The organism is Staphylococcus sp. SUC_1.2 (assembly GCF_026222585.1).
The window spans coordinates 57672-115342 of the sequence record NZ_JANJPM010000003.1 but is presented as its reverse complement, the minus strand read 5'-3'; the positions used below and the strand labels follow the sequence as shown (position 1 = coordinate 115342).

The window sequence follows — 57671 nt, the reverse complement described above, 5'->3', positions numbered from 1 at the left end:
GGATAAAACTTGATATCAGTAAAATCAAAGTCACAATGATAATCCCAGCAATAGAGATTAAAGGTACAAATAATTTTAATAAATAAAAGCCAATAATACCTCCACCGAAATTTGGAAAATGAGTATGTTCATAAGATTTATAGACGTAAGACAATACCGGTTCTCTTTTTGCAACTTCTCCTTTAGAAAAATAATAAATGAGTTGAGAAACAATCAGTAATACAAATTGTAATAAAATGAGACCGAATGTACGACGTGTTTTTGGAAAATGTCTTTGCATTGCAATATAAATCGTAATTAAACTTACTAAAATATATGTAAGGTAACGACTTGCGCCAAATAAATAATTGAAAAAGCTATCAATCATTCTACCAACAAGCCCTAATTGAAATATTCCTAAAATAGATATAATCACAATTATAATAGCAATAATATACCTTATAGAACTATCTGTTTTTTGTTGCTTTTTCTTTTTAGTTTGGCGTGGTTTCGTTTTCGTTTTTGAATTGGTTTTTCTAGTCGTTGTTTTTTTCTTAGTTCGTGGCAAATGTTACACCTTCTTTTATTTTTAATTATAATAATGACATTTTCAAAAATATAAAAAAATGTAAGTTATGTTTTAGAGTTAAAAGTATGAAAGAGGTTGAGACAATATGTATCACATAGACTCTTAAGCCCATTTTTAAATAATTAAAAATAAATGAGTCAAATCATCTTTTAAAATTATAGAGTTCACTATAAAAGTTAGGGTAAATGTCTTATCTTTTATATACTTTCAATTTAATACATCAATGAATCTATAAATAAGAATGATAAACGTTTATATTTTTAATTATTTTATAAAAGTGATATTGTCCCGACCTCTTTATTAAATGTATATCTTTTAAATTTCAGAAATAACTGGAATAATCATTGGGCGACGTTTTGTACTTTCGAATAAAAGCTTGCTAATTTGGTCGCGCATATTTTGTTTAATTTCAGACCACTCAATGCGTTTTTCTTGTAGTCCAGCTTCCACAATTTCTCGAACTTTATCTTCCGCTTCTTGCATTAATTCTTCACTTTCACGTACGTAAACGAATCCGCGTGATTGAATTTCAGGTCCAGCAGCTATACGTCTATTTTTAGGGTCTAATGTTACTACTGCAATAAAGATACCATCTTCTGCAAGAAGATGACGATCTCTTAACACAATATTTCCAACGTCTCCTACACCTATGCCATCGATGAGAATATTACCTGAATTTACTTTTTCATTTAATACCATGTGTGAGCCATCGAAATGAATCACATCCCCTTTTTCGACAAGGAAAATCTTTTCAGGTGCAACGCCTGCTTCATTTGCTAATTTTGCATGCGCAATTTGCATTTTAAATTCACCTTGAACAGGAATAAAGTATTCAGGTTTCATAATATTAATCATCATTTTTAATTCTTCCATACAACCATGACTAGAGGCATGAATTTTTTTATTATTTGGAATAATATGTGCACCTGCTCGAACAAGTTCATTTAACGTATTGGCTATAATAACTTCCATATTTGCTGAAGCAGTGATGGCTAAGTAAACTGAATCGCCCTCTTCAATATTTAAAATCTTATGTTTATGTTGGGCCATTTGACTCAACGCTTCAATAGGTTCGCCTTCCATACCTGTTGCTATAATAACGACTTCATTTTTAGGATAGTTTTCAACTTCATTGATTGGAAGCAATAAATCTTTAGGAATATCAAAATATCCCATTTTGCGTGCAGTATTAAATGAACTTTCAAGAGATTTTCCTAAGAAAGATACTTTACGATTTAATTTACTAGCAACATTCAATACTTGTTGAATTCTAATAAAATTCGATGCATAGCATGAAACAATTAAGCGTCCTTTTACTTTAGCAAATGCATCATAAATATGCGATTCTATGACATTTTCTGGAGTATTATAACCAGGTTTTTCTGCTTCAGTTGAATCACTAATCAAAGCAAAAACACCTTCTTCTCCAATTTCAGCCATGCGTTTCATATCAGGAGCATAATGCCCTTGTAAACTTTGGTCAAATTTAAATTCACCTGTATATACAATTGAACCGTGTGAAGTATGAATACAGATACCTAAACTATCTGGAATACTATGTGATGTATTAAAGAAAGTAATATTGACGTTTTTAAATCTCATCACTGAATCATGATTTACAGTATAATATCGTACTTTTTTCTTTATATTTCTTTCTTTGATACTTTCTTTAACTAAAGCTAAAGTAAGTTTTGATCCATAAATTGGTGCATCAACTTGCTCTAAAATATAACTCACTGCACCAATTGCATGTTCATGACCATGACTTAAAAATATCCCTTTTAATTTATCTTTGTTTTCTACTACATATTGGATGTCAGGAATAACAATATCTACTCCTAACATTTCATCTTCAGGAAACATTAATCCTGCATCTAACATAAACATCTCATCGTCTACTTCGACGATATACATATTTTTAGCGATTTCGCCTACGCCCCCAAGTGGAATAATGCGAATATCGTCATTCTTTTTCTTTACTAAACTCAAAATGTTACCTCCTATAATTAATTCCCGTCCATATAAACTCATAATTTATTATAATTTAATTTACGAAGGATGTACACTATTAAAGTGTGTTGTAACTAAGGTGTAAAAGACCTTTAATAAAAAAATATATACTTTCATAAAATCATTCTTTATATATATAAAGAAGGTTAGGACTTCATTTTGTCCTAACCTTAACTTCATTCACTTATTCATCTAAAACTTTATGAGACGCATTTACACGGCCTTGTTTATCAATTTCTGTAATTTTAACTTCAATTGTATCACCGATTTTTAAAACGTCTTCAACTTTATTTATTCTATCTTTAGAAATTTGAGAAATGTGTAATAAAGCATCTTTACCTGGGAATAATTCTACAAAAGCACCATATTTTTCAATACGCTTAACTTTCGCATGGTATACTTGGCCAACTTCAGCTTCGCGTGTAATTTCATTAATAATTTCTCGAGCTCTATTTATCATTTCTTGATCAACAGCGCCAATAAAGATAGTGCCATCTTGTTCAATATCTAACTTAACGCCAGTTTCGTCAATAATTTCATTAATTTTTTTACCACCTGGGCCAATGACATCACGAATTTTTTCAGGTTTGATATGCATAATTTCTACCTTAGGTGCATATGCACTTAATTCACTACGTGGTTGATCGATTGTTTGTAACATATGATCCATAATCGCTAAACGACCTTGACGAGCTTGTTCAAGAGCTTCTTCAATCACTTCACGTGTTAAACCATCAATTTTGATATCCATTTGAATCGCAGTAATTCCCTCTTTAGTTCCAGCAACTTTGAAGTCCATATCACCTAAAGCATCTTCCATACCTTGAATATCAGTTAAAATTGTATAACTATCTTCACGAGTGACAAGACCCATAGCAATACCAGCTACTGGAGCTTTAATAGGCACACCAGCATCCATTAACGCTAATGTTGATCCACAAATTGAAGCTTGTGAAGATGATCCATTTGACTCTAATACTTCACTCACAATACGAATTGTGTAAGGGAACTCTGTAGTGTCAGGAATGATATATCTAAGCGCTCTTTCACCTAGTGCACCATGACCAATTTCACGACGACCTGGCGCTCTCACTGGACCCGTTTCACCTACTGAGAAATTAGGGAAATTATAGTGGTGCATAAAACGTTTTTCAATTTCAGGTCCTAATCCATCAATAAGTTGGTAGTCTCCTAATGCTCCTAAAGTAAGTACAGATAATGCTTGAGTTTGTCCACGGGTAAACAATCCAGAACCATGTGCACGTGGTAATAAACCAACTTCTGATTCAAGCGGACGAATTTCATCTGGTTTACGTCCATCAGGTCTAATTTTTTCATCTGCAATTAATCGACGAACTTCTTCTTTTACTAAATCATTTAAAATCGCATATACTTCATCGATAAGCAACTCATTTTCTGGATCCGCTTCGTCTACAAATTCAGTAGCGATTTCTGCTTTAAGTGCATCTAAATTTTCATCACGTTGTTGTTTGTCAAATGTTAATACAGTTTCTTTTAATCCTTTTTCTTCCGTTAAAGATTTTACTCGTTGTACTAATTCTTCATCACGTTCAACAGGAATAAATTCTTTTTTTACAGGTTGAATATGCTCAACAACTTCTTCTTGGAAAGCAACTAAGCGTTTTATCTCTTCATGACCAAAGAAAATCGCTTCAAGCATTTCTTGTTCTGTAATTTCACTCGCACCTGCTTCAACCATATTTACAGCATCTTTATGACCAGCAACTTCTAAATCTAAACGAGATACTTCTTTTTGTTCAAGTGTTGGATTAATCACGTATTTTCCATCAATATATCCTACATTTACACCGGCAATTGGTCCTTGGAATGGAATATCAGACACGCTCAATGCCATTGACGATCCAATCATTGCTGCCATTTCTGGGGAGCAGTCTGGATCCGCACTTAATACAGTATTCATAATTTGAACGTCATGTCGATAACCTTTAGGGAATAATGGTCTAATTGGTCTATCAATTAAACGTGCAGTAAGTGTCGCTTCATCTCCAGGACGACCTTCGCGTTTTTTAAATCCACCTGGAATTTTACCAGCCGCATACATTTTTTCTTCATAGTTAACTGTTAAGGGGAAAAAATCACCATCACGTGGCTCTTTAGAAGCAACTGCTGTAGATAATACAACAGTATCACCATAACGTACTAAAACTGCACCATTAGCTTGTTTCGCTAATTGACCTGTCTCAATCGTTAACGATCTTCCAGCCCATTCAGTTTTGAACACTTTCTTTTCTTGAGACATTATGAATCTCCTCTCTGAAATCTAATACTTACATCATATCATTTATTTATATATTTTTATATTAGTGTTTATGATAAAAATACAAAAAAAGGAAAGTACCAATCTAAATGGTGCTTTCCCTTCAATATATTTAAAATTAACGACGAATACCTAATGATTTAATTAATTCACGGTAACGTTGAATATCTTTACTACGTAAGTAGTTTAATAAGTGTCTACGACGACCAACCATTTTTAATAATCCACGACGTGAATGGTGATCTTTTTTGTGTTCACGTAAGTGTTCGTTTAATGCAGAGATTTCTGCAGTTAAAACAGCGATTTGTACTTCTGGTGAACCAGTATCTGTTTCGTGTACACGATATTCTTTAATAATTTCATTTTTACGTTCTTGAGTAATAGCCATAATTAAATTCCTCCTAATTTTTGTTTACACCTTAATCTGAGCAAGGCGTCGGAGTTTCAACCTGCCAAGATAAAGGATTCAATAGTAATAAGTTTTTCGAAAACTCAACTTTAGATATTATACGATACATCATCACCAAAATCAACTGCTAAAAGATATTTTGCACGTTCTTTATCGTCATTCATTTGACTTACTAAAGCATCTATACCATCAAATTTTACCTCTGGTCTTAAATAATGGTGCCAATATACGATTACACGTTCTCCATAAATATTTTCTTCAAAATCAAAAATATTTACTTCTATCACCACTTCTGCTTTAGATGGATCGTGAAATGTCGGCTTAACACCTACGTTAGCTACCCCACGATATATTTTGTGTTCGGCACCTATTTCAATACTTACCGCATATACCCCTTTTTTAGGAAGGACATAATCATCGCTAGGTTGGACATTAGCTGTTGGAAAACCGATTGTTCGACCTCTTTTTTCTCCTTGAACAACTGTGCCTTTAATTCGATATAAATACCCTAATTCATCATTAGCTTTTTGTAGATTGCCTTCATGTAACGCTTGTCTAATTGATGTTGTTGAAATTTTTTCAGAATCTAAATCTAATTTACCGACTATTGTAGTATTAAATTCATCTATTTCATTTAACACGGCCATATTTCCTTTACCAAATTTACCAAATGTAAAATCAAATCCTGCAACAACTTCTTTAACATGATTATTAATAATATAGTCTTTGATAAACTCTTCAGCTGTGACGTTAGCGAAACGTGATGAGAAATTGATAACAATACAATAATCAATATCATGCTGTTCTATCATTTCTAATTTATCAGATAGTGGCGTTAAGTAATCTGTACGTTTACGTTCAGGATTTAATACTACTGATGGATGCGGATCAAATGTTGTTACTGCCTTTTTTAAATTTTTTTCTTTTGCACGTATATCTAATGCTTCAAATACTTTACTGTGACCACGATGCATACCATCAAAAAAACCAAATGCCATTGCAACATCTTCTTTTATGAGTTGTTCATTTTGTATTGGATGTGTTATTTCTATCACTTTCATATCAATCAAAGGCTCCTTTAATTAAATACTTTTTTAGGCTTTATTTCGTTAATTTTGTCAGGATGATGTTCATAAATGGCTAATGCTTTTTCACTTATCTTATCAATAAATACAAATTGCTTTTCTAATGATAGAGTAAAATCTTTTTTTAGGAGTTTTTGACCATTTAAGATTCTATACTTTAAAGTGTCATCATCAATGACTACATGTTGTAAACTTTTCAAACCATATTCTATAGGAAATAGATAATGTTGTAATGTTTCATGCTCATGTAATTCAGAAATTTTTTCAAGTGATAAACTCTCATTTATATTAAATCCACCCGAATTTATACGAGTTAACAACGACATATGAGCAGGATAGCCTAAAGCTTTGCCAATATCTGTTGCTAACGTTCTGATATAGGTACCTTTTCCACACGTTACTTTTATATCAAAATGACATGTTTGTTCTATAAATGTTAAATCAGATATTCGTTCAATTTCATCAATTTTAACTTGTCGTTTTGGCCGTTCAATAGTTTCTCCTTTTCTAGCATATTCATATAATTTTTTTCCATTTACTTTTACAGAGGAATACATTGGAGGAATCTGCTCTATTACTCCTTTAAATTCTTCTAAAACACGATCAACTTCTATAGAAGTAATCGTATTCGATGATATATTTACTTTTTCTATTACTTCTCCAGTTTGATCTTCAGTTGTCGTACTTTCACCTAATGTAATGGTTGCTTGATAAGATTTCCCCATATCCATGACATAGTCGCTCACCTTAGTTGCTGTCCCTATACAGATAGGTAGTACACCTGAAACTTCAGGATCTAATGTTCCAGTATGACCTATCTTTTTAGTTTTTAAGATTTTTCTAAGTTTAAATACAACATCATGACTGGTCAAACCACGTTCTTTATACACTGGTAATATACCGTTGTACATTTTTTCACACCCTTTAGTTTATTATGTCTCACTATGTATTATTAAATCATTTAATGTCTTATCCATATTTTATCAGTATTAATCATATAAAAAGGAGTAGGACTGAATTCATGTAAATGTTATCGTCCTACCCCCATTATATGTTGCATCTAAACTTCTTTTTCTGAAGTTATTTGATTGAATGTCACTGATTAATAACAATGATAAAGTATTATTTATCTTGTTTGTGTAAATCTTGAATCATTTTTTCAATTTTATTACCGTATTCAATTGATTCATCATATTCAAAGAATAACTCTGGTACTATACGTAATCTCATTCTTGAACCTAACTCAGATTTAATGAAGCCTTTTGCTTTATCTAAAGCTTTGAACGTATCGTTAACTTCCTTCTTATTGCCAAGCACTGTTAAGAAAACTTTGGCTTGTGATAAATCATTTGTTAATTCAACGTCTGTAATAGTAATAAATCCTACTCTTGGATCTTTTACTTTATTATTAATGATATCCATAACTTCTTTTTTCATTTGTTCGCCAACACGTTCAGCTCTCATATTACTCATGGATATGTCACCTCTTTATTATTTAACATATGATTAGAAGAGAATGCTAAAGTTCCTACCTATATTATATACACTTTAGCCCCTTACAAATTAGTTATCTTTCAATTTCTACCATTTCGAATGCTTCAATAATATCGCCTTCTTTAATGTCATTAAAGTTTGCAATTGTAATACCACATTCGTAACCTTGTGATACTTCTTTAGCGTCATCTTTAAATCGTTTTAACGTATCAAGTTCACCTTCGAATTGAACAATACCATCACGAATGACACGTACGCCTGCGTTACGAGTGATTTTACCTTCAGTCACGTAACTACCAGCAATGGTTCCAACTTTTGAAACTTTGAATGTTTGACGTACTTCAGCCTGTCCGATAACTTGTTCTTCAAATTCAGGATCTAATAAACCTTTCATCGCTGATTCAATTTCTTCTATAACATTATAAATGACTCTATGAAGACGCATATCAACATTTTCAGCTTCTGCTGCACGTTTCGCACCTGCATCAGGACGTACGTTAAATCCAACAATAATACCATTTGAGGCATTAGCTAATGTAACATCTGATTCATTGATTGCCCCAACAGCTGTATGAATAATACGAACATTTACGCCTTCAACATCAATTTTCATAAGAGATGCAGCTAAAGCTTCTACAGAACCTTGTACATCACCTTTAATAATGACATTAAGATCTTTCATTTCTCCTTGTTTCATTTGTTCGAATAAATTATCTAATGAAACATTTTTGCTTTCTTGACGTTGTTGAATCACACTTGCTTCATGACGAGCTTCACCAATACGACGCGCTTGTTTTTCATCTTTGAAAATAACGAAGCGGTCACCTGCTTGAGGTACATCGTTAATACCAGTAATTTCAACCGGTGTAGAAGGCCCAGCTGTTTTAATTCTTTGACCCAAATCATTTACCATAGCTCTTACGCGACCATACGTATTACCAACTACAATTGAATCACCTACATGCAACGTACCATTTTGAACTAATAATGACGCAGCTGGTCCACGTGATTTGTCTAATTCTGCTTCAATAACAGTACCTACTGCTTGCTTATCAGGATTAGCTTTTAATTCTTGTACTTCGGCAACTAAACCAATCATTTCTAATAAGTCATCAATACCATCACCATTTAATGCTGAAAGTGGTACAAAGATTGTGTCGCCACCCCAATCTTCTGGAATTAAACCATATTCAGTTAACTCTTGCATCACTCGGTCTGGATTTGCAGTTGGTTTATCAACTTTGTTGACCGCAACAATTGTTGGTACATCCGCTTCTTTAGCATGGTTAATTGCTTCAATTGTTTGAGGCATAACGCCATCATCTGCTGCTACTACTAAAATAGTGATATCTGTTACTTGAGCACCACGTGCACGCATTGTTGTGAAAGCTGCATGTCCAGGTGTATCTAAGAAAGTAATTTTTTTACCATTATTTTCAATTTGATATGCACCAATGTGTTGTGTGATACCGCCTGCTTCTCCTGCTGTGACTTTAGTATTTCTAATTGAGTCTAGTAATGTTGTTTTACCATGGTCAACGTGTCCCATAATTGTTACAACTGCTGGTCGTTCAATTGCATCTGGATCGTCTTCTTCATCATCAAAATAAGTTGTTAGGTCTTCTTCATTAACAACAACTTCTTTTTCAATTTCAACACCATAATCATCTGCGATAAGTTCTAATGTTTCTTCATCTAATGATTGGTTAATATTAGCAACAATACCTAACAAGAATAATTTTTTAATAATGCCAGATGATTCGATATTTAATTTATCAGCAAGTTCTCCTACTGTAATACCTTCCTCATACGTGATTTTTGAAGGCATTTCTTTAGGTTCAGCAGCAGATTTGTTATTCTTACCTTTATTATTATTTTTGTTGTTTTTATTGTTTTTGCTATTTTTATTGTTTTTTTTCTTTGAATTAGATTTGTTTTGATTATTATCTTTTTTACTTTGTTGTTTTTGGTGATTATTTTGAGTGTTTTGTTTTTTATTTTCTTCATTTTGTGATGATTTGAACTTTTTATCAAGCATCTTAATTTGGTCATCTTCTAATGCTTGCATGTGATTGGATACTTCAACGTCCATTTTCTTTAACTCATCTATAATCTCTTTACTTTTAACATTTAATTCTTTCGCATATTCGTAAATTCTCTTTTTACTCATATAATCACTCCTTACAATATTCATCAATCATCGACATAAGTTTTTTAGCAAAACCTGAATCTGTCACGCCAACATTTACACGTTCTTCTTTGCCCAATGATTGTCCTAATTCTACTCTCGTACCGAAAACTCTAAACGGAACATGATATGTGTCACATTTATTCTTTATATTCTTTTTAGCGTTATCTGAAGCATCAGTAGATAAAATCACAAGTTTAATATTACGTTTTTTTATCTCAGATATGAGTACTGATTCTCCAACTTTAACTTTTCTAGCTCTCATCGCTAAGCCTAAAAAATTAAATATCTGTTCTTTTATCATTTAGGAATCTCTTCTCTATAAATTAATCGAATTACTTCTTTATATACAGGATCTAATTTTTCAGGACTTTCATTAAAGTACTTCTCGAGTACACCATTTTTTTGAGCATCTTCTACGCTTTTAACATCTTTTGAAACATATGCACCTCTACCTTGTTGTTTTCCAGTACCATCAGCGAAAATTTCGCCTTCTTTATTAATTACTACTCGAATCATGTCTTTTTTAGGACGCATTTCATTCGTGATGATGCATTTGCGCATTGGAATTTTCTTCTTCTTCATTTACTACTCACCCCATATGCTTAAACGTATTAATGTTCTTCTTTATTATCTGAAGCGTCTTGTGCTTCATTTGAAGTTTCATCAACTTCCGCTGATAATTCAGCTGTTGTTAAGTTTGTTTCTTCTAAATTTATGTCATCAATTTCAATATCTTTATCTTCAGAAAATACTATTTCATCAGCTTTTTCTTCAGATTCAATTACAGGATAAATCCCTGCTTCGCGAGCATCTGTTTCAGATTTAATATCAATTTTCCATCCTGTAAGTTTGGCAGCTAAGCGCGCATTTTGTCCACGTTTACCAATAGCTAATGATAATTGATAATCAGGTACTACCACTACAGTAGATTGGTTATCTTCATCAACAATAACTTCTAAAACTTGTGATGGGCTTAAAGCATTACGTACAAAAACGTTTGGATCTTCATCCCATTGAACAATATCGATTTTTTCTCCACCTAATTCTTCAACAACCGCTTCAACACGTGAACCTTTTGCACCTACACAAGCTCCCACTGCATCTATATCTGGATTTTCAGAGTATACACTAATTTTAGAACGATCTCCTGCTTCACGTGCAACTGATTTCACAATAACAGTTCCATCATAAATTTCTGGAACTTCTTGTTCAAATAAACGTTTTAATAAACCCGGATGACTTCTTGACACATAAATTTGTGGACCTTTTGTTGTTTGCTCTACTTTATTAACATAGACTTTAATTCTTTCATTTGGAATGTATGTCTCATTAGGACTTCTTTCAGCTTCAGATAAAACCGCTTCGATTCTACCTAAATTAACATACACATATCGATGATCAACACGATCAATCACACCTGTTAAAATATCTTCTTCTTTATCAATAAACTCAGAGTATAAAATTTCTCTTTCAGCATCTCTTAGACGTTGCATTACTGCTTGTTTAGCAGCTTGTGCGCCCACACGACCAAAGTCTTTAGGTGTGACATCTTCTTCGTAAATATCACCTATTTCATAAGCAGGATTTTTAACTAAAGCTGTGCTTAAATCAACTTCTTCACGATCATCAAATACTTCTTCTACAACTTCTTTACGTGCGATGACTTTAAATGTGCCTTCATCCATATTTAATTCTACACGGACGTTTCTAGCACTATCATAATTTTTCTTATATGCAGTAATTAAAGCTGCTTCAATTGCATCAATCAAAACTTCTCTTGGAATTTTCTTTTCCTTTTCTAAGTATTCAGTTGCTAATAATAATTCATTACTTGCCACAATTATTCCTCCTCATCACGTTAAATCATTACAGCGTGACGTGCTTTTGCAATTTTATTTCTTGGTATCTCAATTGTTTTTTTCTTTGCTTTTTCTTTAACTTCCATAGTTATTGTGTCATCATCGACAGACTTCAGAATGCCTAACCATTCTTTATCACCTTCAATTGGCGCATAAAGAGATACAAATACAGGTTGCTCTATCGCATTTTGATAATCTTTTTCTTTTTTTAGTGGACGTTCAGCTCCAGGTGAAGCTACATCAAGATAATACATTTCAGGAATAGGATCATTTTGATCCATTGCTTCACTTATTTTTTCAGAAGCAAGCGTACAATCATTTAAATCCACGCCACCTTCTTTATCAATAGAGATTCTCAAAAAACGATCTTTGCCTTCTTTTGCATATTCAACATCAACTAATTCAAAGTTTAAATCATCTAAAATGGGAGTAATGATAGTTTCTACTTCTTCAGTAATTTTACTCATACAGGCCTCCTTTTTTGGCAAATAGAAAAGAGCGGGTATATGCCCACTCTTTCTGCCTGAGTCTAAATTTTTCCACAAACTAATTATAACATACTTTATATGCTTAAACAAATGAAGCTACTATTAATACTTCTAAGTTGTCCATTTACATATCAAAAATGGACAATTGTGCTTTATCTGGTAAATCTGGTAATGAACCCAAATCATCAAGGTATTCAATAATTTTTTGAGATAAACCTGCTTTTTTATTAAGGTCTTCTTTGGATAAAAATGGACCGTCTTCACGTGCCTCAACAATACGTTTAGCTACGTTTTCACCTAATCCTGGCACAGCAATAAATGGTGGGATCAATGTATCATCTTCAATAATGAAATCAAAAGCTTGACTTTTTTCTAAGCTAATCGGCTGCATTTTAAATCCACGATGTGCCATTTCATTCATTATTTCTAATACTGTTAATACATCTTTTTCTTTTTTTCCTAAATCCATATAACGAGAATACATATCTTTAACTGTGTTCTTAATACTTTCTTTATCTTTAATCATTGTAATTAAATCAAAGTCTGATGCACGAATTGTAAAATATGCTGCATAATAGTATAACGGATGATGCACTTTAAAGTATGCAATACGTACAGCCATAAGTACGTAAGCAGCTGCGTGAGCTTTAGGGAACATGTATTTAATTTTTAAGCATGAATCTAAATACCAATCAGGTACATCATTCGCTTTCATCGCATCTATCATTTCATCCGTAAGTCCTTTACCTTTACGCACAGACTCCATTGTTTTGAAGGCCATTGATGGTTCAAGCCCAGCATACATAAGATATACCATAATATCGTCACGACAACCAATTACACTGGATAAATCGCAGATGCCTGAGCGAATTAACTCTTGTGCATTACCAAGCCACACATCGGTACCATGTGATAAACCTGAAATTTGTACAAGTTCAGAAAATGTTGTTGGCTTAGTGTCTTCTAACATTTGACGAACGAAACCTGTACCAAATTCAGGTACACCAAATGTGCCTGTCTTACATAAAATATCCTCTTCTGTTACACCTAAAGAAGCCGGACTACTAAATATTTGCATTGTCTCCTTATCATCAACAGGAATCGTTTTAGGATCGATACCCGATAAATCCTGTAACATCCGTATCATTGTAGGATCATCGTGTCCAAGTATATCGAGTTTTAACACATTATCATGAATCGAGTGGAAATCAAAGTGTGTGGTCATCCAAGATGCACTTTGATCATCTGCTGGATATTGTATCGGTGTAAAATCGTAAATATCCATATAATCAGGAACTACAATAATTCCTCCTGGATGCTGTCCAGTTGTACGTTTAACACCTGTACATCCTTTGACAAGTCTATCGATTTCCGCACCACGTTTATGAATACCTTGATCATTTAGATATCCTTTAACGAAGCCAAATGCCGTTTTTTCAGCCACTGTACCAATTGTACCTGCTCGGAATACTTTATCTTCTCCAAAAAGTACTTTCGTATAGTTATGGGCATGCGGTTGATATTCACCACTAAAGTTCAAGTCAATATCTGGTACTTTATCTCCTTTAAATCCTAAGAAAGTCTCAAATGGAATATCTTGACCTTCTTTAATTAATTCGCCACCACATGTTTCACATGTTTTATCAGGTAAGTCGAATCCTGAACCTACCGACCCATCATCAAAAAATTCACTCGTCTTACAATGTGGACATATATAGTGTGGAGGGAGTGGATTCACTTCTGTTATCTCTGTCATCGTTGCAACAAAGCTCGAACCTACAGAACCACGTGACCCTACCAAATATCCATCATCTAATGACTTTTTAACTAACCGTTGTGATATGAGATAGATAACTGAAAAGCCATTACCAATAATACTATCTAATTCTTTTTCGAGACGATCAATGACAATTTGCGGTAAGTCATCACCATACAATTTTTTCGCATTTGTATAGCTTAATTCACGTATTTCTTCGTTAGCGCCCTCCATACGTGGCGTAAATAATTGATCTTTAATTGGAATTACTTTCTCAATTCGGTCTGCTAATTCATTCGTATTTTTAACAACAATATCATAGGCTTTATCTTCTCCTAAAAAATGAAATTCATCTAACATTTCATCTGTTGTTCTAAAATGTGCTTCTGGAAGTGTGGAACGATTTAATGGATTACCTGGTTGTGATGCAATTAAAATTTTACGAGCAATAGCATCATGCTCAAATAAGTAATGAGCATTACCAGTAGCTATCACAGGTATTCCTGTACTTTCTCCCGCTTTTAAAATACGATCATATATTTCATACAATGTTTCAGTATCACGGATTAATTCACGATCGATTAAATCTTGATAAAGCTTAGGTGGTTGTACTTCTATAAAATCATAATACTTTGCTATTTTTTCAACTTCAGATTGATCACGTTGCATCACAGCTGTAAATAATTCCCCTTCATCACAAGCTGTACCTACTAGAATGCCTTCTCGATATTCATTTAATAATGATCGTGGAATTCTAGGTGTTCTATAATAATATTTTACTAAAGAAGCACTTACGATTTTAAATAAATTCTTGAGTCCATCTTGATTTTGAACTATGAGTGTGACATGGGTTGGTCGTGCACGTTTATAGGCATCTTCATTTGATAATTTTTTATTAATATCTTTATGATTAGTCACACCTAGTTCTTTCATCTGTTGAACCATTTTAATGAAAATATAAGCTGTTGCTTCAGTATCATAAATCGCTCTATGGTGTTGAGTAAGTTCAACGCCATATTTTTTAGCTAAGAAATTTAATCCATGTTTACCATATTCAGTGTTAATGGTACGTGATAATTCAAGAGTATCAATCACTCCATTAGTTGATGGACCGAAACCTAATCGTTCGTACCCTGTATCAATAAAGCCCATATCGAATGAAGCATTATGCGCTACAAAAATGGCATCTCCTACCCATTCCTTAAATTCTGTTAGTACTTCTTCAATTTCTGGTGCATCCACTAGCATGTCATCTGTAATGTGTGTCAGATTAATTATTGTTTCTGATAATTTTTCATGTGGATTACTAAATCTTTCAAATTTATCTATAATTTCGCCGTCTTTAACTTTGACAGCAGCAAGTTCGATAATTTGATCATATTGATTAGATAAACCTGTTGTTTCGACGTCAAACACTACATATGTAGCTTCTTTTAAATTTCTATCAGTAGGTTTATAGGCAATAGGCACACCATCATCGACTAACATGCCTTCCATCCCGTAAATCATTTTAATTCCATTTTTTTCCGCTGCACTATGAGCATCAGGAAAAGCTTGAACCACATTATGATCAGTAACAGCTATTGCTTTATGTCCCCATGCTGCAGCCTGATTAACGTACGCACTGATGTTTGGAATACCATCCATTTGACTCATTGATGAATGTAAATGAAATTCGACACGTTTCTCTTCTGCTTTATCTTGTTTAGGTGTCTTTTTGATTTCTTCAATATCTGACATCATCATGACTAAATCACGTACAAACGTATCTTCTTCTATACGACCTTGTGCACGTACCCATTTACCTACACTTAAGGCTTTAAAGTGATTTAAATCATCCTTATTTTTTCTAGTAAACATTTTTAATACTAAAGAATCTGTATAGTCTGTCACTTTAAGTTCAACAATGTGACGTCCACTTTTTAGTTCTTTAATGTTAATATCAAAGATAACCCCTTCAATGGCTACTTTAAATTCTTCTTCAATAATTGTTTCAATAGGTTTAATATTTTCAACGTGAATTGGCTTTCCTATTTGACATTTTTCAACACTACTGCCGTTATTATCTTGTTGTTTTGCTTTTTCAGCTTTTATTTTTTCAATTTTTTCTGTAGCTTCTTTAGCACTTTGTTGATCTTCTTCTTGAATATGTGCCTCTAATGAAGCAAGATCTTCATCTCTATTCGAATCATCAGTTTCAAATATTACTTTATCTATATCAAAGCCACATTTTTGAAATGCTTTTACTAAACTACCATTACATACTTTATCAAAATGATTTCTTTCAATATCATTTGAAGTCATTACTTTTAAAACATTACCTGACATAATTAAACGTTTTTGTTTAAGTTGACCCTTCACTTTTGGTGATAAAGCTGTGTGTTCAATACAATGTCCAAAATATTTAATCACATGTTCATCTTGATTCGATGTATTTTGAATTGTAAAATGCCAGTCCACATGTGCAATATCTTTAAACTCTTCTTTAATTGCATGAGTAAAGATTAAATAATCTTCATTTGAAAGAAAATAAGGTAACGTAATTTGAAATTCCCAACTTCTATTTTTATTTGATACATCTATTCGTGTGAGTTCACCTTTTTCAAGTATTTCTTTATCCAATTGATTTGAAATCTTAATTTGATCGGCAAGTACTCTAAATTTTTCCTGACTTGTCATTGCCACAAAGAATAACCACCTTATTTCGAACTTATCATTTACTTTAAAAAACTTGATTTATATTATACTACTTTCACATTTATTTTTCATGATTACAGTTTAACTAATAAAAACAATAAAAGAGGTTGGAAACAACAAAATGTTCCAACCATTTTTATTCATGTGCACCTATAGTTTTTCATAGAGTGAAGCAATGTGATTGTCTAATTCATTAACATGAACTTCTTCACTTTCACCCGTTTGACGCACTTTAACTTCAACAATACCTTCACTTGCATTTTTACCTACAACAATTCTTATCGGTAAACCAATTAAATCAGCGTCATTAAATTTAACGCCTGCACGCTCTTTACGATCATCATAAAGTACATCATATTTAGATTGTAATTCTGAGTATAATTTATCTCCTAATTCAAGTTGTTCTTCTTTTTTAGGATTGATTGTAATTAAATGTAAATCAAATGGAGTGACTGACTTTGGCCAAATAATACCATTTTCATCATTATTTTGCTCAACAATCGCACTTAATGTTCTAGACACTCCGATACCATAGCAACCCATAATTAAAGGTTGCGCTTTACCTTGATTATCTAAAAATTTAGCATTCATTGCTTCAGAATATTTCGTTCCCAGTTTAAATACTTGTCCAACTTCAATACCTTCTGCAAAATTTGCATTTCCAGAACCATCACTTAACGGTTCACCTTCTAAAATAAATCTAAAGTCTCCGTATTCATCGATATTAAAATCACGCTCAACATTTGCATTAATATAGTGATAGCCATCTTCATTAGCACCTACCACTATGTTATTTAAATCTTTAACAAAATTATCAGCAATAATTTTAATGTCTTTATTATGAATAGGTCCTAATGAACCAGGATTTGCTCCAAGTAAATTTACAATTTCATCTTGAGTCGCCATTTCCACATTATCAGTTTCAAAGTATGCTTTCACCTTCACATCATTGAGCTCGTGATGGCCTCTTACTAAGAACATCATGAATTCTCCATCCACTTTGAAAATCATTGTTTTTACAATTTCATCAATTGGACGATTTAAAAAGTCAGCCAATTCTTGAGCTGTTTTAATATTTGGCGTTTCTATTTTTTCTAGTGATTTAATGTCTGTATGTTTCTCATTTGGATAATACTTAACTTCAGCTTTTTCAATATTTGCTGCATAATCACTATTTTCACTATACACAATCGTATCTTCACCAATTTCACTTAAAGCCATAAATTCATGTGTATGATTACCGCCAATAGCACCTGAATCAGCTACTACTGGACGCGCATTAATTCCAACACGTTTAAAAATACGACTATAAGCATTGTACATCTCTTGATATGTTTGATCTAATGATGCTTCATCAGCATGGAAAGAATAAGCATCTTTCATGATGAACTCTCTTCCACGTAATAAACCAAAACGTGGACGTTTTTCATCACGGAACTTAGATTGAATTTGGAATAATGTTAATGGTAATTGTTTATAAGACTTTAATTCGTCTCTAACGATAGAAGTCACTACTTCTTCGTGAGTAGGTCCTAAAGCAAATTCTCTTCCATTACGGTCTTTTAATCGCATTAATTCAGGACCATAAGCGCCCCAACGTCCCGACTCTTCCCAAAGTTCTGCTTGCTGCAATGCTGGCATTAAAATCTCAACTGCATCAATATTTTCCATTTCTTCACGAATGATTTTAGAAATATGATTTAGTACACGTGTTGCTAAGGGTAAATAACTATAAATACCACTTGTGCTTTGTTTAATTAAACCTGCTTTTAATAACAACTGATGACTTAAAGCCTCAGCTTCAGAAGGGACTTCTCTCATTGTTGGTATAAAGACTTTCGATTGTTTCATTTTTTATCCTCCTAAATTATAAGAAATAACGTTGTATATCATTCCAAGTGACTAAGACCATAATAATCACTACAAATATAGCTCCAACAGCAATAATTGCAGTTTCAGCTTTTTTGTTTACTGGTCTTCTAAATATCGCTTCATAAATAACAAATAAAATTCTACCACCATCTAAAGCTGGAATAGGTAATAAGTTCATAATCCCTAAGTTAACACTCAGCAATGCCGTATAGTATGTTAATGCAATAATACCTTGTTTTACTACAGAATCTACATTGTGATAAATACCCACTGGACCATTTAACATATCAAAAGTAAAGCCACCTGTGAAAATACTTCCAATCATTGTTCCAACTGCTTTAAAAATAAGTACACTTGCATCTAAAAATTGTTGTACGCCTAATGCTAATGGCTTAAATAGTGAATGTTCATTCGCAGGTTGAAAACCTAATACATAAGAAGTTTTAGAATTTAATTTTGTCTGTTTAATCACTTGTTTTTTAGGTGTAACATCTAGTGATTTGGTGTGACCATCTCGTACAATTTTAATTGTTGTTTGATGGTCTTTCGTTTTATTAAGTGCACTTTGAATATCGCTAAAATCGTTAATTTTATAGTGTCCAACTTGAACAATTTTATCTCCAGCTTTTAATCCAGCTTCTTGTGCTGGATAATTGTCTGCTAATTGTTTTACTGTAGGGGTAGGCGTACCTTGATAATAAGCTAAGCCAATAAATAGTACGAGAGCTAAAATAAAGTTAAATAATGGGCCCGCAAATAAAGTTAAAAACTTAGGTAATGGTTTTTTATGTGTAAATTGACGATGCCTTGGTGCAATTTGAATTAAACTACCATTTTCAACAAAGTAAGCTTTTTTAGCAATATTAAAATGATGTCTTTCATTATCATATGCTGTAATACCTTCAATATATAAATCATCTTTAAAATCACATCGTTTAACTTCAATCGCTTCAATTTTTTGGAATTTATGTTGATCATCTAAAATAATATGTGTAATTTCATCTTGTTCATTTAGTTTTATTTTAACATTCATTCCTGGCTGAACGGGTGGTTCTTCTAATCCATCTCCTGCCATTCTTACATATCCACCAACTGGAAGTAAACGTATTGTATATAACGTTTCATCTTTACGGAAACTGAAAATTTTGGGTCCCATTCCAATCGCAAATTCTGGACACATAATACCTGCACGTTTTGCAAAAAACATATGTCCATATTCATGTACTGTAACGAGTACACCAAATACGATAATAAATGAGACGATTGTGATTAAATAACTCACTTACAACACCTCAATTAATTTTAATATTTAAATTATCTAGATTATAAGATTTTAGATTTTAAATTTTATAATAATTTCTAGTATAAAAAAACAGTTTTAAAAAAAGAGCTATAAAGTACACGATTGTATAATATTAATCAAATGTGAACTCAATAACTCCTCAATTATATCATTATATGCTTTTCATAAATAAATAAAACGTTAATTTTTTATTACATTTGTAGTAATAGAATGTTTAACAGTGGTAAAACAAACATAAAGCTATCAAATCTATCTAAAATACCGCCATGTCCTGGCAAGATTCTGCCTGAATCTTTAACACCAAAATGACGTTTAAAACCAGATTCTACTAAGTCACCTAATTGACCAAATACACTTAAAATAATTGTAATTAATAATAACAGCCAAATATTTAGATGAAAATCTACAAAAAACATCATTACAAGTGGAACAATTAAACTACAAATGAGTCCTCCAATAAAACCTTCAATCGTTTTGTTTGGACTAATAACTGGCCATAGTTTGTGTTTTCCCATTAATCGTCCAAATATATATGCGCCAGTATCTGTTAACCATACGATTAAAAATGCAAAAAGTATATAATGTAAACCATAAGAACGTGTAGCATAAAAATACATAAATCCTATTCCAACGTATGCTACAGACATTAAACAAAATGCAGCGTCCATAAAGCTAAATCTGTTTTTCGAAAGTACAGTATAACTTAATAGTATGAAGCTCATTGCAATTAAACTTTTTAATTGAACATCACTCACCCAATCTCCGGCAGACTGAGGAAGCATAATAATAATAAGCGCTATAGCACTGAAAATACCTGGAATTGATAAAAATTTAATCATATTCATATTTAACAATTCTTTTAAAGCAATGAGCGCCAGCAAATAAGCAAAAAGCATTAAAATAGTTCCACCTTTTAATAATATAGGTAGAAAAATAAGCAATGCTATAATCGCGGTCAATGTTCTTACTTTCATAATTTACTCCTCACTTAATCCTCCAAAACGTCTTTGGCGAGATTGATATATTTTTATACATTGTTTTAATTCTTCACCATCAAAGTCTGGCCATAACTTCTCATTAAAAATAAATTCACTATACGAAGCCTGCCAAATTAAGAAGTTACTAAGGCGTTGTTCTCCAGATGTACGTATTAATAAATCTGGATCTGGATATGGATGGGTCATTAAATGTTTGGAAATCATCAATTCATCAATATCATCACTGTTTTGACCATTACGTTGAAGTTCATCATAAATTGATTTCATACTTTGAACAAGTTCAGCTCGTCCACCATAATTAATGGCAAATACTAATTTCAAGCCTGTATTATTTTTGGTTTTTTCTTTAGCATAATTAATCGCCTCAATTGTTGATTGGGGTACTGCATCTAAAAAACCAATAGTTTCTATCTTAACATTTTTCTCTATAAGTTCTGGTAGAAATGTTTTTAAAAAATTCACAGGTAAATTCATGATATAATTAACTTCACTTTCAGGTCTTGACCAATTTTCCGTTGAAAAAGCGTATAAAGTTAAATATTTAATACCTAAATGACTTGCTTCACGTGTCACTTTTTTTATGGTTTGCATACCTTCATAGTGACCTTTAATTCTAGGCATTTTACGCTTTTTTGCCCAACGACCATTTCCGTCCATGATAATTGCTATATGTTCAGGTAAATTATGTATATCTAAATCATCATTTTGATTGATTTTAGTCTTATTTCTTTTTATTAGCTTTCTAAACATGGTCTTTCCTCCGAGCCTGATCATTTCTGTTATATTATATAGGTTATTTAAGAAATCATCTATCATTTTATCATACTAAATAATGGCATTGAATAAGCAAATTAAAAAACTGTACCAAAGTCTGACTTGGCACAGTTTAGACTAAAACAATTTATAATCTTGTCATAGAAGAGTATGATGAAATATTAAACAGACATAATATCTTTTTCTTTTTCATCAACTAAATTATCAATTTCTTTAATTGAATTGTCTGTTACTTTTTGAACATCTTCTGTTTGGCTTCTTAAATCATCTTCAGTAATGTCTCCATTTTTTTCGTCTTTTTTCAATTGATCATTGATATCACGACGAATATTACGGATTGAAACTTTTGAATCTTCACCGATTTTTTTAACATTTTTAACTAATTCTTTACGGCGTTCTTCAGTTAAAGCAGGAACAGTGATACGAATAACTTCACCGTCACTAGTAGGGTTCACACCTAGGTTAGCAGCAATAATCGCTTTTTCAATATCAGCTACAGATGATTTATCATATGGAGAAATGACAAGTAAGCGTGCTTCAGGCACGTTTATACTCGCTAACTGTTGAACTGGTGTTGGCGCACCATAATAATCAACATTTACTCCGTTTAATAAATTAGAATTCGCTCTACCCGCACTAATATTAGCTAATTCACGTGATAAATTTTCAATTGATTTTTTCATTCTAGATTTTGTATCTTGAATTATCTCACTCATACATTTACACCTCTAATTATTTAGTAATTAATGTACCAATTTTTTCGCCCATAACGGCACGTTTAATATTGCCTTCTTCCATAATAGAGAATACATTTAATGGAATGTTATTATCCATACAGAATGAAGAAGCAGTTGAATCCATAACTTGTAGGCCTTCTTGTAACATTTGAATATGTGTTAGATGATCATATTTTACAGCATTTTTATCAATTTTTGGGTCGGCAGAATACACACCATCAACATTATTTTTACCCATTAAAATGACATCGGCCTCTACTTCAGCTGCACGTAGTGCTGCAGTTGTGTCAGTAGAGAAGTATGGATTACCAATACCAGCTGCAAAAATAACTACGCGTTTTTTCTCTAAATGTCTAATTGCGCGACGACGAATATAAGGCTCAGCAACCTGTTTCATTTCAATTGAAGTTAATACTCGTGTATCACAATCTAATTGCTCTAAACTATCTTGTAATGCCAATGCATTCATTACAGTAGCAAGCATGCCCATATAATCAGCTGTACCACGGTCCATGCCTAAATCGCTACCTGTTTTACCTCTCCAAATATTACCGCCACCAACGATAACCGCTATTTCACAATCCATTTTAGCTACTTCAGCGACTTGTTTTGCTACACTTTTAATGATGATAGGATTGATACCAAAACCTTTTTCACCTGCAAGTGCTTCACCACTAAGTTTCAGTACTACACGTTTATATTTAGAAGTCTGCGCCATTATTTTTTCCTCTCTATGATTAATGATATGTAATATATACAAGTAAAGAAGACACTAATGGTCTTCTATAATAAAAGAATTTTATTATATAGAATTCCTTAAAGGTGTCTTCTTTCTTGTTAGAATAATGTGAACAAATTATTTCATTTGACCTTTAACTTCATCAGCAAAGTTTTCTTCGCGTTTTTCCATACCTTCGCCTACTTCATAACGTACGAAGTCAGCTAATTTACCGCCTTTAGATTTTAAGAAAGCTTCAACTGTTTGATCTGGGTCTTTAACGAAGTTTTGGTCAACAGCACAAATTTCTTGAAGATATTTACGTAAACGACCTTCAACCATTTTTTCAACGATATTTTCAGGTTTACCTTCATTTAATGCTTGTTGTTTTAATACTTCTCTTTCGTGATTAATTTCTTCGTCACTTACTTGGTCTGAAGAAACATATTTAGGATTAATTGCAGCGATGTGCATTGCTACATCTTTAGCTGCTTCTTCATCAGTAGAACCTTCAACAACAGTCAATACACCGATACGTCCACCCATGTGTAAGTATGCACCAAAAGCATCGTTATCAGATTTAGTTCTAATAGCAAAACGACGGATGCTTAATTTTTCACCGATTGTTGAGATAGCCTCTTTCATTCTTTCATCAACTGTTTGACCACTTGCTAATTTAGTTTCTAATAAAGCTTCTACTGTTTCAGCTTTACTTTCAAGGATTTGATTAGCAATTTCTTTAACTAATTCTTGGAATCCTTCGTTTCGAGCAACGAAATCAGTTTCAGAGTTAATTTCAACGATTGCTGCTTCATTACCTTTTACTTCTACATGTACTAAACCTTCAGCAGCGATTCGATCAGCTTTTTTAGCTGCTTTAGCAATACCTTTTTCACGTAAGTAGTCGATTGCTTTATCGATATCTCCATCAGTTTCAGTTAGCGCTTTTTTACAATCCATCATACCTGCGCCAGTTCTTTCACGTAATTCTTTAACAAGTTTTGCTGAAATTGCCATTAATTATTCCTCCAATATGTCTAATTGTAATAATAGATGATATTTAAATATTACCATTAAAGGTACTATTATTTCCAATACTCTATTACGATTTATTAATAATTTTTTAAATTAAGGTTGTTTTAAAAATAAAATCTGATTTAAAAGTATAATTGAATATTTATCTTTTATATTTATACCCAATTTACTATCCATTTTAAATAAATATTTTAAAAAAAGGGCGATAAGCATTACATCTTATCACCCATTTAAACTATATCTTAGTTTGATTCAACAGTAGTATTTTCTTCAGTTGATTCTGCTTTTTGAGTTTCTTCACTTTCATCTAAATCGATGTTTTGTTCTGCAGCTACTTCATCGTTTGAAATACCTTGTTGACCTTCTAAGACAGCGTCAGCCATTTTACCAGTTAATAATTTAACGGCACGAATAGCATCATCATTCGCTGGGATAACATAGTCGATTTCATCAGGATCACAGTTAGTGTCAACGATACCAACGATAGGGATATTTAATTTACGTGCTTCAGCAATCGCATTGCGCTCTTTACGAGGGTCAACTACGAATAATGCTTGAGGCATAGATTTCATATCACGAATACCGCCTAAGAATTTGATTAAACGGTCATATTCTTTTTTAAGTTCAACAACTTCTTTTTTAGGTAAAACGTCAAATAAACCGTCTTCTTCCATTTTTTCAATTTCAGAAATACGTTTAATACGTTTTGAGATTGTTTTATAATTAGTTAAGATTCCACCTAACCATCTTTGGTTAACGTAGAATTGACCAGCACGTTCTGCTTCAGCTTTAACTGATTCTTGTGCTTGTTTTTTAGTACCTACGAATAAGACTTTACCGCCATCTTCAGATACTTGTTTTAAGAAGTTATAAGCTTCTTCAACTTTTTTTACTGTTTTTTGTAAGTCAATGATATAAATACCATTTCTTTCAGTAAAGATATATTTTTTCATTTTTGGGTTCCAACGGCGTGTTTGGTGACCGAAGTGAACACCGGCTTCTAGTAATTGTTTCATTGAAATTACTGCCATGTTAAATTCCTCCTATTGGTTAATTACCTCCATAGTAAACTAATATAAAGACAATACTTAAGACTGCACCCTTTATATTTACATTCACTACGTGTGTATTGGCTTTATAGCCGTCAATAATAATATCATATCTAGAATCATTACGCAACATTTTTTAACTGTGTAAAATAAAAAACTACTATCTTAATTTTAATAGATAGATAGTAGTTTTAAAAAATATTTATTCACTTCGATTAAGTTCATCTAAGAATTTTTCTTTTTTAACTTTAATAAATGTACCTTTCATGCCAAGCGATCGTGATTCTATTACACCAGCACTTTCTAATTTACGTAACGCATTTACAATTACAGAACGTGTAATACCTACTCTATCTGCTACTTTAGATGCAATTAATAGACCTTCATTACCACCAAGTTCCTCAAAAATATGTTCAATCGCTTCTTTTTCAGAATAAGATAATGAATTGATTGCCATTGTAATAGCAGCTTTATCACGTGCTTCTTTCTCAACTTCATTATGTTTCTCACGTAAAATTTCCATACCAATAACAGTTGCAGCGTATTCGCCAAGCACTAAATCATTTTCATTAAAGTCATCTTTAACTCTTCCTAGAATCAGTGTACCTAAGCGTTCGCCTCCCCCTAAAATCGGGAAGATGGTTGTTCTACTATTAATAAATACATCTCTGTGTTCTGGAGGGAATACTGTCAAGTCTGAATCAATATCAATATTCGCTTCAGTTTGTTGAACTTGCATAAGTAGTTCAGTGTATTCACTTGGAATATGTTTACTTTCAGTCAACATATTACTAATTCGTTCACTCTTTAAAAGTTCATTTAAACTTGAACCTAAAATTTTACCTCTACGAGAAACGATGAAGACATTTGTAACAGTTACATTACTAATAGTCTGAGCAACATCTTTAAAGTCTACCGCAATGCCTTTATGTTTTTGTAATAATGTATTTAATTCTCTAGTTTTAGATAATAAGCTCATAAAATTTCTCCTTTATTTATATTATAAAATAAATGCACTTAAATCTTTGTTTGTTGAAATAGATTTCAACTTATCATCAACATACTGTGGTGTTATATCTACTACTGCATTTGGCATATTTGGTGCTTCAAAAGATAAATCTTCTAACATTTTTTCTAAAATAGTGTGTAATCGACGTGCACCAATATTGTCTGTATCTTGATTCACTTGATATGCCATTTCAGCTAATCGTGTTATCGCTTCATCAGAGAAGTTGACCGTAACTTCTTCAGTTTTTAACAGTGCTTCATACTGCTTTATAAGAGATAACTTAGGTTCAGTCAATATTCTATAGAAATCATTGACTGTTAAGCTTTCAAGTTCAACTCGAATTGGAAAACGCCCTTGTAACTCAGGAATCAAGTCACTTGGTTTAGAAACATGGAAAGCGCCAGCACCAATAAATAGCATGTGCTCAGTATTTACAGTACCATACTTAGTTTGAATCATGCTACCTTCAAGGATTGGTAATATATCTCTTTGAACACCTTGTCTTGATACATCTTGACCACTATTGGAATTGTTTGTAGCGACTTTATCAATCTCATCGATAAAGATAATTCCCATTTGTTCTGCTAATTCTAAAGCTTCTTGATTAGCAGTTTCTTGATCAATTAATTCATCTGCAAAATCATCAGTAAGAATTTTACGTGCTGTTTTTACTGGTACTTCTCTTTCTACTTTTCGTTTAGGCATCAATTGATTCATCATATCTTGCATTTGTTGATTTTGACTCGTGCCTAACATTCCTAATGCGCCAGGGTCTTGTTCAACTTTGATTCTAACTTTTTCTTCTTCTAGCTTACCTGCTAAAAGTTGTTGTCTTATTTCTGACCGTTTTGTTTTGATTTCTTCTGTAGGGGCTTCTTCTTCCTCGTCATTCTGATTAAAATTAGGAATAGCACCACCTAAAAGAGATTCAAGTGGATTATTATTTTGAGCTGCTTTTTTCTTCATACTAGGAACAAGTAATTTTACTAATTTTTCATTAGCTTTTTGTGTTGCTTCATCTTCAACTAATGATTTCTTTTGCTCTTTTACGAGTCTTACAGACACGTCCACCAAGTCTCTAACCATACTTTCTACATCACGTCCAACATATCCAACTTCAGTGAATTTTGTAGCTTCTACTTTAATGAATGGTGCACCTACGACTTTTGCCATACGGCGTGCAATTTCTGTTTTACCTACACCAGTTGGGCCAATCATTAAAATATTTTTGGGTGCAATTTCTTGCTTAGTTTCTTCATCAAGAAGACTTCTTCTGTATCTATTTCTTAACGCGATTGCTACTTTACGTTTTGCATCTTCTTGACCTACAATATATTCGTCCAATTTAGATACGATATCTTTAGGTGTTAATTTTATACCGTTTGCATCCATTTACTATTACCTCCACCTTAATGTATGTCCATATCAATTCATTTCCGTTTTGTTTATATATGTTATTTATAAAGTCTCAACAATAATATTATCATTTGTAAATACACAAATATCTGAAGCCACTTTTAAGCTTTCATATGCCATTTCTTTAGCAGTCATATGTGAAGCATGACGTTTAAGTGCTCTTCCTGCACTTAATGCATAGTTTCCTCCTGAACCAATAGCGATTAAATCATCGTCAGGCGCAATGACTTCACCTGTACCACTTACCACTAAAATACCATCTTTATCCATTACGATAAGCATGGCTTCCAGTTGACGTAATTGCTTATCTCCACGCCATTCTTGAGCAAGTTCTACAGCAGCGCGTTCTAAATTACCGCTAAATTGTTGTAATTTAGTTTCAAATTTTTCAAATAATGTAAATGCATCGGCTACGCTTCCTGCAAATCCTGCTAACACTTTACCTTCGTATAAGCGTCTTACTTTTCTAGCTGTTTGCTTCATAATTACTTGTTCACCAAGTGTAACTTGACCGTCTCCAGCCATTGCCGCTTCTCCATTGTGTCTTACAGCATATATCGTTGTAGCATGTAATGATGTCTTACTCATTTATTTACTCTCCTTTTTTGCTCGAGGATGTGCATTTAAATACACTTTGCGCAATTGTTGATTAGATACATGTGTATACTTACCAGTTGTAGAAAGGTTAACGTGTCCTAATAAAGATTGAACTGTTCTTAGGTCTGCACCTTGATTCAATAAATGTGTAGCAAATGTATGTCTTAATTTATGAGGGTGGATTTCAGTTACCCCCGCTGTACGTTTAACTACATCATTGAGAAGATATCTAATACCCCTCTCAGTAATAGGATCACCTTTCATATTAACAATTAAATAAGGATGACTTTTACCTTTAAGTGGTTTGAATTTTTCTAAATATTGTTCAATACTTTGTCTACAAAACTCTCCAAAAGGCACAAATCGTTCTTTATTTCCCTTACCCAATACCTTTACCCCTGGAAGATTCATATCTAAATCCATAACCTTTATATTCACAAGTTCTGAAACACGAATGCCTGTTGCATATAATAATTCAATTACTACTCTATCTCTTAATCCTTTTTTTGCATCGTTTGAAACAGTATTAAATAATGCTTCCATTTCTTCTTCATAAAAAAATTGAGGAAGATATTGCTCTTTCTTAGGATGTACAAGTTGTATAAAAGGATTATTTACAGATGTATCTTGAGTCATCCAGAACTCATAAAATGTTCTTAATGTTGATATTTTTCTTGATACAGTAGTACGTTTCAAATTATTGGAATATAAATAACTTAGATAATTTCTTGCATCTTTATATTCAAACGTTCTTAAATTTAACAGTTCTTGTTCTAAAAACTGATTAAATTGAGCTAAATCGTCATGATACGCTTTTAATGTATGGTCGGAGAAATTTCTTTCAACTTTAAGCATATTCAAAAATTTCTTTTGGATTTCTTCCACTAAAAATCCCCTCCATCATATGCATTGTAGCATATAAACTGAGGGGGACTAAAATAATTAGCTATAGAATTCAAAATCTTTTGAGAATTTGTGAATAATTTAAAAATTCCTTCAAAATATTTTATTATAATTTAAATCTATAACGTTTTTTTGAAATTTTCTAAATAGTCTAGTGCACGATATGCTTGTGCTTCATAACGTTCTTTTTTATCTTTAATGCGGCGATCAAGTGACGGCAATAAACCAAAGTTAGCATTCATTGGTTGGAAGTTTTTTTCATTTTTAGCATGAGAAATATAATAAGCCATACTGCCTATCATTGTTTCTCTTGGAAAAATCACTTCTCCTTTTCCAAGTAACTTATGCGCTAAATTGATACCTGCTACAAGTCCACTTGCTGCACTTTCAACATATCCTTCCACACCTGTCATTTGTCCTGCAAATTGAATTCTATCATTATTAATTAATTCATATTTTTCATTTAAAACATCAGGTGAATTAATGAAGGTATTTCTATGCATCACACCATATCTAACAATATCAATATTTTCTAAACCTGGAATTAATTGAATGACTTCTTTTTGAGCGCCCCATTTTAAATGTGTTTGGAAGCCGACAATATTATAAAGCGTACCAGCCGCGTCATCTTGACGTAATTGCACTACTGCATATGGACGTTTACCAGTTTTAGGGTCTTCTAATCCTACTGGTTTCATTGGACCAAATAGTAATGTTTTACGACCTCTACCAGCCATCACTTCAAATGGCATACATCCTTCAAAATATTTTTCTTTTTCAAATTCATTTACAGGTGCAACTTCAGCTTCTAATACCGCATCATAAAAACGATTGAATTCTTCTTCAGTCATAGGGCAGTTTAAATATGCTGCTTCACCTTTATCATAGCGTGATTTCAAATAGACTTTATCCATATCAATTGAATCTTTTTCAATGATTGGAGCTGCTGCATCGTAGAAATATAGTTGATCTTTACCTGTAATTTCTACAATTTCTTTAGCTAAATGTTCAGTTGTTAACGGGCCTGTTGCAATGATTGTATGTCCTTCTGGAATACTGTGAATTTCTTTATTCAAAACAGTTACATTAGGATGATTTTTCAATGTATCTGTAATATAACCAGCAAAGTCATGTCTATCTACTGCTAATGCACCACCAGCTGGAACTCTAGCTTTATCAGCTGCTGCGATGATTAATGAATCTAAACGTCGCATTTCTTCTTTAAGCACACCTACACCATTTGTTAATGCATTACCACGTAGTGAATTAGAACATACTAACTCAGCAAATTTATCTGTATGATGGGCAGGCGTTTGTTTAACAGGACGCATTTCGATTAAATTCACTTTAATACCACGTTCTGCTAATTGATAAGCTGCTTCTGAACCAGCTAATCCTGCGCCTATAACATTAACAGTTTGACTCATATACATTCTCCTTTAATAAAACTCTATTTTTGTACTTCTTCTTTATAGTCACAATTAGAACAAATCACTTGAGAACTACGTCCTTTTTTATGTTGCATCAAGTAATGATTACATTTTGGACAATCTCTTCCTATTGGTTTATCCCAAGAAATAAAATCACACTCTGGATAATTCGAACAACCATAAAATAATCTATTTTTCTTAGATTTTCTCTCAACTACATCGCCATCTTTGCATTTTGGACAAGTGACACCAATAGTTTTAACAATAGCTTTTGTATTTCGACAATCTGGGAAATTCGAGCACGCCATAAATTTACCATAACGTCCCATTTTTATTACCATAGGAGCTCCACATACTTCACAATCTTCGCCGGCTGGTTCATCTTTAATTTCAACTTTTTCCATTTCTTCCTCTGCACGTGCAACATCTAATTTAAAACTACCATAGAAATTATCGATAACTTTTCTCCAACCGATATCACCTTCTGCAATTTTATCGAGCAAGGTTTCCATATTAACTGTAAATTCAACATCAATAATTTCTGGGAAGTAATCCTTCACTTGCTCATACACGATTTCTCCTAGTTCAGTTGGTACAAAACGTTTACTTTCAAGTTTAACATAATTACGTTTTTGAATTGTGTCAATCGTTGGAGCATATGTTGAAGGTCTACCAATTTTTAATTCTTCTAATGTTTTAACTAATCGTGCCTCTGTGTATCGTGGAGGTGGTTGAGTGAAATGTTGTGCCGGTTCAATTTGTGTTGCAGTTACTTTGTCACCTTGATTTAATTTTGGTAATTTATTTTCTTTATCATTATCTTTGTCATCTTTTGCTTCAACATATAATGTCATAAAGCCTTTAAATTTGATTGTTTGTCCATTTGCTCTAAATTTAATGTCATTTTGTGTTACATCTAAAGCCACAGTATCTAAAACTGCAGGAGCCATTTGACTTGCTACAAAACGTTCCCAAATTAATTTATACAAGCGATGTTGATCACGTGTTAAATATGCTTTCATTTCATCTGGTGTACGTAATGTACTTGTTGGACGAATAGCTTCATGGGCATCTTGATCCCCTTGTTTACCTTTTGTTTTACGGTTTGAAGTATACTCAGTACCATACTTCTCTTCAATATATGATTTTGCTTCATCTTTAGCAGTTTGTGAGATTCGTGTTGAATCTGTTCTCATATATGTGATTAATCCAACTGTACCTTGTCGTTTCAAATCGATACCTTCATATAATTGCTGTGCTAACATCATAGTCTTACGTGCTTTAAAATTAAGTTTACGTGCTGCTTCTTGTTGTAACGTAGACGTTGTAAATGGATTTGCAGGGTATCTCGTTTTTTCTTTTTTATTTACATTAGTGATTTCAAATTCATCACCATTTAATTCGGATGTAATTTTTTCAACATCTTTTTTTGTTTTTAATTTATACGGTTTGTTTTTATAATGTAAGAATTTAGCAGTGAACTTTGATTTTTTATATCTAAATTCACCTTCAATTGACCAATATTCTTCTGGTTTAAAATTACGGATTTCATTTTCACGGTCAATGACTAATCTTAAAGCAACTGATTGTACTCGACCAGCTGACAATCCTTTTTTTACTTTCTTCCATAGTACTGGAGAAATATTATAACCTACAAGTCTATCTAAAATACGACGCGCTTGTTGTGCATCAACTAAATTCATTTCAATACCACGAGGATGTTTAAAACTTTCTTTTACTGCATCCTTAGTGATTTCATTAAATACAACTCTGTTTTCTTTTGATTCTTCAAGTTCTAAAATTTTTGATAAATGCCAAGCAATCGCTTCACCTTCGCGGTCAGGGTCACTAGCTAAGAAAACTTTTTTAGCTTTTTTCGCATATTTTTTTAAATCTTTAACAACAGGACCTTTACCTCGAATAGTTATATATTTTGGTTCATAGTTATCTTCTACGTCTACACCCATTTGACTTCTTGGTAAATCTCGTACGTGTCCCATAGAAGCAATAACTTTATATCGTTTACCTAAATATTTTTCAATGGTTTTCGCTTTTGCAGGCGACTCAACGATGACTAAATTATCTGCCAAAGTGAATTCCCCCTTGCTTTTTCAATTACTAAAGATAAATGATAAACGGTTAATTTTGTTTTTGTCAATATTTTAATCCAATATAGATATTTTTTTGTGAAATATCCTTTGAATTTTCACAATTAATTATTTATATATTTAATCGTTTAAAAAGCGATAATCATATAATATATCTTCTGCTTCTGAAACAATCATTGCACCTTCTTGAGCACGTAATAAATTTCCTTTTGTCAAAGGATTAAACATCGATCCAGGCAGTACATAAACATTTCTATTTTGATCTAAAGCACAATCTATTGTAATTTGACTACCACTTTTAATTTTAGCTTCAGTAATTAATACACCACGAGACAACCCGCTTATCAGACGATTTCTTTCAGGGAATTGATATTTGTTTATTTTTGTTAAAGGAGGATATTCACTTATGACTAAACCAGTTTCTTCAATTATATTGCGTAACTTTCGTGTTTCCTTTGGATAATGATTTAAATGACCAAAACCTAGAACTGCAATAGTTGGAAGATGATGTTTTAATGCGAATTGATGAGCTATGCTATCAGCACCTTTCGCTAAACCGGATACAATCGTTAGTGGAATATTTATAAAGTGAGGAAATAGATAATCTAGTGCACACTTAGAATAATTTGTGGCCTCACGTGAACCTACAACACCTAAAGTATACGTAGATGATAATAAATGTATATTTCCACGATAAAATAATATAAAAGGATAGTCGTAAATAGTTTTAAGCAATGAAGGATATTGAGAAGAAAATGAAGTAACATAGTTAACCTGATATCTAGAAAGTTGGGTTTGAATATAATCGTAAGAAATCTCTGTTAATTGAGTAAAACGCTTCTTTTTTAAATATAGAGATTCCCATTCATTGATCATTTCAAATTGATCATGTTCATTAACATTGAAAAATTTTGGAAATACATTGAGTAAATGATGAATATGTTGGGTCGTATACCCTATCCATCTCATTTTTAATAAAATAAAATCATTCATGAAGTAAATGTCTCCTTTTAATTTATTATACCGTGAATCATTAACAGTAAAATTTCATTTATAAGACAAATTTGATATATAAATGTAAGGAGTAATAATATTAAAAGATTATGTATACTTTTTGATTTCATAACATGTGAAAAATAGAGCGTTCAGTCATTTATAATATATTGTAGTCTACGATATATATAAGAAAAACTGCCAACAAATTTCAGTAATTGTTGACAGTTTGAATTCAATTATTAATTACATAATTGCTACTTCACTGTTAATAGTTCTTCATAAATGCCTGCTTCTTTTGCCGCTTCAATTAGTGTTGTACCAATTTCTGATGGTGTATCTGCTGTTTTAACACCACATTCATTAAGCGTTTTAATTTTTTCTGCAGCAGTTCCTTTACCACCTGAGATGATTGCACCTGCATGGCCCATACGTTTTCCTGGAGGTGCTGTTTGTCCACCAACAAAACCAACCACTGGTTTAGTCATGTTTGCTTTGACCCATTCAGCTGCTTCTTCTTCAGCAGTACCACCGATTTCGCCAATCATAACAACAGCTTTTGTTTCTTCATCTTCATTAAATGCTTTAAGTACATCGATAAAGTTTGTACCGTTAACTGGGTCCCCACCGATACCTACTGCTGTGGTTTGACCAATACCTTCTTCAGTTAATTGATGTACTGCTTCATATGTTAAAGTACCTGAACGAGAAACAACACCTACATGCCCTTTTTTATGAATATAACCTGGCATGATACCAATTTTACATTCATCTGCCGTAATTACACCAGGACAGTTCGGTCCAACTAAACGTGTTTTTCTACCCTCTAAATAACGTTTCACTTTAATCATATCAACAACTGGAATATGTTCAGTAATACAGATCACCATATCTAATTCTGCATCAGCTGCTTCTAAAATTGAATCTGCAGCAAATGGTGCTGGTACGTAAACTACTGATACGTTAGCACCTGTTTCTTTTTTAGCTTCAGCTACTGTATTATACACTGGCACGCCTTCAACAACTTGTCCACCTTTACCTGGTGTTACCCCTGCGACAATTTGTGTGCCATAATCAAGCATTTGTTTTGTATGGAAAAGGGCAGTAGACCCTGTAATACCTTGCACCATTACCTTAGTATTCTTATCTATAAATACACCCATTTTAGTGTTCCCATCCTTTCCTTACGCTTCTTTAACAAGTTTAACAATTTGTTGTGCACCTTCAGCCATTGTTGCTGCTGGTTCAATTGCTAGACCAGATTCATTTAAAATCTCTTTACCACGTTTAACGTTTGTGCCTTCTAAACGAACAACTAAAGGTAAAGTTAATTCGACTTCTTTAACTGCTGCTACAATACCTTCTGCAATCACATCACATTTCATAATTCCACCGAAGATATTTACAAAAATACCTTTAACATTATCATCCCCCAAGATGATTTTGAATGCTTCAGTTACTTTTTCTTTTGTAGCACCGCCACCAACGTCTAGGAAGTTAGCTGGAGTACCACCGAAATGATTAATTGTATCCATTGTAGCCATGGCTAATCCGGCACCATTAACCATACAACCAATGTCACCATCTAAAGCAATATATGATAAATCATATTTAGATGCTTGAATTTCTTTTGGATCTTCTTCTTCTAAATCACGTAATTCTAAAATATCTTTATGTCTAAATAATGCATTATCATCAAAATTTAATTTCGCATCTAAAGCCAAAACATCACCATCACCCGTTGTTACAAGTGGATTAATTTCAACAATAGAACAATCTTTTTCAACAAAAACATTATATAAAGAAAGTAAGAATTTTGCTGCTTTATTTACAGATTCTTTTGGAATATTGATATTGAATGCAATACGACGTGCTTGGAATGGTGATAACCCTATCACTGGATCGATTGTTTCTTTAAAGATCTTTTCTGGCGTTTTAGCTGCAACTTCTTCAATTTCAGTTCCACCTTCTTCAGAAGCCATCAATGTAATACGATCAGTAGCACGATCAATGACAAAGCCTACATAATATTCTTTTTGAATATCACAACCTTCTTCGATATATAAGCGTTTAACTTCTTTACCTTCAGGCCCAGTTTGATGCGTTACTAATTGCTTGCCTAATAATTCATTAGCATAAGTTTCAACTTCAGACAGTGATTTAGCAATTTTAACTCCACCTGCTTTACCTCTACCCCCAGCGTGAATTTGTGATTTCACTACATAAACATCTGAATTTAATTCTTTTGCCTTTTCCACCGCTTCTTCAGCAGTAAATGCTACACGTCCTTCTGGAACGGCTACACCCATAGCACGAAATATTTCTTTACCTTGATACTCGTGGATATTCATCTTCCATCCTCCTGTTTCTTAGGTTAAGTTCACTTTAATTATAGAAAATGTAAGCGCTTTTGTAAACTGAAAGTGTTATACTTTTTGCAATAGTTTTTAAATTCAAATAATTTTATTTTTATTTAATTATATCATTGATTTAACAGGCTCAAACGTTTTACGATGATATGGCGTTATGCCTAATTGTTTTAATCCTTGAAGGTGTGATTTAGTGCCATATCCTACATTTTTTTCAAAATCATAACCAGGATATTTCAGTGCTACTTCCGCCATTAAACCATCCCTATATTCTTTTGCCATGATACTAGCAGCAGCAATAGAAACACTTTTAGCATCTCCTTTAATAATAGAAGTTTGAGGAATTGCATTATCCAATGTCATAGCATCAATAAGTAAATGGTTAGGTTGTTCTGTTAATTGATTAATAGCACGTTTCATAGCTAATTTGGTTGCGTTGTAAATATTGAACTCATCAATTTCTTCAGCGCTTGCTATCCCGTAAGCATAATCATAAACGCCTTCTTTTAATTGTTCGTTAAGTATTTTTCGCTTTGTTGCTGAAACTTTCTTCGAGTCATCTAATCCTAAATATTGATGTTCTTTATTTAAAATGACTGCACAAGCTACAACAGGCCCAGCAAGTGGACCACGACCTACTTCATCAATCCCACATATTAAAGCATTAGGATTGTCCTTTAATATTTCATTTTCATATTTATTCATTTGTTGATAATGTTCTCGTGTTTCTTGATCTTTTAAAAGCTGTTTACGACGTCGTACTATATTTTGCTGTACCCCTTTTCTTGTATCACTCATTAATTCATGTTGTTCAAGTGCTTCAATTGAATCAATTGTGTCTAATAATGCTTTAATCTCTTTAATTGTTTGAGGCATAATCTAAGTCCCCTTTCATTTCTGAATAAATATCAAAACAATAAGTTCCAATTTTAGCATTACGCACATCATTAATAATCAATTCGATGACAGCCTCGTAATCGACTTCATTTCCTTTTTGTAATAACCCACGTCGACGTCCAATAGCATCAAACCATTCTAAAATTTCTGCATCAGTTTCTACATCAATATTGTAATGATTCTTCAATCCTTCAATATCATGTTTAATTAAGAAGTGTAAACCGTATATTGCTACTTCATCTAAGTGTACGATACTATCTTTAATGGCACCAGTAAGGCTTAGTTTTTTACCTACAGTTTCATCTTCAAATTTAGGCCATAAAATACCTGGCGTATCTAGTAGTTGTAATGCTTTACCTACTTTAATCCATTGTTGTTGTTTCGTTACTCCCGGCTTATTTCCTGTTTGAGCAATATTTTTTTTAGCTAACTTATTAATTAATGTAGATTTCCCCACATTAGGTATACCAACAATCATGGCACGTATTGCTCTAGGTTTAAGTCCTTTCGCTTTTTCTTTCTCAAATTTTTCTTTAGTCGCTTCAATTGCAGCATATTCTACACCTTTTAAATTTTTGCCGTGTTTCGCATCAACTGCTACAGGATAAAAACCTTTATCAGTAAAGAAATGTTCCCACTTTTGCATTTCATTTAAATTCGACATATCTTTTTTATTTAAAATAACTACGCGTGGTTTTTGTTTAATGACATCATCAATCATTGGATTTCTTGAACTATACGGTATACGTGCGTCAACAAGTTCAAATACCACATCTACTTTCTTAAGTTGTTCTGTCACTTCTCTTTTGGCCTTTGCCATATGCCCTGGATACCATTGAATCACCATGACATTCACCCTACTTTCATTAAATTTATTTCAACTGTTCGATTATAATCAATATTTAAAATCTTCACTACTATTATCAATTCTATTATATTTTAACATGCTATTTCATATTCATTAAATCGCTAATATTAAAAACAAATTTCTAATTTTTTATAAAACATATAAATACTTTTATTAAGAAGTTTAATACTCTACAATTTAGTATGTAGTCATTTTTTAATTATGAATAGTACATTCTAACTATAGAGGTTTAATATGAAAAAATTCTTTACTTATCTAGGACTTTTTATAGCACTGTCCATCATAGGACATAGTTATGTCATTTATCGTTTTATTCACGATGGTATTTTATTTACAGGTCCAAATGATGGAATGGAACAAATGGTTCCAATTCAAATGTATTTATTTGATAAATGGAGTAGTGGCAATTTGTTTTATTCCACTGATTTTGGATTAGGTGGCGATTTCTTTACAGATCTTAGTTACTACTTCTCCACAAATATTTTATTTATAATAAATGTAGTATTTATTGCACTTATTAAAATTTTTATTCCTTTACATACGCATAATGTATTATTTTGGATGATTAATGCACTGATTATGTCCATGATTAAAGCAATGATTGCCATGTATTGCACTTATTTATATAGTAAATACATTTCAAATAACAAATGGTTAAGCTTAGTTGTAGCGTTTTTATTTGTTATGTCACCCTTATATTATCGCTTTACAGTGTATTGGCCCTTCTTTAGTGATGTGTTTGTTTGGCTGCCGTTATTATTACTCTCTATTGAAAGAGTCTTACAAAAACAGAAGTTTGGACTATTCATTGTTACTGTTTCTTTAATACTAATTAATAACTTTTATTTTGCATACTATCTTTGTTTAATAGGTGCGGGTTATATACTGATTCGTATAATATTTAGACATCCAAAAGATATTCTCTCAAGAAGTAAAGCATTTTTAACTTTAATCATTAGTGCCCTGTTAGGTTTAGGTAATAGTTTATTTATCTTTTTTCATGGTGCTCAAAGCTTTTTAAATAACCGTCGTGTACCTTTTTCTGGAGCAGTTGATACATTTGAAAAATTAGATATTAATACAAATATTTTCTTTGATAATTATTTAATTGTATTATTATTTATTACCATTCAAGCTCTTTTAAGTTTTAAATTATATAAACATTATTATTATCGTTTATTTGCTATCCTTACCTTTGTATTTATTATATTTAGTTTTATACCTTTCATCGACCAAGTATTTAATGGTTTTTCAGCGCCTCAAAAGCGTTGGCATTTTATTTTAGCTTTTAATTCCACACTATTAATCGGATTATTTTTAAAATATTTCAAAACACTAACTACAAAATCTTATCTAATAAGTAATATTATTGCAGAATTAGTTATATTTATAAGTGCTATGATATATCATAAATTTTTAGCATGGTTCATATTAGTCCCTATTGTATCTTTGATTGGATTGATGGTTCTTATCATTAAAGATCGTACATATCGTTTTAAATTAAGTTATTTATATAGTGTTTCAATTATATTATTAAGTATCTTGGTCTCTATAGTATTTATTAAAAATCAAATTTACTATAAAGATCACACTGATCGTGGAAATACGTTTTATATTAATTCCAGTTTATATAGTTCCGACTTACAACGTGCACTTGTTCAAGAAATGAATCAAAATAAGCATGAAGATGAACGTATCGATTGGAGAGTCAACGAGCAAGATAATACACCGATGTATCAACATTTTAAAGGGTTAAGTTTATATTCAAGTATTTTTCATCATAATATACTCGATTATTATTACGATGCTTTAAAAATTAATTTAGCTGAGGAGTCATTGAGTAGATATCAATCAACGAATGGACGACAAAATATCTCGAGTCTATTTTCAGTGCGTTATATGATGCTAAAAAATTATCAAAATAACTTACCTTCCTACTTCAAAAAAATAAAATCAAGCGGACAATATGGTATTTATGAAAATACACTTAACTTACCATCTGTTAAAGTAACTGATTCTATATACAATAGTAAAAAATTGACGACTGCAATTGATAGAGAACATGCAATGTTAAAAGGTGTGATTTTAAACAATGAAGGCACAAGTTATAAAGCTAAAGCTCCTAATTTATTAAATCAATCATCATTGAGTTATAAAAATTTAAAACATTTAAATGGTAATGTCTATAAAGTAATTGGAGATAAAGGTGGAACATTAACGATACACTTACCTCAATCATTACGCCAAAAGTATGATGATTTTTACGTTACGATGAAAATAAAGCGTGGTAATCCTGATAGTAATTACACAGTCTCTGTAAATAATTATACAAATCACCGATTATTTAACAATTCTACTTATCGTACTGGTATTGATACTCAACTTTATCGAACACAACCTGATAATAAGGGAAACATTAATATCACTTTATCTCCTAAAGGAACATTTTATTTAAACCTTCAACAATTAAATGGTGAAAACTATAAAATATTAAAACAAATGCATAAAAAAGCTGATTTTAATAACAAATATAAAGATATTAAAAACGGCGTTGAAGTCAACTTAGCTAAACATGATAAAGGGATTGCTTCAATTAATATTCCTTATAGAGAAGGGATGCAAGCGTATGTTGATGGACACCGTATTAAACCTATGAAAGTTAATTACATGATGACAGGCGTTCCTGTTAATTCATCTGCTAAAAAAATAATTATTAAATATCAACCACCTTATTGGAATACTATGATTTTAATCTCACTCATCAGTATAGTAATAAGTGTTGTATTTGTTAGATTTGTTAATACCAAAAAGAGAAAGTTGAGGAAAAACATTGATCAATAAAATTCGGTCCAATCGATTATTGACCTTTTTATCTATATTTATAATTGCTAATATCATTTCTTTAGCAATTTATTATCCATTTATTCGAGATTATTTCAAAGAAGGATTTGTATTTAGTGGTTCTGGAGATGGTTTTAGACAAATGATGCCATTTCAAATGTACTTATATGAACATTACAGTAAGTTCAAAGGAGCCTATGATCAATCTTTTGGATTAGGCGGAGATTACATTAAGGGGTTGGCCTATTATTATTCTTTATCTCCCATAATGTGGATTAATTTTTTTATAATCTGGGTAAGTCATTTTTTATTTCATTGGCAAACGAGTCATATCGCCTTTTGGGCAACTAACCAATTAATAATCGCTTACGCTAGAACGATTATTACAATTATTGTTGTATTTTACTATTTAAAATGGCTAAAGTTGAAAACAGCGCCATTGCTTATCGCTACTATTTTATATGGTGCATCCACTCTTGTGCTTTACTATAACTATACATGGTCATTTTATGGAGACTTATTGATTTTATTACCTTTATCTTTATGGGGAATGGAACGTTTCTTCCAAAAAAGAAGAATAGGGCTATTTATCTTTTCAGTTGCTCTGACCTTATTTTCTAATTTTTATTTCAGTTACTACCAAGCTATTGTATTAGGGATTTATTTCATATTAAGAGTCATTTTTAAATATCGTTGTGATATCGTATCAAGATGGGAAAAATTTTATTTACTCGTTATTGGTGCAATACTTGCGCTTTTATCTAGTATTTTAGGATTCTATACAGGTGTATCTTCATTCCTAAACAATGATAGAGCCCAAAATGATGACTTTAATATTACATTGTTTACAGATTTAACACAAAGTAAATATCATATTTTTTCTGATGGTTTTTATATCACAGTTTCGATTATTGCATTAATGGCTTTATTTACGTTTAAGTTATATCGTCACTACTATTATAAAATTTTTGCTATCATCACTTGGTTTTTACTTATTGGATCGTTATCACAATACTTTGATAGTGCATTTAATGGCTTTTCATTACCACAACGTCGATGGGTATACTTTTTATCTATTTCAACTAGTATCTTAATTGCATTATATATTCAATATTTATCTGAACTTACATTAAAACAATATTTACTTGTAGCAATTCCGGTATTTATATTTGGTTTATATCACTATATATTTGCAAGTGCTTATGTCAATTGGATGATTGTACCATTATTTTTAATCATCGTTTTAATCTTTGTAGTATGGAAAAAACAATGGTTATATCAACCTTATATACTAATAGCTATTGTATTACTATTCTTTGTACAACAAATTATAATGACACACGATTCACGAGCCCGTACTATTGATCCATATGCAACGACTACGAAAACATTAACAGATTCAAGTTATTATAATCATAAACTTGCTAAAAAAATTAATAATATTAAGAAACAAAAAGATAATAAAAATCCTTTCCATCGTATCGATTACATGTCAGCCTATGCACTCAATTCACCATTTATTTACCATTATAATGGCATTTCACTTTACTCAAGTATTTTTGATGGTGACATATTAAAATACTATGATAAAGAAATGCAAATTAATATGCCTGTTGATAAAAATAGTACATATCGATACTTAGGGAATCGAGCAAATTTAGAAGCCATGTGGGATGTTCAAGATCGATTCCGACATCCTAATGATCTGAATATGCCTTATGGTTTTAAAAAGGTAGATACTATCAATAATGGTTCAGATAAATTAATTCATTCAGAAAATACTATTAATTATCCAGCCACGCATATTACTAATAAGATTTTTAATAAACATGATCTCAAATCGCCATTAGATCGTGAGCAAGCGATGCTACAAGGTGTAGTATTAGATGATGATTCAATAAAAGCGAATACTTCTTTCACTCAAAATAAAAACCTATTAAGTAAAGCATATCAATCTACAAATAATGCTACTTGGAAAGATAAAACTCATTTAAACGTAGAAAAAAATAATGGTGGTATCACATTAACATTACCTAAAACGTTAGCTAATCAATATAAAGATATGTATGTCGAAATGGATGTAGAATTGTTAGCTCCCGATATTGAGCATTCTATAGGAGTAAATGAATATGCTCAAAATCGTAATATGCTAAGTTATAAATATCGACGTTTTGTAACGCCTGTAACAATGAGAGTAAAAGCTTCGGATCAATTAAAGATTCGTCTTACTAAAGGACATTATCGATTATCTATTAAAGGTATCTATGGAGAAGATTATCATACATTGAAACAAGCTTCTAAATCACTTAAACCTGTGACTATTTCACAATTTAGAAGTGGCTATACATTCACTAAACCTAAAGGAACTTCTGGATACTTAGTGGTACCAATCGCCTATGCTAAAGGTATGCATGCACGTGTTAATGGACACGATGTAGATGTAAAACAAGCTAACGGTATTATGACAGCTATTCCAGTCAAGAAAAATGATACTCATATTGAATTATCTTATACACCACCACATTTTTATATACTATTAATTTTGAGCGTTATCGGAATAATAAGCAGTATAATATTTAGCAGATATTTAAAACGAAAAAATCAATTAAAATAAAAAGAGCCTGAGTCATAATTACTAGAAAAATAGCCAGTAAATGAGTTTATTATAAATTCATTTACTGGCTTCTTTATTTACAATACTGCGTATTGTTGGCTCGCTTTTTTAGGGAATAGCTTCAGCCTGCAGTCTTCAGCTTGTTCTGTTCTCTCAAGAGTCTTGCCAAAATACTTTGTATTTATATATAATTTTACATTGAAATACTTAAGAAAATAAGGCATATTCGTACAATTTAATAAACATCACTAAACTAAATCAACGAGATGTCTTATGTATAAAGATTATAATATGATTCATCTTACTCTACCAATGGTAATTTCAGTTCTCATTCCCATACATGATATTTCACGACATGTAAATGATATTGTAGAAACAAATACTAAGACTGAATTTATTTGTCCGAACAATAAAAGACTAGTATTTAAAAAATATACCTATCACCATGATAAATATGGCTTTAAACGAGATTTTAAATTATATGAATGTGATGATGATTCAGAATGTCCTCTGAAACACCCATGTATGAACTTCAATTCAAAAACAAATAAAAAAGTAATGAAGAATTATAATTGGGAATATTTTAAAGCCCAAATTAATAAAAAGCTTTCAGAACCAAAAACAAAAACCATCTACAGTCAAAGAAAAATTGATGTGGAGCCTGTTTTTGGATTTATGAAGGCTATTTTGGGTTTCACTCGAATGTCCGTTCGAGGGATAAATAAAGCCAAAAGAGAACTAGGATTTGTGCTAATGGCACTTAATATAAGAAAAGTAACAGCTCAACGAGCTGAAAATAATCAAAAAAATTATAAAAAAGACAATTTCTATATTATTTCAATAGAAATTGTCTTTTTTTACTTATCTTGAAACTTTATATCCAAGACTCTTTTTTAAATGCGTATTAACTTACCCATTTTTTAGTATAGTTTTCTATATACTGATTAGCGAATTTCTTGAATTCTTGCAGCTTTACCACGTAAACTACGTAAGTAGTATAATTTAGCACGACGTACTTTACCGCGACGTTTAACTTCGATTTTTTCGATTTTTGGAGTGTGTAATGGGAATGTACGTTCCACACCTACACCTGAAGAAATTTTACGAACTGTGAAAGTTTCAGAAATTCCTCCACCGCGGCGTTTAATTACAACACCTTCGAAAACTTGGATACGTTCACGTGAACCTTCGACGATACGTACGTGTACACGTAAAGTGTCACCAGTACGGAAAGTTGGTAAGTCTGTGCGTAATTGTGATTTTGTAACTGCTTCGATTAACTTATGATTACTCATTTTTATACTCTCCTTCAACCTATGTTCTTGCCTAGACATTCATATAGCAGCGGATCATAGTGATTTTTAGTGTCTTTTCACACTTGATATATATTAGCATACTCCTAATTGTTTTTCAATTGGTTTTTATAGCTTTCTAAAAATTCTTTATCCTTGTCACTTAATTGATACTTTTCTAGTAAGTCCGGACGTTTATGCAAAGTACGTATTAATTTTTGTTCATGTCGCCATTTTTCTATATTTGCATGATTTCCAGATAACAATACGTCAGGTACAGTCATACCTTTATATTCTCTTGGACGTGTATATTGTGGGAATTCAAGTAAACCATCGGAGAAAGAATCATCTTGATGGGATTGTTCATTACCAAGTACTCCAGGAATTAATCTAACGATAGCATCAGTCATAGTCATAGCTGGTAATTCTCCGCCAGTCAATACATAATCCCCCATTGAAATTTCATCGGTTACTAAATTTTCTCTAATTCTTTCGTCATATCCTTCGTAGTGTCCACAAATAAATACAATATGTTCAGCTTCACTCAATTCTTCAGCAATTGCTTGAGAGAATGGTCGTCCTTGAGGACACATGAGAATGACACGCGTTTTATCAGTACGTTTTAAATCTTTCATTGCATTAAACACTGGTTCTGGTTTTAAAACCATTCCTTGACCGCCACCATACGGATAATCATCCACTTGATTATGTTTATTTTCAGCGTAATCTCTAAAGTTTACAGTATTAACTTCAATAATATTTTTATCTTGCGCACGCTTCAAAATCGAATGATTTAGAACGCCGTCGAACATTTCTGGAAATAATGTTAGGTAATCTATTTTCATTATTCTAATAATCCTTCCATTGGCGTAATACGAATTGTTTTATGTTCAACATCTACTTCTTTAACGACATCTGCTATATATGGAATAAGGTATTCTTTGTCACCTTTAACAACCCATACATCATTGGCACCTGTTTCAAAAATATTAATGACTCTTCCAATTGGTGTATCGTTATTAAAAACCGTACACCCAATAATATCAGAATAGTAAAATTCATTTTCATTCAATTCAATATCCTCATGATCACGTTCTTGGAATAAGTAGTCGCCTTTATATTGTTCGACGTCATTAATATTATTAATACCTTCAAATTTAAGCATGTGAAATCCTTTATGTATACGATATGATGTAATAGTCATTTCTATTTCATTATGGTGGTGATTCACGATAAGGACTTCTCCAGGTTGAAAACGTGTATCAGTAAAATCAGAATTAGATTTTACTTTTACTTCTCCTTTAATCCCATGTGTATTTACAATTTGTCCTACTTCTACTTGCATCCTTATCCTCCTTACATAGTCGTTTATTTATACATATTAACATGTTTCTTATAAAGTGAGAATATAATAAAAGCCTGTGACATACCTTATGCCACAGACCTGTTATTATATGATATTGATATTATTATCAATTATTTTGAACGTTTTTGTTCATCAAATGTTTTTAAAATACCTTGTTTTGATAAGATATTGTGAACAGTATCAGTTGGTTTTGCACCGTCTTTTAACCATTTTAAAGCTAATTCTTCATCGATTTTAACTTCTGGTGCATTTACACTTGCTGGATTGTAAGTACCGATTTGTTCGATGATACGACCATCACGTGGTGAACGCGCATCAGCTACAACGATACGATAGAATGGATTTCTTTTTGAACCTAAACGAGTTAAGCGAATTTTAACTGCCATTTATAAAACTCTCCTTTAAATCTTTTAATTTTTATTTTCTACAAGAAATAATAATAACAGGAACCTCCAACTTTGTAAAGACTTTTTTCTTTACCAAATCTAGATTTATGAAATAAATTGTAGATTTGATGATGTACTAGCTTTAACTAGAGCTTACCTTTATTCATTTTAGTTATGTATGTGCCAATGTACATGCGTTCCTTTACTTATTTATGAAAAAGCGGAATAACACTTAGGATGTTATTCCGCTTTCATTACTTTTTAGAATGGTAAATTCATGCCTTTTAACATATTTTCCATTTGGCTACGTTTACCTTTTTTACCTTTACGACCATTACCCGTAAATTGTTTCATCATTTTTTTCATATCATTAAATTGTTTCATTAAACGATTCACTTCCTGCAATGAACGGCCTGAGCCTTTTGCTATACGTTTCTTTCTTGAAACATTTAAAATTGCTGGATCTTGTCTTTCATTAGGTGTCATTGATTGAATAATAGCTTTAATATGGTCAATTTGTTTATCGCTCATATTTAGCTTATCTAAACCTTTCATTTTATTCATACCTGGAATCATTTTCATAATATCATCCAGTGGTCCTAAATTCTTCACTTGATCCAATTGTTCTAAGAAGTCATCTAATGTAAATGAGGACTCACGCATTTTCTTTTCTAAATCTTTAGCTTTTTCTTGGTCCACATCTTGTTGCGCTTTTTCGATAAGACTTAATACGTCACCCATACCTAGTATACGAGATGCCATACGCTCTGGATGGAATAATTCTAAACCATCCATTTTTTCACTCATACCAACAAATTTAATTGGTTTATGTGTTACTGCACGAATAGAAAGTGCCGCACCACCACGAGTATCTCCGTCTAATTTAGTTAAAGTCACACCAGTGACATCCAATTGCTCATCAAATGATTGCGCAACGTTCACAGCATCTTGTCCTGTCATCGCATCTACAACAAGCATAATTTCATCTGGTTTTGAGATTTCTTTAACATCAATTAATTCATTCATTAATGTTTCATCAATGTGTAAACGTCCCGCAGTATCGATAATTACAAAGTCCAAATGTTCTTCTTTAGCATATCTTAATGCGTTATCTACAATTTGTTGTGGTTTAACTTGATCACCTTCACTATAAACAGGTACATCAAGTTGTTTACCTACTGTTTGTAATTGATTAATCGCAGCTGGACGATATATGTCGGCTGCTACTAACATTGGCTTTTTATTATATTTTTTACGCATTAACAATGCCAATTTACCAGCGGTAGTTGTTTTACCTGCCCCTTGTAAACCAACCATCATTACAACTGTGGGTGGCTTATTAGCCATTTTAATAGATGTATTTTCTCCACCCATTAATTGTGTTAATTCATCTTGTACTATTTTTATAACTTGTTGTCCAGGTGTTAAAGACTGCATAACGTCTGATCCCAAAGCACGTTCGGAAACTGTTTTAACGAAGTCTTTGACTACCTTGAAGTTAACATCGGCTTCTAACAATGCTAATCTAACTTCACGCATCATTGTTTTAATATCCGCTTCTGTTACTTTACCTTTACCGCGAATTTTTTGCATCGTGGCTTGTAAACGATCGGATAATCCTTCAAATGCCATATTAACAACCTCCTTATAAATTATTCTAGTTCTTCTAATTTTTGGATTAAATGTTCCAGTTTTTTAGTATCATGAATAGATTGTTTCATTTCGTTATAAATCATTTGACGTTGTTCAAATTTCTCATATAACTTTAATTTAGTTTCATAGTCTTCTACTAAATCGCCAGTTCTTCTTATATTATCATAAACCGCTTGTCTACTCACTTTAAACGTTTCAGCAATTTCACTTAATGAGTAATCATTTAGATAAAATAACTCAAGATAATTCTTTTGTTTTTCAGTAAGCAAAGAATGGTAAAAATCAAATAGATAATTCATTCTTAACGTTTTAACTAAATCATTTTTCCCCATTTTGGTGTTCCTCATTATTATCTGTTAAGCTTTGCATTTCATCAGGGATATTATCATTTTGCTCAATCATATCAGCAAACAATCCATATACATAACTTTCAGGATTAAATGGTTGTAAATCATCTAGTTTTTCACCTAAACCAACGTATTTTACTGGAATATGCAATTCGTTTCGAATCGCAAGTACAATACCACCTTTTGCTGTGCCATCTAATTTAGTGAGCACAATCCCTGAAACGTTGGTTACTTCTTTGAATGAACGTGCTTGTGATAGTGCATTTTGACCAGTGGTTGCGTCTAAACATAATAATGCTTCATGGGGTGCATCTGGAACAGCACGACTAATGACTCGTTTCATTTTGTCCAATTCTTGCATTAAGTTTGATTTATTTTGTAAACGACCTGCTGTATCGCAAATTAAAATATCTACACCTTTATTCTTAGCCGCATTGATTGCATCATAAACAACTGCTGCAGGATCAGAACCTTCGCTTTGTCTGATTACCTCTACGCCTACACGATCGCCCCAAACTTGTAATTGTTCAATTGCACCTGCTCTGAAAGTATCACCAGCAGCCAACATAACTTTTTTACCTTCCATTTTATAACGATGTGCCAATTTACCAATCGTTGTAGTTTTACCTACACCATTGACCCCAACCATTAAAATGACATTTAATCGGCCATCTTCGATGTTCATTGCTTCTGAATGATCATCTTCTTGGTGATAAATTTCTACAATTTTTTCAACGATAACTTCTCTTAAACCTTCAGTTTCTTTGATATTACGACGTTGTGCTTCTGTACGTAATTCATCCGTTAATTGCATAACCGTATTGAAACCTACATCCGCAGTAATCAACATTTCTTCTAAAGCTTCGAAGAAATCTTCATCTACAGTTCTATAACGTGCAATCAAGTTATTTAATTGCTCTTGGAAGTTTTCTCTTGATTTTTCTAAACCTGCTTTAAACTTCGCTCCCATTTTTTGAGCTTCAATTTCTTCAAAATCTTCAATTGAAATTAACCCATCTTCGTCAAAGTCAGCTTCGCTTAATTTACGTGGTTTTTTCTTTTTTGGTGCAGGTTCTTCATTTTCTTGTTCATTGTCTTTTGTTGATGGTTGATCTAATTCCTCATCTTCCGTTAATTCCTTTTCAATATCTTCAGTCGACTTTGTAGAAAATTTATCTTTTAGTCGTTTGAAAAAACTCATGCATTTTCCTCCTTCATAACCTCATCTATTGTATTTAAATTTACACTTACTAATTTTGAAACGCCTGACTCTTGCATTGTAACACCATATAAACGATCCGAATACTCCATGGTACCTTTTCTATGCGTAATGACAATAAACTGTGTTTTTTCCGATAAATCATTTAAAAATTGTGCGTAACGAATAACATTAGCTTCATCCAAAGCTGCTTCCACTTCGTCTAGTATAACAAATGGTGCTGATCTTACTTTTAAAATAGCAAACAGTAATGCAATAGCACTTAATGCGCGTTCGCCACCACTTAATAAAGAAAGATTTTGTAATTTTTTACCTGGTGGTTGAACAATAATATCTACTCCTGCAGACAAGTAATCATCATCCGTAAGCTCTAACTTGGCATGACCACCACCAAAAAGTGATTGAAAGACAGTTGTGAAATAATCTTGTACTTCAAAAAATGTAACTTTGAAACGATCTTTTACTTCTTGATCCATTTCATCAATGATTTGTTCTAAAGTCTGTTTTGCTTCTCTTAAATCATTTCTCTGTTCATTCAAAAATGTATAACGTTCATTTAATTCTTCAAATTGTTCAATAGCATTAACATTAACTGAACCTAATTCTTCAATTGACATCTTAGTTAATTTTACTTTTTTTCTTAATGTTTCTATTGGAACATCTGATTGATAAGTTTCTCTCGCACGTTCAAGTGTAAGATGATACGTTTCATTTAAATGATTCATTGCGTGATTAATAAGAACATCTAATTTAGACTGTTGGGCCTTAATATCTTGATAAAAACTTTCAATAGATAATAAATCTTGATGGCATTGTTCGAGTTTGTACTCATGAATTTCAATATCTTCATTTATAGAATCTTTCTGTTCTTTTAAAGTATCAAGTTTTTGTTTTAATTTATCACGTTGAGACGCTTTATCTTGGATACTTGATTGAAGTTGTTGAAATGCTTTTTCGCCCATCATATCGTCAGAATTAAATAATTCTATTTTCTCTTTAGTTGCAATGATTTGTTGGTTAATTTGTGCAAGTTGCTTATCTATTCTTTCCAATGACATAATTTGATGACTTATTTTTTCTTTAACGACTGCAACATCAGAACGTTTTTGATTTAATTCTTTTTCAACTTGCGATACATTTTCTTTACCTTCTTTAGAGAGTTTTGAATATACCTCTATGTCATTTTCAAGTTGTTTTAGTTGCTCTTGAATTTCAGATAAACGCAATTGTTGTTGCTTTAATGTGTGACGACTTTTTTCACTTTGATAGCCATCATTTTTCTCAAATTCAAATTCTTCATGTTCACTTTTTATATGTGTTTCTTGTTTTTTCAATCGATCTAAAGTCAATGTTTCTTCGTGAGCGGTATCTTTTAATTGATGATATTGTTGGCTTAACTCTACATACTTATTACTTAATGTCTCAACTTTCTCTTTTTGCTTTTGCAATTGTTGTTCGAATTCTTTTGTTTTCTCTTCGTAGTCGTTTAATTGTATTTTCATTGTTGCCAATTCATCTTTTTGAGCTAAAATACTTTTTGATTGACGCATTCCGCCACCTGTCATTGCTCCTCCTGGATTAACGATATCTCCTTCTAAGGTAACGATTCGTGCTTTATATTGAATCGCTCTTGCAAGTTCATTCGCAATTTTAAGATTCTCCACTATAATTGTAGTACCCATCAAATTATCTATCACAGCTTGATACGTTTGACTAACTTCAACCGCTTCCGATGCAATATTAATAAAACCATCAAAATTTCGAGCTATATTTTGAATATGATGAGATAAACTTCTTGCTCTAATTACATTTAGTGGTAAAAATGTTGCTCTTCCTAATCCTCGTTGTTTTAAAAATTTTATCGCTTGGCGACCATCTTTTTCATTATTTACAATAATGTGTTGTAATGAGGCTCCTAACGCTGTTTCAATCGCTTGTGTCAATTTTGATGGTACCTTGATGACTTCAGCTACTGCACCATGAATACCACTTAAAGTATTCTCTTTTGCTTTTAATATATGTTTTACTCCATTAAAAAAGTAGGAATAGTCTTCTGCTTGTGTTTCTAAACTTTCCATACGCACGCGCATTTTATCAGTATATCGATATGCTTGATATAACTTATCTTCATATGTCGCTTCTATACGTTTTGCTTCAGATAAACGATCTTCAACATCACGCATGTCTTTCTCTGTTATGTTCATTTTTTGTGATGTAGTAGTATGCGCTTGTTCTGTTTGATGTATGTCATTTTGAATATGTTTAAGTTGATCAAATACTTCTATTAATCTTGCATCGAGACGTGTTTTTTTGGTTTCATTTTCTTGAATAGTACGTTCTAAAAAACGAATATCATTATTCACTTCAGATTGCTCGGACATTAATTCATAATATTCATTTTTAATAGTTTCTAATTTTTCATCATGTTGTGCATCTGTAAGATTAAGTTTTGATTCTAACTGTTTAATCTCTTTATTAAGCGATTGATGCTGTTTTTTAAGTTTAGATACTTGTTCTACAGAAAGTTCTCTTTCATCTTGAACATTCTTTAATTCATACTGTAAATTATCTAATTCTTCTTCAAATCGTGCATTCGTTTCTGATTGATTTCTTTTTCGCTCTTCAAGTACATTTAATTTTCCAATAAATTTTTCATATTCCTCAGTTGTAGTAATTAAATCTATATTAGTGTGGTCGGTATCTCTTTCAAGTTTTTGACGTTGCGTTTTTTGTTTTTGTAAATATTGATTTAATTGAGCTTGTTGACCTTCTTTTTCAGCTTGTTGGCTTTTTAGATGATTCAATCGTTCATCGAGTTGACGATTCTCTTCATCATATTGATTAATATCGTGTACAGTTACGACAACATCACTATGCTCCATCTCTTTTGATAATTGTAAGTATTCTTTAGCAATAGATGCTTCTGCTTTTAGAGGTTCAACACGCCCTTCTAAATCATATAAAATATCCTCTACTCGAGATAGATTATCTTCTGTATGACCTAGCTTTTGTAAAGATTCCGTTTTTCTTTTTTTATACTTTAAAACACCCGCTGATTCTTCTATGATTTGACGTCGGTCAACAGGTTTAGCATTTAAAATTTCATCTACTCTACCTTGTGAAATAATACTAAACGCTTCTTTTCCTAGACCAGAATCTAAAAATAACTCTATAATATCGCGTAGACGTGCCCTATCATTATTTAAATAATATTCGCTTTCTCCACTACGATAAAGACGACGTGTTACAATCACATCATCAGCCTCAATCTGCAACTCTCTTGTAGAATTATCTAATTTTAATTGTACTTCTGCATAATTTTGTGCTTGACGATGTTCTGCCCCTGAGAAAATAATATCTTCCATTTTAGAGCCACGAAGCGACTTAGCAGATTGTTCTCCTAAAACCCATTTAATCGCATCAGTAATATTACTTTTCCCACTACCATTTGGACCAACAATTGCTGTCACGCCTTTATCGAACTGTACATTCGTACGATCTGCAAATGACTTAAAGCCAACGGTATCTATAGATTTCAAATAAACCATACTCTTCTCCTTAATTCATTCATACTCATTCTTGTTGAAAAGAAGATAATATATGAAATGCGTTCATTATTATTTGTTCTCATCTCTTAACTTATGATAAGCACTTTCAGCTGCTTTTTGTTCAGATTCTTTTTTTGTTCTGCCTTGTCCTTTTGCGATTGCTTTATTTTCTAAAATCACTTCAGATGTAAATAAACGATGGTGTGCTGGACCTTCTTCTTTAATCAAATGATACGTCACATCCCCTTTACTTTGACTATGAATATATTCTTGGAATTGTGTTTTAAAATCGACCACGCCAATTAATTCATTATGTTCTACATATGGAAAAATGACTTTTTGAGCAAACTTCCAGACTACTTCTAAGCCTTGGTCTAAGTATAAAGCCCCAATAAACGCTTCAAAAGCATCTGATACTAATGAAGGTCTTGTTCTACCACCTGTTTTTTCTTCACCTTTTCCAAGTAAAATGAGTTGATTTAATTCAATTTTATTTGCAAATATTACAAGTGAGGGTTCACATACGATTGTCGCTCTCATTTTAGTTAAATTTCCTTCTGGTAAATTAGGATATTTGTCAAAAAGGTAACGTGAAACCGTCAATTCTAATACCGCATCTCCTAAAAATTCTAAACGCTCGTTATGCGCTAATCGATCCATATTAAAATCATTAATAAAGCTAGAGTGCGAAAACGCTTGTTGGTACACATCTAAATGAGTATAACTAATACCAAGCATCTTCATTTTTTTATCAAATTGATATTGAAAATCTTTAATCATTTCTGATTGTTTCGGGTGCATGATTGATAAACCTCCGTTCATGTTATTGATGTCCTATGAAAAAAATCTGAGCCATCATGACGACGACTCAGATGTAAGTTTTTATTTTTCAAGACTATTGATGTATTTAACTGCATCACCAACAGTGTTGATTTTTTCAGCTTCTTCATCAGGAATTTCAGTACCAAATTCGTCTTCTAATTCCATCACTAATTCAGCGATATCAAGTGAGTCAGCGCCTAAATCATCTTTGAAAGATGCATCTTCTGTTACTTTATCAGCGTCTACACCTAAACGGTCAACGATGATATCTTTTACTTTATCGAAGTTTTCCACGTCGATTCACCTCCTTTAAAAGTGTCTATCCATAGACTATTATATTTTCCCATTTTAAGGGCTAAAACACAAGTATTTATTAAAAGGATAATGACTATTTATCCTTTTAAATACATGACGTATATATTACATATACATGCCACCATTAACTGATAACGTTTGACCTGTAATATATTTTGCACGATCAGATGCTAAAAATGACACTGCATAGGCAATATCTTTATCTTCTCCAAAACGTGATAATGGAATTTGCTCCAACATTTGTGATTTAAGATCTTCATTTAATGCATTTGTCATATCTGAGACGATAAACCCAGGCGCAACTGCATTAACAGTAATACCACGTGAAGCAAGTTCACGTGCACTTGATTTTGTCAGTCCTTCAATACCTGCTTTTGTCGCAACATAATTAGCTTGTCCAGGATTACCCATAGCCGCTACAATACTAGATAAATTGATAATAGCACCGCTACGTTGACGTAACATTTGTGGCGTAGCTTTTTGAATACAATTAAATGTCCCTTTTAAGTTAGTATTAATAACGTCATCCCATTCTTGCTCTTTCATTCGCATTAATAAATTGTCTTTTGTAATACCTGCGTTGTTTACAAGAACATCTAAAGAGCCAAATTGATTTACAACTTCTTTAATCATAACTTTGACTTGATCACCTTCAGCAACATTTGCTTGTATTGCAAAACTTTCTACGCCTTTTTCTTTAATTTCTTTAACCACTGCTTCTGCTTTTTCTTTATTACCCGCGTAATTAACTGCTACATTGAATCCATCTTCTGCTAATTGCAATGCAATACTACGTCCAATTCCTCTAGAAGCACCAGTTACTAATGCACTTTTAGTCATTTTCATTCCATCCTTTCACATCTTCTAATGTTTGAATCGATGTAATTTTAACATCTCGATTAATTTTTTTAATTAAACCAGATAATACTTTACCAGGTCCAATTTCAATAAAATGATCCACACCTTGGTCTATTAACCATTCTGTCGATTTAATAAATTGTACTGGTGAATAGAGTTGTTTCACCATATTTTGTTTAATCGTTTCTGCTTTTGTTTCTCCATGAGCATTGTAATTTTGAACGATAGGAAATTGAGCATCATTCCAAGTGAATTGATCAATAAATGAAGCGAAATTCTCTTCAATTACTTGCATCATTGAAGAATGGAAGGGGCCTGATACTGCTAAAGGAATCACACGCTTCGCACCTAAAGATTTTCCTTCTTTAGTTAATTTATCAATCAGCGCTTTATGCCCAGATACAACGATTTGACCTGGTGCATTAATATTGGCAGGTTCAATTAATTGATCTCCAAATGAAATTTCTTTACAAATTTCATTTACCTCTTCATAACTTAGCCCTAAAACAGCAGCCATACTTCCTACACCATTTGGAAAAGCTTGAGTCATTAATTCGCCACGCTTACGCACAATTTTCACTGCATCTTCAAATTTTAGTACACCAGCAGCCACTAAACTTGAATATTCACCTAGACTATGCCCCATTGTATAGTCAGCATCTATATGGTTTAGTGCTTTTAGTAATGCAATACTATGTGTTAACAATGCAGGTTGAGTATTCTCAGTTTCTTCTAATTTTTCCTCTTTATCTGTAAACATCGTTTCTAATAAATCAAAATCAACCGTTGTTTGCGCTGATTCTAAAATAGAAGTCGCATCTTTATTAACTTGATATAAATCTTTAGCCATTCCGACTTTTTGTGCACCTTGTCCAGGAAAAACAATTGCAGTTTTACTCATTGTCACTACCTACCGTTTCTCTCATAATTTTTACTATTTGTTCATCACCAGCAATTTTAGCTTGTCGAATTGCAGAATAGAATGCACGAGCATTTGAACTGCCATGTGCTTTTACTACAGTACCATCTAACCCTAAAAGAACAGATCCACCATATTCTGCATAATCTAATTTTTTCGCAAACTTACTGATATCTTTTTTCAATATCGCCGCAGCAAGCTTATTTTTTAAATTAGCTAATAGTGTACCTTTTAACATTTTTCCAATTGATTTAGCAGTACCTTCGATGTTTTTTAGTACCATATTTCCAGTATAACCATCAGTGACAACTACATCTGTGTCACCCTCCATCAATGTTTTAGCCTCAATATTTCCATTAAATCGAATAGTCGCTTCATCTTTTAATAATTGATATGTTTTTTTAGTCAAAGCATTTCCTTTTGCTGGTTCAGTTCCGATATTCAACAATGATATTTTAGGTTGTTGAATACCTCTAATTTTTTGAGCATAAATATTACCTAGCTGTGCATATTGCAATAAGTGTTCAGGTTTTGCATCTGCATTGGCTCCAACATCTAAAAAGACAAATCCTTTACCATCGATAGTAGGTAATGTGACAACAAGTGCTGGTCTAGCTACGCCTTTAATACGTCCGACGATAAATAGCCCTGCTGACATTAAAGCACCTGTATTACCCGCAGATACACAGCCATCTGCCTCACCAGATTTAACCGCTTCTGCCATGCGTACCATTGAACTGTCTTTTTTTCTTTTAATGGCACGTACAGGCTCATCTTCCATCTCAATTTTTTCTGAACAATGTCTAAACTCTATACGCTCATGATTTAATGTATATTGTTTTTCATCACCAAATAAAATAATTTCTAAATCTTTAAAATCATTGATTGCTTTTTCTACAGCTTCTAATACGATTCCTGGTGCATTGTCGCCACCCATCATATCTACAGCAATTTTAACCATGGTTTTCATCCTCACTTATATAAAACATTTTAAATATGCCTGTAAAAACGCGTGTATCTTTTACAAAAGATTCCACTTTTATATCATAATGTCGATTTGTTCTATTGATTACGGTTGCTTCTGCTCTAACATTATCATGCAACTTTACTTTTTCAATAAATTTCAAATTACTGTCTTGAGTTAACACAGTAGAGTTATGTATTAGGGCTACACATAATGAATTAGCTTGAGCAAATAAAATATGCCCCCGTGCAATACGTGTTTTTTGAAACACATACTCTTCTGTAATTTCTATAATAGATTGGGCAGAATAATTAGGTTTAACTTGAATAAGATCCCCAATCACTTCATTAGCTTCCAATCCTTTGATATATTCATAATTTTGTTTAGCTACAGATTTAATACGTTTACGTAATTCAGGAATATTAAGTTGTGTGCGATCCAGACGGATAGTTTGAATACTTACGTTGAATAATTCACACAATTCACTATCCGTAATAAAGGGGTTTTCATTAATCGCCTTCTTAATCTCATGACGACGTTCTGTTTTTTTTAATTTCATACTTTCCTCCCCTTTAAATATTTTAGTACCAAGTCT

The 57671-nt window shown here is 32.2% G+C and carries 48 protein-coding genes and 2 pseudogenes (1 of these 50 only partly in view); 3 read left to right on the top strand and 47 right to left on the bottom strand.

What is annotated here, in order from left to right; translation table 11 throughout:
• The 33 genes and pseudogenes from NR218_RS12700 to ylqF all read right to left on the bottom strand — a co-directional run.
• Positions 1-547, bottom strand: a pseudogene (locus NR218_RS12700) (cell division protein FtsK) (its annotated part extends 126 nt beyond the left edge of the window); the annotation flags it as partial.
• Positions 548-883: 336 nt separating this feature from the next.
• Complete coding sequence (gene rnjB, locus NR218_RS02095; RefSeq protein WP_017174616.1) at positions 884-2557, bottom strand: ribonuclease J2; 1674 nt, start codon at positions 2555-2557, stop codon at positions 884-886.
• 205 nt (positions 2558-2762) lie between these two features.
• Positions 2763-4859, bottom strand: coding sequence for a polyribonucleotide nucleotidyltransferase (pnp, locus tag NR218_RS02090; protein WP_019835109.1), 2097 nt, complete (start codon positions 4857-4859; stop codon positions 2763-2765).
• A gap of 136 nt (positions 4860-4995) precedes the next feature.
• Complete coding sequence (gene rpsO / locus NR218_RS02085) at positions 4996-5265, bottom strand: 30S ribosomal protein S15 (RefSeq protein WP_017174614.1); 270 nt, start codon at positions 5263-5265, stop codon at positions 4996-4998.
• Between the two features lie 110 nt (positions 5266-5375).
• On the bottom strand, positions 5376-6347 hold the full coding sequence (gene ribF, locus NR218_RS02080) for a riboflavin biosynthesis protein RibF (RefSeq protein ID WP_002448787.1): 972 nt from the start codon (positions 6345-6347) through the stop codon (positions 5376-5378).
• A 17-nt stretch (positions 6348-6364) separates the two neighbouring features.
• Positions 6365-7282: a tRNA pseudouridine(55) synthase TruB gene (gene truB / locus NR218_RS02075; RefSeq protein WP_049420550.1), complete on the bottom strand. Its 918-nt coding sequence runs from the start codon at positions 7280-7282 to the stop codon at positions 6365-6367.
• Positions 7283-7493: 211 nt separating this feature from the next.
• Positions 7494-7844 (bottom strand): 30S ribosome-binding factor RbfA, encoded by a 351-nt coding sequence (rbfA, locus tag NR218_RS02070; RefSeq protein ID WP_002448740.1) that lies wholly within the window; start codon positions 7842-7844, stop codon positions 7494-7496.
• 94 nt (positions 7845-7938) lie between these two features.
• On the bottom strand, positions 7939-10035 hold the full coding sequence (gene infB, locus NR218_RS02065; RefSeq protein WP_049382489.1) for a translation initiation factor IF-2: 2097 nt from the start codon (positions 10033-10035) through the stop codon (positions 7939-7941).
• A gap of 4 nt (positions 10036-10039) precedes the next feature.
• Positions 10040-10357, bottom strand: a complete 318-nt coding sequence (locus NR218_RS02060) for a YlxQ family RNA-binding protein (protein ID WP_017174611.1) — start codon at positions 10355-10357, stop codon at positions 10040-10042.
• The gene (gene rnpM, locus NR218_RS02055) at positions 10354-10638 is read right to left on the bottom strand and encodes an RNase P modulator RnpM (protein ID WP_002448835.1); all 285 of its coding nucleotides are present in this window, start codon (positions 10636-10638) and stop codon (positions 10354-10356) included. The genes NR218_RS02060 and rnpM overlap by 4 nt, the downstream gene beginning before the upstream one ends.
• Positions 10639-10667: 29 nt before the next feature.
• The gene (nusA, locus tag NR218_RS02050) at positions 10668-11894 is read right to left on the bottom strand and encodes a transcription termination factor NusA (RefSeq protein WP_019835114.1); all 1227 of its coding nucleotides are present in this window, start codon (positions 11892-11894) and stop codon (positions 10668-10670) included.
• Positions 11895-11914: 20 nt separating this feature from the next.
• The gene (rimP, locus tag NR218_RS02045; protein WP_019835115.1) at positions 11915-12382 is read right to left on the bottom strand and encodes a ribosome maturation factor RimP; all 468 of its coding nucleotides are present in this window, start codon (positions 12380-12382) and stop codon (positions 11915-11917) included.
• A gap of 145 nt (positions 12383-12527) precedes the next feature.
• Positions 12528-16838, bottom strand: coding sequence for a PolC-type DNA polymerase III (locus tag NR218_RS02040; RefSeq protein ID WP_128805165.1), 4311 nt, complete (start codon positions 16836-16838; stop codon positions 12528-12530).
• A gap of 168 nt (positions 16839-17006) precedes the next feature.
• A complete protein-coding gene (locus tag NR218_RS02035; RefSeq protein WP_019835117.1) occupies positions 17007-18707 on the bottom strand; it encodes a proline--tRNA ligase in 1701 nt (566 codons plus the stop codon).
• Positions 18708-18723: 16 nt separating this feature from the next.
• Positions 18724-20010 carry an RIP metalloprotease RseP gene (gene rseP / locus NR218_RS02030; protein ID WP_017174606.1) on the bottom strand — a complete coding sequence of 429 codons (1287 nt, stop codon included), beginning with the start codon at positions 20008-20010 and terminating at the stop codon, positions 18724-18726.
• 212 nt (positions 20011-20222) lie between these two features.
• Entirely contained in the window at positions 20223-21005 is a 783-nt protein-coding gene (locus NR218_RS02025; protein ID WP_017174605.1) for a phosphatidate cytidylyltransferase, read from the bottom strand.
• A 3-nt stretch (positions 21006-21008) separates the two neighbouring features.
• Entirely contained in the window at positions 21009-21779 is a 771-nt protein-coding gene (locus tag NR218_RS02020) for an isoprenyl transferase (RefSeq protein WP_101804170.1), read from the bottom strand.
• 185 nt (positions 21780-21964) lie between these two features.
• Positions 21965-22519: a ribosome recycling factor gene (frr, locus tag NR218_RS02015; RefSeq protein ID WP_017174603.1), complete on the bottom strand. Its 555-nt coding sequence runs from the start codon at positions 22517-22519 to the stop codon at positions 21965-21967.
• A 16-nt stretch (positions 22520-22535) separates the two neighbouring features.
• Positions 22536-23258: a UMP kinase gene (gene pyrH / locus NR218_RS02010; RefSeq protein WP_017174602.1), complete on the bottom strand. Its 723-nt coding sequence runs from the start codon at positions 23256-23258 to the stop codon at positions 22536-22538.
• Between the two features lie 138 nt (positions 23259-23396).
• Positions 23397-24275, bottom strand: a complete 879-nt coding sequence (gene tsf / locus NR218_RS02005; RefSeq protein WP_017174601.1) for a translation elongation factor Ts — start codon at positions 24273-24275, stop codon at positions 23397-23399.
• 260 nt (positions 24276-24535) lie between these two features.
• Entirely contained in the window at positions 24536-25324 is a 789-nt protein-coding gene (rpsB, locus tag NR218_RS02000; protein ID WP_002448842.1) for a 30S ribosomal protein S2, read from the bottom strand.
• A gap of 19 nt (positions 25325-25343) precedes the next feature.
• Positions 25344-25475, bottom strand: coding sequence for a hypothetical protein (locus tag NR218_RS01995; RefSeq protein WP_256096029.1), 132 nt, complete (start codon positions 25473-25475; stop codon positions 25344-25346).
• Positions 25476-25544: 69 nt separating this feature from the next.
• Entirely contained in the window at positions 25545-26321 is a 777-nt protein-coding gene (codY, locus tag NR218_RS01990) for a GTP-sensing pleiotropic transcriptional regulator CodY (RefSeq protein ID WP_017174600.1), read from the bottom strand.
• 21 nt (positions 26322-26342) lie between these two features.
• On the bottom strand, positions 26343-27743 hold the full coding sequence (gene hslU / locus NR218_RS01985) for an ATP-dependent protease ATPase subunit HslU (protein WP_017174599.1): 1401 nt from the start codon (positions 27741-27743) through the stop codon (positions 26343-26345).
• A gap of 66 nt (positions 27744-27809) precedes the next feature.
• Positions 27810-28355 (bottom strand): ATP-dependent protease subunit HslV, encoded by a 546-nt coding sequence (gene hslV, locus NR218_RS01980; protein WP_002448739.1) that lies wholly within the window; start codon positions 28353-28355, stop codon positions 27810-27812.
• Positions 28356-29249 carry a tyrosine recombinase XerC gene (gene xerC / locus NR218_RS01975; RefSeq protein ID WP_017174598.1) on the bottom strand — a complete coding sequence of 298 codons (894 nt, stop codon included), beginning with the start codon at positions 29247-29249 and terminating at the stop codon, positions 28356-28358.
• A gap of 137 nt (positions 29250-29386) precedes the next feature.
• Positions 29387-30694, bottom strand: a complete 1308-nt coding sequence (gene trmFO, locus NR218_RS01970) for an FADH(2)-oxidizing methylenetetrahydrofolate--tRNA-(uracil(54)-C(5))-methyltransferase TrmFO (protein ID WP_048762383.1) — start codon at positions 30692-30694, stop codon at positions 29387-29389.
• A gap of 23 nt (positions 30695-30717) precedes the next feature.
• On the bottom strand, positions 30718-32787 hold the full coding sequence (gene topA, locus NR218_RS01965) for a type I DNA topoisomerase (RefSeq protein ID WP_017174596.1): 2070 nt from the start codon (positions 32785-32787) through the stop codon (positions 30718-30720).
• Positions 32788-32925: 138 nt separating this feature from the next.
• Complete coding sequence (gene dprA, locus NR218_RS01960) at positions 32926-33798, bottom strand: DNA-processing protein DprA (RefSeq protein ID WP_019835580.1); 873 nt, start codon at positions 33796-33798, stop codon at positions 32926-32928.
• 257 nt (positions 33799-34055) lie between these two features.
• Complete coding sequence (gene sucD, locus NR218_RS01955; RefSeq protein WP_037540990.1) at positions 34056-34961, bottom strand: succinate--CoA ligase subunit alpha; 906 nt, start codon at positions 34959-34961, stop codon at positions 34056-34058.
• 21 nt (positions 34962-34982) lie between these two features.
• Positions 34983-36149: an ADP-forming succinate--CoA ligase subunit beta gene (sucC, locus tag NR218_RS01950; RefSeq protein ID WP_265883235.1), complete on the bottom strand. Its 1167-nt coding sequence runs from the start codon at positions 36147-36149 to the stop codon at positions 34983-34985.
• Between the two features lie 126 nt (positions 36150-36275).
• Positions 36276-37043 (bottom strand): ribonuclease HII, encoded by a 768-nt coding sequence (locus NR218_RS01945; protein WP_017174592.1) that lies wholly within the window; start codon positions 37041-37043, stop codon positions 36276-36278.
• The gene (gene ylqF / locus NR218_RS01940) at positions 37027-37911 is read right to left on the bottom strand and encodes a ribosome biogenesis GTPase YlqF (protein ID WP_017174591.1); all 885 of its coding nucleotides are present in this window, start codon (positions 37909-37911) and stop codon (positions 37027-37029) included. The genes NR218_RS01945 and ylqF overlap by 17 nt, the downstream gene beginning before the upstream one ends.
• A 255-nt stretch (positions 37912-38166) precedes the next feature.
• On the opposite strand from ylqF, the gene NR218_RS01935 reads away from it, so the two are divergent.
• The 3 genes and pseudogenes from NR218_RS01935 to NR218_RS01925 form a co-directional block, all read left to right on the top strand.
• Positions 38167-40773, top strand: a complete 2607-nt coding sequence (locus NR218_RS01935) for a YfhO family protein (protein ID WP_265883234.1) — start codon at positions 38167-38169, stop codon at positions 40771-40773.
• Positions 40763-43387: a YfhO family protein gene (locus NR218_RS01930; protein WP_093514691.1), complete on the top strand. Its 2625-nt coding sequence runs from the start codon at positions 40763-40765 to the stop codon at positions 43385-43387. Before NR218_RS01935 ends, NR218_RS01930 begins: the two co-directional genes overlap by 11 nt.
• Positions 43388-43777: 390 nt before the next feature.
• Positions 43778-44257: pseudogene (locus NR218_RS01925) on the top strand (transposase); the annotation flags it as partial.
• Between the two features lie 74 nt (positions 44258-44331).
• Here the strand turns inward: NR218_RS01925 and rplS are convergent.
• From rplS to fapR, 14 genes are all read right to left on the bottom strand, one after another.
• Positions 44332-44682 (bottom strand): 50S ribosomal protein L19, encoded by a 351-nt coding sequence (gene rplS / locus NR218_RS01920; protein ID WP_002448843.1) that lies wholly within the window; start codon positions 44680-44682, stop codon positions 44332-44334.
• 104 nt (positions 44683-44786) lie between these two features.
• A complete protein-coding gene (trmD, locus tag NR218_RS01915) occupies positions 44787-45524 on the bottom strand; it encodes a tRNA (guanosine(37)-N1)-methyltransferase TrmD (RefSeq protein WP_017174587.1) in 738 nt (245 codons plus the stop codon).
• Complete coding sequence (rimM, locus tag NR218_RS01910) at positions 45524-46024, bottom strand: ribosome maturation factor RimM (protein WP_017174586.1); 501 nt, start codon at positions 46022-46024, stop codon at positions 45524-45526. Before rimM ends, trmD begins: the two co-directional genes overlap by 1 nt.
• Positions 46025-46155: 131 nt before the next feature.
• On the bottom strand, positions 46156-46431 hold the full coding sequence (gene rpsP, locus NR218_RS01905) for a 30S ribosomal protein S16 (RefSeq protein WP_002448807.1): 276 nt from the start codon (positions 46429-46431) through the stop codon (positions 46156-46158).
• Between the two features lie 261 nt (positions 46432-46692).
• On the bottom strand, positions 46693-48063 hold the full coding sequence (ffh, locus tag NR218_RS01900) for a signal recognition particle protein (RefSeq protein ID WP_049379516.1): 1371 nt from the start codon (positions 48061-48063) through the stop codon (positions 46693-46695).
• 20 nt (positions 48064-48083) lie between these two features.
• Positions 48084-48416, bottom strand: coding sequence for a putative DNA-binding protein (locus tag NR218_RS01895; RefSeq protein WP_017174585.1), 333 nt, complete (start codon positions 48414-48416; stop codon positions 48084-48086).
• Positions 48403-49632 (bottom strand): signal recognition particle-docking protein FtsY, encoded by a 1230-nt coding sequence (gene ftsY / locus NR218_RS01890; protein ID WP_049336508.1) that lies wholly within the window; start codon positions 49630-49632, stop codon positions 48403-48405. The genes NR218_RS01895 and ftsY overlap by 14 nt, the downstream gene beginning before the upstream one ends.
• Positions 49629-53198: a chromosome segregation protein SMC gene (gene smc, locus NR218_RS01885; protein WP_265883233.1), complete on the bottom strand. Its 3570-nt coding sequence runs from the start codon at positions 53196-53198 to the stop codon at positions 49629-49631. Before smc ends, ftsY begins: the two co-directional genes overlap by 4 nt.
• 69 nt (positions 53199-53267) lie before the next feature.
• A complete protein-coding gene (gene rnc / locus NR218_RS01880; RefSeq protein WP_080984441.1) occupies positions 53268-53999 on the bottom strand; it encodes a ribonuclease III in 732 nt (243 codons plus the stop codon).
• An 81-nt stretch (positions 54000-54080) separates the two neighbouring features.
• Positions 54081-54314: an acyl carrier protein gene (locus NR218_RS01875; RefSeq protein WP_001830184.1), complete on the bottom strand. Its 234-nt coding sequence runs from the start codon at positions 54312-54314 to the stop codon at positions 54081-54083.
• A gap of 126 nt (positions 54315-54440) precedes the next feature.
• On the bottom strand, positions 54441-55175 hold the full coding sequence (fabG, locus tag NR218_RS01870) for a 3-oxoacyl-[acyl-carrier-protein] reductase (RefSeq protein WP_017174582.1): 735 nt from the start codon (positions 55173-55175) through the stop codon (positions 54441-54443).
• Positions 55168-56094, bottom strand: a complete 927-nt coding sequence (gene fabD, locus NR218_RS01865) for an ACP S-malonyltransferase (RefSeq protein WP_049379518.1) — start codon at positions 56092-56094, stop codon at positions 55168-55170. Before fabD ends, fabG begins: the two co-directional genes overlap by 8 nt.
• Positions 56087-57073 carry a phosphate acyltransferase PlsX gene (gene plsX, locus NR218_RS01860; protein ID WP_017174580.1) on the bottom strand — a complete coding sequence of 329 codons (987 nt, stop codon included), beginning with the start codon at positions 57071-57073 and terminating at the stop codon, positions 56087-56089. The genes fabD and plsX overlap by 8 nt, the downstream gene beginning before the upstream one ends.
• Positions 57066-57635 (bottom strand): transcription factor FapR, encoded by a 570-nt coding sequence (gene fapR / locus NR218_RS01855; RefSeq protein ID WP_265883232.1) that lies wholly within the window; start codon positions 57633-57635, stop codon positions 57066-57068. Before fapR ends, plsX begins: the two co-directional genes overlap by 8 nt.
• Positions 57636-57671: the final 36 nt, after the last annotated feature.

Bases quoted from the DNA above. Each gene is read 5' to 3' on its own strand.
- pnp (WP_019835109.1), bottom strand. From the start codon at position 4,859: ATGTCTCAAGAAAAGAAAGTGTTCAAAACTGAATGGGCTGGAAGATCG.
- rpsO (WP_017174614.1), bottom strand. From the start codon at position 5,265: ATGGCTATTACTCAAGAACGTAAAAATGAAATTATTAAAGAATATCGT.
- ribF (WP_002448787.1), bottom strand. From the start codon at position 6,347: ATGAAAGTGATAGAAATAACACATCCAATACAAAATGAACAACTCATA.
- truB (WP_049420550.1), bottom strand. From the start codon at position 7,282: ATGTACAACGGTATATTACCAGTGTATAAAGAACGTGGTTTGACCAGT.
- rbfA (WP_002448740.1), bottom strand. From the start codon at position 7,844: ATGAGTAATATGAGAGCTGAACGTGTTGGCGAACAAATGAAAAAAGAA.
- infB (WP_049382489.1), bottom strand. From the start codon at position 10,035: ATGAGTAAAAAGAGAATTTACGAATATGCGAAAGAATTAAATGTTAAA.
- NR218_RS02060 (WP_017174611.1), bottom strand. From the start codon at position 10,357: ATGATAAAAGAACAGATATTTAATTTTTTAGGCTTAGCGATGAGAGCT.
- rnpM (WP_002448835.1), bottom strand. From the start codon at position 10,638: ATGAAGAAGAAGAAAATTCCAATGCGCAAATGCATCATCACGAATGAA.
- rimP (WP_019835115.1), bottom strand. From the start codon at position 12,382: ATGAGTAAAATTACTGAAGAAGTAGAAACTATCATTACTCCCATTTTA.
- NR218_RS02040 (WP_128805165.1), bottom strand. From the start codon at position 16,838: ATGACAAGTCAGGAAAAATTTAGAGTACTTGCCGATCAAATTAAGATT.
- NR218_RS02035 (WP_019835117.1), bottom strand. From the start codon at position 18,707: ATGAAACAATCGAAAGTCTTTATACCAACAATGAGAGAAGTCCCTTCT.
- NR218_RS02025 (WP_017174605.1), bottom strand. From the start codon at position 21,005: ATGAAAGTAAGAACATTGACCGCGATTATAGCATTGCTTATTTTTCTA.
- NR218_RS02020 (WP_101804170.1), bottom strand. From the start codon at position 21,779: ATGTTTAGAAAGCTAATAAAAAGAAATAAGACTAAAATCAATCAAAAT.
- frr (WP_017174603.1), bottom strand. From the start codon at position 22,519: ATGAGTGAGATAATTCAAGATACAAAATCTAGAATGAAAAAATCAATT.
- pyrH (WP_017174602.1), bottom strand. From the start codon at position 23,258: ATGGCGCAGACTTCTAAATATAAACGTGTAGTACTGAAACTTAGTGGT.
- tsf (WP_017174601.1), bottom strand. From the start codon at position 24,275: ATGGCAATTTCAGCAAAACTTGTTAAAGAATTACGTGAAAGAACTGGC.
- rpsB (WP_002448842.1), bottom strand. From the start codon at position 25,324: ATGGCAGTAATTTCAATGAAACAATTACTAGAAGCCGGTGTTCACTTC.
- NR218_RS01995 (WP_256096029.1), bottom strand. From the start codon at position 25,475: ATGTTGCGTAATGATTCTAGATATGATATTATTATTGACGGCTATAAA.
- codY (WP_017174600.1), bottom strand. From the start codon at position 26,321: ATGAGCTTATTATCTAAAACTAGAGAATTAAATACATTATTACAAAAA.
- hslU (WP_017174599.1), bottom strand. From the start codon at position 27,743: ATGGATGCAAACGGTATAAAATTAACACCTAAAGATATCGTATCTAAA.
- hslV (WP_002448739.1), bottom strand. From the start codon at position 28,355: ATGAGTAAGACATCATTACATGCTACAACGATATATGCTGTAAGACAC.
- trmFO (WP_048762383.1), bottom strand. From the start codon at position 30,694: ATGAGTCAAACTGTTAATGTTATAGGCGCAGGATTAGCTGGTTCAGAA.
- dprA (WP_019835580.1), bottom strand. From the start codon at position 33,798: ATGAATGATTTTATTTTATTAAAAATGAGATGGATAGGGTATACGACC.
- sucD (WP_037540990.1), bottom strand. From the start codon at position 34,961: ATGGGTGTATTTATAGATAAGAATACTAAGGTAATGGTGCAAGGTATT.
- sucC (WP_265883235.1), bottom strand. From the start codon at position 36,149: ATGAATATCCACGAGTATCAAGGTAAAGAAATATTTCGTGCTATGGGT.
- NR218_RS01945 (WP_017174592.1), bottom strand. From the start codon at position 37,043: ATGCCTCAAACAATTAAAGAGATTAAAGCATTATTAGACACAATTGAT.
- ylqF (WP_017174591.1), bottom strand. From the start codon at position 37,911: ATGGTGATTCAATGGTATCCAGGGCATATGGCAAAGGCCAAAAGAGAA.
- NR218_RS01935 (WP_265883234.1), top strand. From the start codon at position 38,167: ATGAAAAAATTCTTTACTTATCTAGGACTTTTTATAGCACTGTCCATC.
- rplS (WP_002448843.1), bottom strand. From the start codon at position 44,682: ATGAGTAATCATAAGTTAATCGAAGCAGTTACAAAATCACAATTACGC.
- trmD (WP_017174587.1), bottom strand. From the start codon at position 45,524: ATGAAAATAGATTACCTAACATTATTTCCAGAAATGTTCGACGGCGTT.
- rimM (WP_017174586.1), bottom strand. From the start codon at position 46,024: ATGCAAGTAGAAGTAGGACAAATTGTAAATACACATGGGATTAAAGGA.
- rpsP (WP_002448807.1), bottom strand. From the start codon at position 46,431: ATGGCAGTTAAAATTCGCTTAACTCGTTTAGGTTCAAAAAGAAATCCA.
- ffh (WP_049379516.1), bottom strand. From the start codon at position 48,063: ATGGCATTTGAAGGATTATCCGATCGTTTACAAGCCACGATGCAAAAA.
- NR218_RS01895 (WP_017174585.1), bottom strand. From the start codon at position 48,416: ATGGGGAAAAATGATTTAGTTAAAACGTTAAGAATGAATTATCTATTT.
- ftsY (WP_049336508.1), bottom strand. From the start codon at position 49,632: ATGAGTTTTTTCAAACGACTAAAAGATAAATTTTCTACAAAGTCGACT.
- smc (WP_265883233.1), bottom strand. From the start codon at position 53,198: ATGGTTTATTTGAAATCTATAGATACCGTTGGCTTTAAGTCATTTGCA.
- rnc (WP_080984441.1), bottom strand. From the start codon at position 53,999: ATGCACCCGAAACAATCAGAAATGATTAAAGATTTTCAATATCAATTT.
- fabG (WP_017174582.1), bottom strand. From the start codon at position 55,175: ATGACTAAAAGTGCATTAGTAACTGGTGCTTCTAGAGGAATTGGACGT.
- fabD (WP_049379518.1), bottom strand. From the start codon at position 56,094: ATGAGTAAAACTGCAATTGTTTTTCCTGGACAAGGTGCACAAAAAGTC.
- plsX (WP_017174580.1), bottom strand. From the start codon at position 57,073: ATGGTTAAAATTGCTGTAGATATGATGGGTGGCGACAATGCACCAGGA.
- fapR (WP_265883232.1), bottom strand. From the start codon at position 57,635: ATGAAATTAAAAAAAACAGAACGTCGTCATGAGATTAAGAAGGCGATT.